This is a genomic window from Leptospira bourretii (assembly GCF_004770145.1).
Taxonomy (GTDB): domain Bacteria; phylum Spirochaetota; class Leptospiria; order Leptospirales; family Leptospiraceae; genus Leptospira_A; species Leptospira_A bourretii.
In genome coordinates, this window is record NZ_RQFW01000018.1 from 115,344 (window position 1) to 173,014 (window position 57,671).

The following is a 57,671-nucleotide window of genomic DNA, read 5'->3' on the forward strand; positions in this document are numbered from 1 at the left end:
TCTAACATTTGTTTTGTTCCAAGACTATAAAGCAACGTTTGTAGTTCTTTTAGTCCAATGAGTTGGATGGCTCGATCTAAACTCTCAACTCTTCCTCCGCGTCGAAATGCAGCGGAATTCGAAAGTTTTAAAATATTGGCAGAGAGAGCGATGTCTTTTTTAATCATCTCCGCAATTGTGCCAATACTTGAGTTTGGTTTATCAATGGCATCTTGGATATCTTTAATCGCTTTTGGAAAAGTAGGAAGATTATCAATTTGCGAAACAATATTGTCTATTTTTTCCAACTGTTGGTTCTCTTTGGAAACCTTAGAAGGAATATCAATCATAAACACAGTTTTGTTTTCGCTGGATTCAAACTTAAAGGCAGAGTCACCCAATCCATCATTACGTAACATCATAAGTGTCATGATCAAACCAAGACCTGCACCCTCTTGTTCATTTGACATATCCATAAATGCATCTGCTAAATCGTTATAAGTTTTTGCCTTATCGATTCTTTCTTTGATTCGAGCAGATTCTGCGGGAGTGAGTTGTACATTATTCATGATGCGAATACGCATCAAACTCTTGTTATGGATAAAGGAAACAAAAACACCAAAATTATTTCTTTGAAGAGAGTCTTCTATGATTTCTCGATTTTCAAGATATGTTTTTTTGAATTCTACAATACCGGCTTCATATTCGTTTTGATCTTCGATATTACTAGCTCTGTTTTTAAAAAACACACGTTTTGCATTTGCCTTGATTGCGTTTGTCACTGTTTCTTTCATTGCAGCCAAAACAGAGTCTCTAACGATGATTAGATCAAGCTGTAACAAAAAACGATCCAATACTTGAAATAAAGTATTTTCTACTTCATCAGTAATTTGAAAAAATTTAAAATGAAATGGTGCATTTTCTAAAATGGGATGATTGATATCATCGATATTTGAATGAAGACCTAAGTCTTGTTTGTATTCTAATGTGACAGCCTTTGGACTTGCCATAATACCTCAAGTTAAGAAGGAGTATCAAAAGGGAATTCCCTAAGTCTATGTTGATAACAATACTCCAACTCCATTGAAAGGAAATATTTTGCTAGTGCAAGCGTTTAACAATAAAACAGCGAAAGGTTAAAATTCTTGCGGTAAGTACGAAAACAAAGATACATTTAATCCGTGATTTTACTACGTATGCGTACTAATTAATCAAATATTTTGATCTTAGGAAGACCCAAGTTATAACGAACAGCAACCACTCTGATTCCAACGACGACTGTTGCGGAGATTACTAAGTTCCAATTGGCATTTAGGTTCCATTCATTTAGAACAATATACAAAACAGATCCCACCAAACAAGCAGTAGCGTATATTTCTTTGCGAAAGATAAATGGGACTTCATTCATCAGTGTGTCTCGAATGACTCCTCCAAAAATTGCAGAGATCATTCCAAGAAGGGCGGAGGCAAAAAAATTAACGCCGTGATCTAGAGCAATTCTTGTTCCAAGGACTGTATAAATTCCTATCCCTAAAGTATCGAATAAAAACAATTCATCTCTTAATTTAGCCAGTATCCCTGGCAAAAGGATCACAAGTAAAAAACCTACAAAAATGGCCCAAAGGATATTCTCATCTCTTACCCATGAAACTGGATAATTCCCTAAAGTAATATCTCTCAAAGTTCCTCCACCAATGGCAGTGATGAATCCAGTAAAAAAAACACTGAATAGGTCATGGTGGTGATCTTTATGCTCCAAAGCAGCAAGCGCCCCAGATATAGTAAATACCATGATTCCAGAAAGTCCGATGTAATAAGAAAAACTAAATTCCAAAGTTTTTATCCTACTTTTAGTAAATTAGACGGAAATAAAATGACAATGTTTCTACCCTTTAGTTGTTGTATAGAATAGAGAAAATGATGTCGCCTGCCAAATTTTTTAGGATTGTGATCCTTGTTCCCTTTTTTTTATTCCAGGCTTGTATTCCCAGTTTGTCCAAGGGACTTATGCAATCAGTCAGCGATTTTTTGCAATTAAGAAGTTTAGTCAATACAGGACCTTATAAAATTTCTTTTACTGTTTCTGGTCTGCTTGGCTCAGGGCTAACAATCAATCTAAATTCAGGGGTCGAAACACTCATTGTCAATGCAGATGGCAATTATGAATTTACAAAAACTCTTACGACTGGTTCGAACTTCGACGTCTCCATTAAAACACAGCCAAGTCTTCCCACACAAGTTTGTTCCGTAAGTGGTGGAATGGGAGTGGTTGGTTTTGGAAATGTTACATCCATCGTGATCAATTGTGATCCTTTACGTTATACAATTGGTGGAACCATTACCGGTTTGGATGGAATCACTGGCCTCGTATTGACCAATTCGGTCGATGGTTCTACTCTCAGTGTTGCATTAGCTTCTGGAACCTTTGCTTTCACCCAAACATATTTAGATGGAACATCCTACAATGTTTCCGTAACAACTCAGCCAAACCATCCTGTACAAAACTGTGTGACTACAAACGGTACGGGAGTCTTAGCCGGAACGAATGTTACCAATATTTCAATTGCTTGTACTTCGATTGCCTTTCCTATTGAAGTCACCACTGTGGGATTAAGCTCAGGTACTTTGACAATCCGCAATAATAACTCGGAATTTATTACGATAAACACCAACGGGCTCCAACGATTCCCAACAAATATTGTCACAAACAACAGCTATAGCCTTCAAATTCTTTCAACACCGGTAGGTCACCAATGCACCCTTTCTTCAACAACAGGAGTTGTCACAGGAAACATACCTATCACTGCCAATTGTTTTAGTGTATTAAGTATTGGACCTTCGAATGGAGGAGTTCTCAAACCTCTAGAAAGTATAAGGTTGCAGTTTTCTGACGAAATCAACGCAGGTAGTTGTACAGCTTCAACTGGTACGTTGTTAAATACTAACAATAGTTTGCCAATTCAATATAGTGTTTCGACAACTAACCTAACAAACGATACTCTCACTGTTACCCCTGCTGCCACTGACTCTTGGATGAGTGGACATAGAACTCTGACTCTCAATTGTAATAGTGTTGGAGGTTACCAACTTTCCTCGGTAGTAAATATACTGTATCTAATTCCATCCAATCTTAGATATGTGGCTGATACCACAGGGAATGATGCAAATGATGGACTCACACCACTCACTCCCAAAAGAAATATCAAAGTGGCAATCGATAGTTTCGGAGGATGTCCTGCTGGTGATTGTGCTGTCCTTGTTGAAGGTGGATCCTACGATCCGGCTTTTGTGGGTGGAACCATCCAACTTGTCTCAGGAATTTCACTTTACGGCGGTTATGTGCCAGGATCTAATTTTGGAACTTGGGACCCAAATTCTCATTCCTCTGTGATACTGATGGATACAACTCCTGCAGGCTGTGCTGTTGCAACAGCAACTTCTCCTTGTGCTGCTATTACCGGAGATGCTACAATCACAAGTAACGTTACCATTTCTGGATTTAATATAGTGGGAGGACCCGACACAGCCCCTTATATGGCCGGTGTTTTTTTAGATTCCACTAACAATGTAAGATTGATTAATAACACCATTTCTGCTGGATATGGGATTAGCGGTACTTATGGAGTTTTTGCAAATAATAGTAATCCATACCTTATTTTAAACAATATTGACGGAGGTACATGTACGACGACTACAAGCTGTTTTGCCATTGGTTTGTCTATGGCTTCCACAACTCCCATTTCACCAATTGTTCTAATGAATACGATTTCAGGTGGAACTTCCACTATCAATTCAGCAAATTCAAAAGGTATCCAATTTTCTGGATCTTCCACAATCACTGTGTCAAATATCCGTGGGAATGAAATCAAAAGTAAAGATTTAGATACGAGCGTCGGTTCCACTTCAAATAGCATTGCATTTGAGGTAACTTCAGGATCAAGTGCTGGTTCCAATGGAACGTTAGCTGGGAATCGACTGAACGCAGGAAAAGGAAATTTTTCATTAGGAATGCGAATCCAGGTGGCTTCTGCGATTGAAATTGGTTCCCCTACGCAAGGCAATATCATCATCTCTGGTAACGGAGTGACAAACTCACATGGAATTTTTCTTTCTGCAGGTGGGCATGTGGTTCGAAGAAATTTAATTAATATCGGAAAAGCAGAAAATGCCACAGGAAATTCATTAGCTTCAGGGATTTATGTGACTGGAGGTGGAACATCGACAATAGAGAACAACACGATAGAAGGTGGAAACGCAATTTCATCGTCTTCAGCTTCATTATATGGAATTAAGCTCAATAGCCCAACGGCAACTTCTCGAATTGCGGGTAATCATATTCGGCTTGGAACTTCAACTGGCACGACCACTTCAACAACAACAGCGGGAATCAACCTAGATACTCCTTCCAACGTACTGATTGCCAATAATTGGATTCAGAATGGCCCAGCTCAAAGTAGTTATAATTCATTTGGGATTGAAGTGATAGCCTCTTTTTCTGGTCTAAGGATCTACCATAATTCAATTTCCGGTGGAGCCACTTCAGTTGCTGGTAAGGGAACACCCATATTTTTAAGAACACCAACAAACTCTACTGATATTCAAAATAATATTTTATTACTTAACAACAATATAAGTGGGAATGCCTGTATCATCAATTCGGGTCCTGGCGCACAGACTGCCATTAAATACAATGTATTTCATAACTGTGCGGAGATGGTAATCAATAACAGTCTCAGTTATAAGGAAATTTGTCCAGGAGGAATCCCAGATACAACAGTAGCATGTTCATCCCCTCTCGGAATTGTTGGAAACTTTGGAAATAATTTAAAGCTAGACCCTAAATTTGTTGACGACTTTGGACCAGTAGCCGTTTACACACCGACATCTGCGACATCTTGCCTGATCACAAAGTCACCAAACATTATATTAACTGATAGTTATAATGGGGCAGGAACACGGCCTGGTGGGGACGGAGCCGTGAGTCTTGGGGCAGTTGAATACGAATTTGCTTGTACGCCTTAATTAATTAAGGCAGAACGTAAATCCCTACACGATCATTGTAAAGACTGCCAATATACAACTGTCTTTTCTTTTCTAGGACACTTGTGACTTCTTTTAGGTGTTCGCCACCTGGATCTTGTAAGGTCATGAGTACCTTTCCATTTCCATCAATTTTCATTGCATATCCATAAGGTTCTGCCTTTGGCCAAAGAAATTTAGGAAGAAAGGAAATCATTCTTTTGACTACTGGGGATGGGTGCATATTGTCCATTCGATCGTTCCTTACCGTAAACAATGCCACCCAAAATTCTCCATTTTCATTTCTTGTGATATTGTCTGGAAAACCTGGTAAGTTTTCGATCACCGTTTCTTTAGTCCCTTTTTTGGGTCCCTTTAACCAAAGTTTTGTGATTTTATATCGATATGTTTCATTTACAAGAAGAAAGTCTTCTGTTTTTGACAAAGCAATTCCATTAGCAAAGTATAATTCGTCTGCCAGTAAAACAGTTTCTTTGGTTTTGGGATCATAAACAAAAACTCTTCCATAAGGTCTTGCTTCTAGAAGGTCATAAAGATATTCTTTTTGTTCATAGATGGATGCATCAGAAAAATAAATTTTCCCATCTTGTGCTATATCTAAATCATCAGTGAATTTAAAAGGTTTTCCTTTGTATTCCGAAACTAAAACTGTTATTTTTCCTGATTTATCTAAAGAAAGGAGGCCTCTATAAGCATCTGCGATGATGAGGTTCCCTTGTTTATCAAACTGAATCCCGAGAGGTCTCCCCTCTGTATAGGCGATTGGTTTTATTTCACCCTTCAGAGTGATCCGGATGATTCGACCATCTTTGTCCCCGCCATATATATTTCCATCGGCATCCACTTCCAAAGATTCCAATCCCTTTACCTTTCCAATGGCAAGAAGTATAGACTTTTGTAAGTCCGTATTCTGTGCATACATGCCGACCATCTCCGGTTTGATAGGAGGTTCATAAGCTACCGGAGCAAATGTTCTACAAGAAACAAAAAATAAGAGAACAAATAGATTTGTGAGAAAGTATTTCATTTTGGTTGTTTCTCCTTTGTGATCAATGCATCTTTTAAAGCCCAACGTTCATCAACCCAACGTTTCATTTTTTTGGACATTGGTGCAAACTGTTCGTTCTCTTCGACTGGTACAAGAGGAGCTGGGATCACTTCCACAAACACCTTTAGTTTTCGAATTTTACCACGCATCAAATCTAAAAAACTTGGATTTTCTGTAGGATAAACAATCGTTAAATCGATAAAAGCATCAAGCGAATTTCTTAACGCAGTGGAGACAACAGAAATCCCCCCACTATGCGGACGTAGTAAATTTTGGTAGGGATTTTTCTTTAATAATTTTTGAACTCTTTCAGGTGTTCTTCGGTGACCTTCCAGAAAATTCAAAATGGAAAAAGGCATACCGGCAAACTTCTCACAAACTTTTTTGACATTCTCCAAATCTTTGGTGGCAAGTTCTGGATTTTTTTTCAATTGTTCTCGGCTACTTCGTTTGACAAAAGGGAAATCCAAAGCAAGCCAAGCGTGCCCAAGTATGGGGACATACTTTAACGAATCTTTAATAAAAAATCGAATCAGCGGGATTTTACGGTTCAAAACTGATTGGATGATATAAATATCAGACCAAGATTGGTGGTTACAGATAATCATATACCTTCCGTCTTGTTTTAAGTTTTTATAACCTTCTCCGATTACTTCAAATTGTACTCCATATAACATTCTTGAAATTCGATAGTTATTTTCAATCCATGCCTCTCCGACTTTCAAAAGTAACCTGTCACCGAATCTCCTCCATGAGCCTGTTGTTACCAACTTCCAGATATATAGCGGATACATGGTAGGTATGATCGACATTAAATTCAAAAGAAACAAAATATAAGCAATGATTAATCCCAAAATAAACTCCTATTCAACACTTGGTTCCGATTCCTAGAATCGTTACATCATCCATCATGGCGGTAGTACCTCGAAACGAATGAAAATCATCCATTAACAAATTGATTGTATCTGTTAGATTTAAATCCAAACTCTTAGCGGATTCAAAACTGGAAAGCAATTTGGACTCTCCCAGGAGAATTCCCTCGGAGTTTTCCTGCTCCAAATACCCATCGGAAATCATAAACAAACGATCTCCTAACCCAAAAGACATAGAATGATTGGTATACTCGACATCTTTTTCCAAACCCAACATCACTCCCGATTCTGTAAGCGGAATGAATTGGTCTTTTGTGACGATATATGGTTCATTGTGACCGGCAGAAGAATAGGTTAAACTGTTTTCTTCTAAATTCAAATCAACAATGACGGCAGTAAATTGGTTGGATTTTTTACCATAACTCTCAATAAAAATTTGGTTTAAAGCATATAAAACATCTGCAGGCTTTGGTGCATTACGTTTGATATGATCATATTCCGCCTTGATCGCCATTGTTATGAGTGCGGCTTGAACTCCATGTCCAATGGCATCTGCTAAAAATAATCGTATTTTTGATTTTTCCAAACGAATGACGTCAAATATATCCCCACCCACTTCTGACATTGGCTCAAACGAAGATCCAAAGTCCAAATGTGCTACATACCGAAGCCCCAGTGGTAAAATATTTCTTTGGATGGTTTTCGCTGTTTCTAAATCTTCTTGGATGATTTTTAGAGTTTGGGTTAATTTTGCCGTCCGTTCCTTAACCATCTCCTCGAGAGTTTCATTCTGACGACGAAGTTCCTTATTCTTCTGAATCAAAACTTGATTTTCTCTTTGTTCAGCATTGCGAATTCTTGCCGTAAGTAATTTCAAAAGAGTCAGAGTAAGTTCAGGGCTTGTTTGTAACAATCGATGAAAATCTTCACGGGTCAACTCATAGAGGACCAAGTTTTCTTTTGCAGAAATATTCACAGTTCGAGGTGCAGAATCAATGAGAGCGATTTCACCAAAATAATCACCAGAGGAAAGATCACCAATCACAAGTATTTCTTGTTTACTCTCGTCTAAGTACTTCCAAACCTCAACTCTACCCGATTCAATAAAATAAAAAGATTCACCTAACGAGAATTGTTGGATGATAAGCGAACCTTCGGGAAATTGGACCTTTTTCATTTCCTTCTTTAGGAAACTTAAATCCGCCGTTGGTTTCTCCTCGATACCCATAAAATAACCTTAAACTTCTGGTTCTCGATTCACTAGATCTAAAGAAAATGCAGGCTTACAAACCGACCAATATTCAGCATCTTCAACGAAAGGATTCGAATACCGCACCCGAGACCCTTTTTCTATGAACAAAGATTCTCCCGCAGATAATACAATTATCTTCCCATCCACTTCTATTTGTTTTTTGCCTCGAACCATAATGGTCCACTCATCAAAGTTAGGTGACTGAAATGGTTCTCCCCATCCTGGTGGAGCAACCATATGGGCAATTGAAATTTCTGACACACCAGTGGAAGGAATACCAAAATGTTCTGCGATGGTTTTACCACCAGGGACAGGAATTTGTATTGGATTTGTTTGGTGTTGAAAACCCATAATTTAAAAACCCGGGAATTTAAAACTAAACTTATGTTTCAAAAGATCTTCTGTATAAGACCAAAGATTTCTTCTTGCGGCCACATCATAAGATGGTTCAGAACTTTTTTGAATTTCTTTTTTTACAAAGTACTTCCCCGAAACCCCGGAAACGGAAAGATCTGTGGAAAGAAAAATAGAAGTTTCTGCACCTTTCTCTTCCGAAATAGCAAAAACATTTTGGGCAAAGGTTAAAAGGAATTTTGCTAATCCATCATTGTTTTGACCAAATCGAGTTTTGACAAATCCAGGATGGAGACAATTCACAGTAATTTTTGTTTGGTTTAAACGTTCGGCGAGTTCATAGGTAAAATAAATATTCATTAGTTTGGATCTTTGGTATTGTTTCCAACCCGAATATTCTTTATCACCTAACAAATTATTAAAATCCAATGAAACTCCCATATGTGCACGGGAAGCCACATTGACAATCCGTGGTTCGTTGGATTTTTTTAAAGAAGGAAGTAGTCCCAAAGATAATATAAAATAATTCAAATGATTTAAAGCAAATGTAGACTCAATTCCTTCCTTTGTAAGAGTGTATTGGTCAAAATAGGCACCAGCATTGTTTAGTAAAACATCAATCTTCGGATGGTTTTTTCGAATGGTTTCCGATAACAAAAAAGTTTCTTTTGCAGATGATAAATCAGCAACATAAGAGTGAACCACTGCGCCTGTCACTTGTAATGAATATACGAGAGCCGCTAATTTATCTGCATTGCGACCCACTAAAATTAATTCTTCTTGATTTTTTGCAAATGTATGAGCACAAACTCTACCAATTCCATCTGTAGCACCGGTAACAACAATTGTCTTCTTCATGAAACGATCTCCTCTCTCATTTTTTTAGGAATTGTAAAAACGAATCTAGAGCCAGATACTCCATCGCTATCAGCATACATGGTCCCTCCGTTGACAGAAACAAATTCATGACAGAGTAAAAGTCCGATTCCATTCCCTGTCTCCCCTTGGGTCCCTGTTGACTTAATCACTTCCCCAACTTTAAATAGTTTGTCAACGATGGCTTTCGACATACCTACTCCAGAGTCAATGACTGAAACCTGCCAATCCTCCCCAATATCGGTTGCTTCAATGATCACTTTACCATTCTTATGACTGAACTTCAGGGCATTTGAAATTAAATTTCGAATGACAGTGATGATCATTCGATCATCGCAAAACACCATTGCATGAGAAGGAACATTCACCTCCAAAACAATACCTTTGTTTGATGCGCTAAGAGTAAAGAGTTCCAAACACTCCCGTACAATATTATCCAAACGATAGTAATGTGGTCTATATTCTTCCTGTCCCCGTTGCAACTTAGACCATTCCAAAAGGTTTTCCAATAAGGAAAAAACAGATTCCGTTGCATCTACCAAAGATTGTGTCATTCCTGCGAGTGCATCTTCTTTCTTTTTCATGTCCTCATTCAATACTTTGAGTAACATTTTAATCCCAGCAAGTGGGCCACGCAAATCATGTGAAATGATCGATAAAAAACGATCTTTGGTTCCATTGGCAACCAAGAGTTCACGGTTGACATTTACCATTTGTTTTTCTAAATTTCTTTGTTCGGTGATATCGCGAAAAACAAGAACCATCCCAATTTTTTTACGGTTCGCATCTCGGATCTGTTTTGCGGTCACTTCCCAATACTTTTCATCTTTTTCCCAAATCCATTTTGTAAGTGTTTTTTTATCTGACAAATGATCGAGTTTAGAAATAATTCCAGGAGCGGATGCAAAAAAATATTTATATGAAAGTAACGTAGAGTTTTTGGAAGAGATTCGAAACAAATGTTCTGCGGACATATTCCAATCAACAATGCGATTATTAAAATCGAGGATCACCACGGCTTCGTCTAACTCGTCGACGATTTCCCCCCGAACCAATGGAACAAGGTCAAACATTCGATAGTATCCGATGGCGAAAAAAATCAAAATTACCTGCATCGTACTCATCACTGCAGTAATATTGAGTCCGGGTAGAGGACGAAAACCTAACTTATGTAAAATGGCCGTAACCCAAATAAACAAGTAGGACACCAAAATCAACAAATACCTTCGTCTTTCAGTCGATTTAGAAACAAAAATACCTTTGATCAGTAGATAAGCTACAAATGCAGACCAAAAAAAAGAAAAGAAATAGGAAACGATGAATCCACCAACATTTGTTTCCTGGATCCACTGAATTCGACCGTTGATATTTACTAAATATGTATCGAGTGTTAAAGTTTTAAAAATGGGATCAAGAACACATACCGCAAGTGTAACCAGCGGTTGGATTGTTAACATAACCCAAAACTTTTTTGTCAGCAAATGCCTGTTCTGCGTAAACTCTAATGAAACAAGCACCATTCCTAAATTGGCAAGAGCAACACCAATGTACAAAAATGCAATAAAGGATCTATGAAGGGCAGGACTGATAAATACAAAATCAATTCCATAAAATCCGGTCCACATCATAGAACCGAAAACTAAAATTAAAAGGTATTTAACAAGATCTAGGCGGAAGGATTTGAGAACGAAAAGCCCCAATACAAGATTGAAGCCGAATGCTAGAAATAGAAGTAAACTATAAGGATGAAATTGCCACAAACTAAGTTTCTTCGCTGCTTAGCATTTCACAATTCCCATCAAATACAACCCCATCAGCAATTTGAAGTTTTGCCGTACGAATATTTCCTTGGACTTTGCCCGTAGATAACATTTCTAATCGTTGTGTTGCCGTTACGTTTCCAATAATGGTTCCACCAACAACAACCGTACCAGCCTTGATATTTGCTTTGACTCGTGCACCTTCGCTAATCACCAGATAACCATCGGAGATGATTTCGCCCGTGAAATCACCAGAAATCTGTAAAGGTTTTTTGAACGCCAAAGTTCCGTTAAACGCCGTTTCTTTTCCTAGAATAGTGGCAATGACTCCGTGTTCGGTGATGGTTGTTTGCATTTCTTTTTTTGACATAGTTCCTATTTTGTTTTCATGTTATAGACCCCGTCCCAATCTTCTGGTGGGGGATCTGCGATATAATCATCGCAACGTTCAATATATAGTTTCGAGGGGCCATCTCCAGGATGAATCGCGAGTCCTTTTTTGAACTCTTCTTTTGCTTCTGCGAACTTTCGCGATTTGTATAACGAAAGGGCTTGGTTGTAATGAACCAATACTGCTTTCATTTTATCACTAATGATCATTTGGGCTCCTTGTAGAAAACGACAACTGCCGTTGCGTAATGGTCAGCATGGCTGATGGATACGGAACTGCTAGTAAATCCTTTCTCACGGAAAAACTTCTCAGTTTTCCCATGGATGACTAGCGTTTTTTTACCAAAATTGGTGCCAGCAAGTTCAATCTCGCGCATATCGGCAACTTCGCCCGGGTTTAAGTTGAGAGCCTTAATCACGGCTTCCTTACAGGCAAATCGACCCGCCAAAAAGGGAACCGGGTCTTTGTGTTTGTGGCAATATTCGACTTCCTCGTCGGTAAAAACCCTCTTTAAAAAGCGATCTCCATGTTTTTCGAGAAGTTCACGAATTCTCTGGTTTTCAACGATGTCGTTTCCGACGGATAACATAAGATGATTTATTTTCGCCGAAGTTCCAAGAGTCGAGCAAATAAAATATTGTTTTCTTTGTGGTATGGTCGTCTGAGTTGCACCCGTTCGGAATAATCAAAAGCCGCCGAAAAATCTCCATTTTCAAATAGTGCCTCTGCAATATAAAAGAGGGTTAAACTATCCGAAGGATTTTTTTGCACGTATTGCACGGCAAATTCCAATGGGAACGCAGACATTCTATGTTCAGTATAAAGGTATATTTTTTGAACAGAAAGTGGTGCATCATGAATGGATTCAAAATGACTCGAAATCATTTTTTCCACTTCCTTCCATTTTTTCTGTTTATAAAGAGTGAGTGCTCGTAAATAAACAAAATGTTTTGGATGGTTAGTTGGAACTTGGATGGGTGAACCTTCCCCCGTATACTCGACACGAATTAAAGATAAATCATCAATCAATTCCCCATGGCTCTTGATCGCGTCGCGAATTGCCTCTAAATCACCTTGGCCTTCGAAAGTTGTTTTCAAAAACAATTCATCATCTTCGTTCACTTCCATTTCAGCTGCTGAACCAATCAAAATATCATCACGTCCATCCGAACCGATCAAAAGGACATCTCCTTTTTCTAATTGGAAGGTATTGATCTGGAGAGCCTTTTTGGAAGCCAAAAGACCTAACTTCGCACAAACATAGTTATGTGGCAAAAAGAAAGTTTTATCATTACGGTAAATCACGGGTCTTGGATGTTCAGCATTTAAAAAATAAAAGAAGCCAGTTTCATCATCAATCAAACAAAGAAACATAGAAATTAACATCGAACCATCAAATGTTACGAGTGTGTTATGTAATTCCATATAGGCATTACTCACCCATTTTTCAGGAGTGATGTCTCTGACTTCTTCCGATTGGCCATTTCTTTTGATGATTGCTTCAAACACCGAGCCAATGACAAGAGCTCCACTTGCTCCTTGCATCGATTTTCCCATGGCATCACCATTCAAAACAACAATGTACTTTTTGTTTTGAAGTTGGATGGATGAAGAAACACATAAGTCCCCGCCAATTTCGGAACTCCATTGTTTATAAGAAAACTTTTTCTTTTGTTCCGTAAGGAACTGAATTTTCATATTCGAGGAACTTGCAAGGTTCTGTGTTAGCGGCTCAATGAGTAAAGATGCTAAAAAATAATCCCCATCTTGTTGTTCTTTTAATCCTTGAACTTCCGTTAAAGCAAAATTTAATTCCTTGGTCCGCTCATCTACTTTCTGTTCCAAATTGGTGTAAAGAAGTGAATTCTCAATAGAAACAGCAATTTGCGAAGATAATATTTTTAAAATTTCGACCCTACCTGGAGTAAATGCATCAGTTGTGAGATTGTTTTCCAAATAAACAATACCAACAACTGTTCCATGGCTAAGTATCGGATAACAAAGCAAAGATTTTGGTAAGGTAGACTTAACATAAGGATCATTTTTAAAATCACCTTCCCTAGCAGCATCACCACAAATAACAACAAGTCCCGTTCTCACCACATAACCAATAATCTGCGAAGGAATTTTGTTCTGGTTTACATAGGCAACTGGTTCAAGAAAATCAATTGCAAATGGGGTTTCTGAATAAACAGAAACAGATTCTTTCTCTACTTCTGACTCTGCTAAAACTTGCCAACCTGAATCCGATTTAAGGATAAAGTATCCTCTCTCTGCTCCTGCATTCTCAATCAGGATTTTCATCATCTTTTCTAACAGACGATTGAGTTGGATCTCTCCTGAAATGGTTTGAGAGGCCTTGATTACCGTATTGATATCTAAAGATGAACCAACATCCCCAAAAATATCCTTTGTCGTACTAAATAAAGCAAGACTATCAGTAGAGTCGGTTCTAAAGTTTCTGCCAATATATTTTTTCAGAGAAATATGGCTCATCTCTAGTTGTTTTACCTTAGATAAAAAACCATATTTCCCGTAACGATAATGCGCTTCCACCAAATGCAAGTTACTGTATTGTTCAAACCCAGTTTCTTTCCACATACGAACCAAAAATTCGTTTGCTATGGCTTCCTCTAAGATATAACTAAACTCACGGGCGGAAGAAATTGCCGCCTTACAAGCGATCACTGCTTGAGTTTTCTGATTCGCCAAATATAACAATAAAGCAGAAATGATTTCGTTTTTATGACCAAAATTATCCGGAGAACTTTTCGCCCAAACTTTCATTCGTTTTCCAAAGGATACCAAACGTTTTTTGAGGTTTGCCTTTGTAGTTCCTGCGGGAATGGCATTATCCACAATGAGAGAAAACGTAACGAGAGCACCTAGAAATACATGCTCAGGAACAAACATCATCCCAAACATTGCCCCTTCCAAACCATCTAGTTTTAAAGAATACTCGTACGCTTTTACTTTATCACCAAGAAAGTATTCAATTCTTAACTTACAAAGATAATAATCAAATAATGCATTTGCATTCCCTGTGGCCAACCATTCAGAGACAGTTTCTGATTCTGAAAAATATCGACCTTCCAAACTCATTGGATCAGGAGACTCACCTCTCATGTTTTCAACTAACTGAAGATTGAGTCTGTGCACTTGGTATGCATGATTTTGACGTAAACTTAATAAAGAAGCATCATACCGAAGTTGGCTTTTATAAAGATCCTCTAAGTTTTCGCGAAACAACAAACCTTGGAAATGAATATTATTGAGTGAATATGAAGAGTATTGCAAATCACCAGTTTCCATCCCAGCAAGGAAACTATCCCAAAATATAGAACGACCGTCTCTTGCATGATTTTTCCAAGGAGAAATCATACATGCGAACATAAATAATGTTCGGCATTGAAATGGTTTTGCATCTAAGGTTTCAAGCAAACGAACACCTAACTGACCAAATTTGAAACCATCACCATAATTCCCTAATCCAGAACCTTGAATCACACCCATCGCACAAAACCCAAAGGCACTAATCTCACATAAACCAAACCGTAAGGTATGATTGACCAACTTCAAAACGATGACAGGAAATAAATCTGGTTCTGCAAGGAATGAAGGAGCGATACATGCATTCAGAAGTCGCATGATGGCAAGATATTTAGGATCGTTTGTTACCGGAAGATGTTCTAAACTTTCAATCGATCGATTGCCAAGTTTAAATTTAAACTTGATTAACTCTGGGAGTGGAGAAAGTGAATTTGCTTTTTTGGGCAATCGAACTCCCACAAGTTTCAAAGCCTGTTTCAAAGTTTCCAAAACCTCTTTCATCTTGTTCTGTGTGACAAGCATAGAGGATTGAAGTTCGTAGACTAAAATTTTATCTAAGTCGTTCCGAACAAAGCTAAGTATATAATTAAAACTTTTTTCAGCTGCTTCAAAATTTTTAGAAAGGTACGCTGATCTAGCATAAGCCAAATGAAGTTTCAAAGAGTTTTCATAATCACTTTTCCACTCCTCGTCCTTCATAAGCCCAACCATTCGGTCAAAGAAAGTGAAAGCCGCATCATAAGCAGAAGAATTTAAGGCTTTGAATCCTGCTTTTTCATTTAGGATCCTGAGTTCGGCTAATTCTTCGCTTCCTTTCATTTGCGAAGCACCTAAATTCAATTGGTTTACAATGGTAAATAAATGGTCTTCAAGTTTGTATTTATAAAGAATTGAAAGATAAGTTTTACCGATCTTATAATGTAGTTTTGCTTTTTCTTCTGGTGAAATGATCTTATAGATAGCTTCTCTGATTTTATCATGAGTAAAATTTGCATCCTCCATACCGAGGATCAAAAACTCTTCATTGGCAAGTGTTACCAAATCCATTGATGCTTTATGAAATGGCCTATCCGCTATCGTTGCATAAATATCATGGCGAAACCAGTTTCCTATACACGCAGTTAATTTAAGTGCATCGATTAGTTCTTCTGATTGGAGATTTATTTTATCAATGATAAGATCAATTACGTTGTCAGAAATATTTACAGAATCAATTTTGTCTTTGTCCCAAGACCAATGATCATCTTCAAAGTAAATGTAAGATCTTTCATATAAGTTCTTAAACATCTCGTTGACATGAAATGGATTTCCCTTCGTTTTTTTCCAAAGGACTTCTGCGATAGGACGAATTTCCGATTCTGGAACCATTAATGTTTCCGAAACCAATAGTGCCACATCGCGCTCTCTCAATGGTTCTAACCGAATTTCTGTAATCGCAATTTGGATCTCACGAAGTTCTTCAAGGAGCCTAAAAAATGGATCCGTTGGAAGCACTTCATTATCACGGTATGAAAGAATAATAAAAAAATATGAAATTTCAGGATCAGTCAGGACTTCTTTTAAGAGTAAGATACTTGAAGAATCGGCCCATTGCATATCGTCCAAAAACAAGACCACAGGATGTTCTTTTGTACAAATAGTTCTAAGAAATTTTCGAAATACCAAATGAAATCGGTTTTCGGTCTCTAAACTATCCAATTCGGGCGGTGATGGCTTGTCACCTAACAACTGCGACAATTCAGGAACCACGTCAATGATCAATTTTGCATTAGCACCTAGTGCATCAGATAAATTCTTTTTCCATTCTTTGACCGCTGATTCGTTTTCGGATAATAACTGTCGAACAAGTCCTTGTAAGGCTAAATTGATGGCGCGGTAAGGAATCGATTTTTTGTATAAGTCAAATTTACCTGAAGTGAAATATGCCTTTTCCCTTGTGACTGGTTTTTGGATTTCGTTGATAAGGGCCGACTTCCCAATTCCTGATCGACCCGAAATTAAAAAGGTTTCGATTTTGCCTTCTTTTGCATCGAGAAATTTTTCTTCAAAAACATGAAGTTGGGTTTCTCTCCCGTATAATTTTTTGGGAATTTGGAATCGAGAGGATTTATCATTCTTTGCAAGTTCCATTTGGAACTGATTTAAAGATTCTCTTCCATTTTCCAAAAGAACGGATTGGATCGCAGAGAGGTCAGATAATAAACCCGTTGCTGTTTGGTATCGATCTTCTGGATTTTTCTCCAGAAGTTTCATAATTAAATCAGAAACAATTTTTGGTGCTCCACTTCTTTCCTTTGGAGAAAGCGGAGTTTTTGCCAAGTGTGCATGCACCATTTCCAAACTATCAGTGTATAAAAATGGGAGGTCCCCTGTGATTAACTGATATAAGGTGACACCGAAGGAATAAAAATCTGTTCTATAATCAACTGTACGGTTCATCCGACCAGTTTGTTCGGGTGAAATATGCGCCAGTGTTCCGGTTAAATTTTGATTCATCGGAAGATAAAAACTACGATGAGTCAAAAGTGTCGCAGAACCAAAATCGATAATCTTTAAAGCTCCAGTGTCTGGATTATAAATGATGTTTTGAGCTTTAATATCGTTATGAACAATTTTTGCCTTATGGATATCAACAAGTGCCTTACATACTTCAATAGAGATATTTAGGAAAGTTGCAATATTGCTATACTTTCCACTTAACTGTAATTTTGCGAGGTCTGTAAAACCTACATTTGGAAATACAATGGCTACCGTATTTTGATATGTTTCTAAATCTAGTGGTCTTAAAGTATAAGGTGAATCGACAGAACGTAGAATTTCAAATTCGTTTTTAAAACGTGTGATTTCGTGGTTATCTGGATAATCGCGATTCAATAGTTTGATCACGACAGGTTCTCCAGACGAAGATTCTCCCGAATATACGGAACTTCTTTTTCCTAAGTGAAGTTCCCTTAACGCTTTATATTTTCCTACAGTGAACACAAAAAATCCTATCTTGCTGTTTTACCGCCGTCTACCGGTATCACTGCTCCAGTGATAAAAGCAGCTCCATCTGTAGACAACCATACGCAAGTTTTTGCAACTTCTTCTGGAGTTGCCATTCGACCCAATGCATAAGATTTCATTCTTTCTTTTTTTACTTCTTCAGGGTTCGGAACATTGGCATAAAATACATCATCCATTTCTGTTTGGATCCCGCCTGGACAAAGTGCCACCACTCGAATTCCGGCAGAACCATATTCCAGAGCTGCCGATTTAGTCAGTCCAATGATTCCGTGTTTTGTCATTGAATAAGGACCAGCTTTTTCTTTGCCTCTGACACCGAGGGCAGAAGAGACATTGATAATGACCCCACCTTTTCCTTGAGTCAAAAGTTGTTTTAACTCGAATTGCATTGAGAGAAAAGTTCCTTTCAAATTGACATCCATTACTGAGTCAAAAATATCCAATGGATAATCAGCAGTTGCTTTTAAAACACCAGAAATCCCTGCGTTATTCACGGCAACATCAACAGAACCATACTTAGTTACAATTGATTCAACAAAATTACGAACTGCTTCCGATTGTGTGACATCACAACGGACAAACATCCCCGTGCCACCTTGTTTTTCAAGAAGGGCAAGCGTCTCTTCACCTTCTTGTTTTCTTCTTCCGCAAAATCCAACCACATAACCAGCGTTTGCAAATTCTAAAACAATTGCTCTCCCAAGACCAGAAGTGCCGCCAGTCACTAGTGCTACTTTTTTTCCACTCATTGGATTTCCCTTTCTTCGATCAAACGTCCATAACGATTGATTGCTTCCTTTACATTTGCCTGATCCAATTCAGAAATCGATTCAAAACGAAATCCAGCAAAAAAGGTGTCTTCATTATTATCGTCTTCTTTCACCCATAATAAAATACAAGTTCCATGAACGAAACCTACAATATCAAAATGCATAAAAAACTCTAGTTGCTCGCTATTGGCCAAATCACCCGGATGAATCCCTGAGCACCGCACCATAAACCCAGAACTAGAGATATTTTCGATGGTGGAGACGATATTTCTCCCATTTTCCCTAACCGAAATATTGTTTTTGAACTGATCCAAAATGCGAAATCTCGGGTCGATTTCATAAACTTCTTCCTGCGTGCTTTTTAGGCGTTTGTATACTTTTAAAGGCAAAATACTTGCTGCCATTTCAATCCGAGTGATTTCCTGATTTTCCTGATACGCAGTGATTTCTAATTTCGAGTAATTCCAATACCCAACCTTACTATTTTTAGTCTCCAATGCTTTGGCTCTCAATTTGATGGGCATGTTCATCTTGGCGTACTGAAAAAACTCTGAATTTAAGTATAACAATAAGAAGGTGACTCCTTCAAAAGGGACCTTCCCGTACATATGGTTACAAGCAATTCCAAACTGCCTCGCAGCTTCCACAATCTGCATACCTGAAATATGTTTCAAATTGGGAGGTGAAAAAAACTTGTGAGTTGGCGGGATATAAAGATTCGCAAAAAATGTATCTTTTTTAGGAATCTCTTCAATTGGCTCGAAGATTGCAGATATCTTTGACTTCTCTACGTTCCCAACGTAATAATCCCTCCGTTTAATGATCTGCAAAATTTTAATTTCATCTGCTTCCGTAACTTTATCGTTTAAAACATATTGCTGCAGATTTGTATCAAAATGATAGAATGTGCTAATGAAATCTCTTTGAGTTTCATCCACTTCAGCTTCTGCTAAAATTCTTTCTGCAGATTCTTTACGAATGCGATACGGAATTGTTTTGAGTTGATAATAATTTCCGCTCGTATCTTGTCTTTTTGCATAATATTGTAGCAAAAAATCAATTTCCTCATGGGATATTTTGGGAAAGATATGTTCCTCCATGACCACAGTTGTGATCATTCTTGGAAGTGCGCGACGAATGTTAGAAACAAAACTATCGTCTTGGTAATATGTTCTTGTATATCGTTTGTCGAGAGGTAAAACTGCGGGGAGTTCTTCTTTTTCAAAAACCTTCATTTGTATCTACCGGAAATCTACTCTAGGATTAGTCCGTAGATTCCGATGGGATACAATTCAGCGCAACTAAATTAACAAGCTATTGACAAATTTATGTCAGATTCACCTAACAACTGTTACGGAACATGGTGCGTAATGAACAACACGATCAGAAACGCTACCCATTATGAATCTTCCGAGAATTCCATGGCCACGACTTCCAATCACGATCAAATCTGCTTTTTCTTTTTCAGCAAGTTTGCATATTTCTTCAGCAGGATACCCTTCTAAAATCACACGTTCCCATTTTACAGAAGTTTCATCCAAAATCGGATGGATTTTTTCAAATCTTTGTTCAGAGATCCATTTGACTCGATCTTTTCCAGCAGGAGCCGCATCATAATATCCAGGAAGCGGGCCAAAATCTTCAATCACTTCGACGACGAAACATTTTGCATTACTTGCTTTTGCAATTGCCAAACCAAATTCTAATGCTCTCGCTGAACTTGGTGAACCATCAATCGGGATGATCAGTTTTTGAATCAATTTTTCCATATAAAAAGTCTACCACCTTAAACGATTTGTGAAAGTGAAATTCCTTTGATAATTGTCAAAACCAGAAAAAGATCTTCCGATTTTCCAAAGCCGAAGAGAGAAGTATGGTTTTTGGTGGGATTATTTTTTCCCACCTTCATCTTCTTTTGTTAAATAATATGCAATGAGGATGGGGAGTGTTGTCACAAGAATGACAAAAACTGCAACAACATTGGTGACAGGTCTCTGCCTCGGACGAATAAACTCTGTTAACATCCAAATTGGCACAGTGGATTGTTGGCCCGCAGTGAATGTTGTGACAATCACTTCATCAAATGACAAAGCAAAAGACAACATACCACCAGCTAACAAGGCAGTGGCGATATTTGGCAAAATCACAAAGCGAAATGTTTGCCAAGGGTTGGCACCCAAATCCATAGATGCTTCCACCATGGAATGAGAACTTCTGCGAAGTCTTGCGAGTACATTATTATAAACGGTTACAATACAAAATGTAGCATGGGCAATCACAATGGTCCAAGTGCTAAAAGGAATCCCAAAAAGAGACATGGCGGAACGAAGTGAAATTCCTGTCACAATTCCAGGTAACGCGATCGGCAAAATCACAAGAAAGGAAATCACCTCCCTTCCAAAAAATTTGCTACGATACACTGCAAGACATGCTAAGGTTCCAAGAATGATGGCCATAACAGTTGAAATGGTTGCCACTTGAGAAGACAAAATGATGGCTTCCCAAATATCATTTCTTTCCCAAGCCACTCCAAACCACTTGAGAGTGAATCCTGGCAACGGGAATTGAAATGTTTTTTCATCAGTAGAAAAAGCATACATGATGATGATAAAGATGGGGATATGGATGAACAAAAACCCAAGGATGGTTGCTACCTTTAATCCGATTGTACCTAAATTCCACTTAGAGAGCATCAAAAGCTCCTAATCGTTTTGCGATCATAAGGTAAATCATCATAATGACAATAGGTATGACAGAAAAAGCTGCCGCCAAAGGGATGTTACCTGCTGTACCTTGGTGTGTGTACACCGCCATCCCAATAAAATAACTGGAGTTTCCAATGATGGTAGGGATGATATAATCACCGAGCGTAAGCGAGAAGGTAAAAATCGAACCTGCTACCACTCCCGGAAACGCGAGTGGCAACACCACTTTTCGAAATGTTTGAGAAGGCCCACCACCCAAATCGGATGATGCCTCGAGTAAGGATTTAGGAATTCGTTCTAAAGAGGCTTGGATGGGAAGGATCATATACGGTAGCCAAATATAAACAAAAACAAGAAACATTCCAATATAAGAAAAAGACAAAGAAGTTCCTCCAATCACAGGAATGGATAGGATCACATCAAGAAGATGCAAAAGTCCAAGTTCTTCTAAACACCAAGTGAGAATTCCTTCTTTTGCCATAATCAGTTTCCAAGAATAAACTTTCACAAGGTAACTTGACCAAAGTGGTAACATCACTCCCAAATATAAAATGGGTTTTAATTTGGGACCAGCATACATCGCCATATAATAAGCAATCGGAAACGCAATGATGGCGCTCACAATGGTAACTGTAAAAGCCATGGTTGTGGTACGAATGATGATATCCCAATTGGTACTTTGGCGAAACAGATCATAATAGGATTCTAAAGTAAATTCTCGTTTGATGACTCCAGAGAAAGAATCAATTGAGAAAAAACTTTGGATGAGGAGAGTGAAAAGCGAACCCAAATACACAACCCCAAGCCAAATAAGAAGTGGTGCGAGTAATAAAAAAATCGCAAGACCCTTACGATAAAAAAGAAATGTAAAAAACTTATCGAGAGTGTTTGTCATTTACAAATCCTTAAAGCAAATGCATGTCAGAGTCTTTCCAACCCACGAGCACTTCCGAACCAACTGCTATATGTTCTGCCGAGATTTTTAAGTTTTGCGTGGAAGCAATGATACGAGATCCACTCGGAGTTTCAAAATGCATTTTAGAAGTGGCACCTGAGTACACTTGGCTTTTGAGAATTGCCTTAAAGGTTCGGTATCCTGTGGAGTGATTGTCTTCTTTCGCATTCGCAAATACATGGACTCGTTCGGGACGAATCATTCCTTTCCCATTTTGACCTGTGAGTCTTTTGGTTTCTTCTAAAGATAGGATGTTGGATGTTCCCACAAAGTTGGCAACAAATTCTGTTTTTGGCCGATCATACAATTCTTCTGGTGTAGCAATTTGCTCCACCTTACCTTTGTTAAAGACTGCAATTCGATCCGACATCGATAGTGCTTCTTCTTGGTCGTGAGTGACAAAGATAAAAGTAATACCCACTTCCTTTTGGATGGCCTTCAGTTCCAATTGCATCTCTTCTCGAAGTTTTAGATCCAAAGCACCAAGTGGTTCATCGAGAAGTAAAACTCCGGGACGGTTGATAAGAGCTCTTGCGAGGGCAATCCTTTGCCTTTGTCCACCAGATAATTCAGAGGGTTTACGATTGCCCACATCAGGCAAACGAACCATCGAAAGCATCTCCGCCACTCTTTGGCCTATTTCTTTTGTGGGAGTTTTTTTAATTTTTAATCCATACCCAACATTTTCCGCAACTGTCATATGTGGGAATAATGCATAGTCCTGGAAGACGGTATTCACATTTCTTTTGTAAGGCGGAATGCCAGTGACATCAACACCTTCCAAAAGAACCCTTCCTGAAGTCGTATCCTGAAACCCTGCCACCATACGAAGGCAGGTAGTTTTTCCCGACCCGGAAGGGCCTAACATCGAAAAGAATTCACCTTTTCTAATCCCGAAGGAGACATCATCCACCGCTATAAATTGGTCGAATTTCCTTGTTACATTTTGAAATTCAACATCGTAAACTTGGTCCATTCCCTCTCCTTCAGTCTTCTATGATGTTAGGATCTTATTTACTTCCAATAATGGAAATATAGTCTTCAGCCCATTTTTTATAAGGCACACATTTTCTTCCACCGGAACAATCTTCTTTTGGAGTTCTCCAGAAAGAGATTTTTTCAAAGTTATTGAATCCGTTGATGGCACAACCTGTATCACCAAGAAGGGCATTCCCTTTACAAGCAGAAGGAACAGAAGGAACTGATCCAAACCAAGAAGCAAGATCACCTTGTACTTTTGCAGAAAGTGAATGTTCTAACCATTTGTAAGCACAGTTTACGTGTTTGGAATCTTTATGAAGCATGGTGCTATCTGCCCAACCGGTTGCACCTTCTTTCGGAACAATAGAAGCTACTGGTTGTTTTTCACCAACAAGTAAGTTTACTTGGAATGGCCATGTAGAAGAAGCAACTAGTCCTTCTTTTTTAAAGTCATCCACTTGGACCATTGCGTCATGCCAATACTTTGGAACGAGTTGTCTTTGTTTTTTTAATAATTCGATGACAGCAGCATATTGTTTTTCATCCAATTCGTAAGGATCTTGGATTCCAAGTTCTGGTTTTGCTTGTTTTAAATACAAAGCAGCATCGGCAATGTAGATGGGACCATCAAACGCTTGTACACGACCTTTGTTTGATTTTCCATCAGCCAATACTTGTTCTTCAAAAACAACATTCCAACTGGTTGGAGCTTTTTTGAAAACTTTAGTGTTGTACATAAGAACGTTTGGACCCCATTGGTAAGGAACTCCGTAATGTTTTCCTTCCACTGTATGCCAAGGAGCATTTTGCAAACGAGAGTCTACGTTTTTCCAACTAGGGATAAGGTCTGTATTGATTTCTTGAACCTTTCCACCAGCAACCAATCGTAACGATGCATCACCAGATGCAGTGACAAGATCAAATCCACCTTCATTCATGAGTGCTACCATCTCATCAGATGTAGCGGCAGTTTTTACATTTACTTTACAGCCAGAACTTTTTTCAAATTCAGTGACCCAGTCATATCCTTTGTCTGTTTCACCACGTTCAATGTACCCCGGCCAAGCAACGATGGAAACTTCTCCTTCGCCTTGTCCGATTTCGGAAACCTTTGTTTCTTTTTTGCCGCAGGCAACCGCAAATGCGATTGAGAGAACTGCTACAGAAAAAATCACTCGTTTGTATGAATCGAATTTCATAAACCTATGTGCTCCTGGTTTTACTTATGTCAGGAATTAGATACCAACAATTCAAAATTAAGCAACCACTTCCTAGGTTTTCAAAAAAAAGGTAGGAATTTTTCTGCGGTGGGATTTCGATGAAAGCACAGGTTTCGTATGAAATACATCAAAGACAAAGACCTTTTTCGACAAGAAAACTTCATTGGTGGGGTATGGTGCCCCGCAGAAAACAAAAAAGAAATTTTAGTACATAACCCCGCAAACGGTGAAGTCATCGGAAACATTCCGCATTCCACAGAAAAAGATGCAGTAATCGCCATCCAATCAGCAAAGAAAGCACTCTCTGATTGGAAATCACGACCAGCCAAAGAAAGAGCCGGAATTTTACGCAAATGGTTCCAACTCATGATGGACAATCAGGAAGATCTTGCTCTCATCATGACTCAAGAACAAGGGAAGCCGCTAACAGAAGCTAGGGGAGAAATCGCTTATGCTGCCTCTTACATCGAATGGTTTGGAGAAGAAGCAAAACGCTCCTACGGTGATATCATTCCATCTCACAGAAAAGATACAAGAATCCTTGTTTTAAAAGAACCGATTGGTGTGGTGGGAACCATCACACCTTGGAATTTTCCGGCAGCCATGCTTGCAAGAAAAGTAGCCCCAGCACTCGCAGCAGGTTGCACTGTCGTTTCGAAACCGGCCGAACTCACACCCTACTCTGCTTTAGCAATGGCAGTACTCGCAGAACGAGCGGGAATTCCGAAAGGCGTCTGGAATGTGTTAGTGGGTGACCCAATTGCAATCGGAAAAGCCATTTTAGACAGCAAAGAGGTTCGAAAACTCAGTTTCACTGGCTCTACAAAAACCGGGATTTATTTAATGGAAAAGTCAGCTGCCACATTAAAAAAACTCTCACTCGAGTTAGGTGGGAATGCACCCTTTATTGTTTTTGACGATGCCGATATGGATGAGGCTGTGAAAGGTGCCATGCTTTCTAAATATAGAAATACAGGACAAACTTGTGTTTGTGTGAATCGTTTTCTTGTCCAAACATCTGTCGCTGAAGTGTTTGCAAAAAAATTGGCCGACAAAGCCAAGGAACTAGTGGTTGCCAATGGAATGGAACCGAACGCACAACAAGGTCCTCTCATTAATGATGCGGCATTGGAGAAAGTAAAATCTCATATTTCCGATGCGGTTTCGAAAGGAGCAAAAATTCTAACGGGTGGAAAAGAACATACCCTCGGAGGTAATTTTTTTGAACCTACCGTGCTTTATCCTGTAAACTCTTCCATGGTTGTCACAAAAGAAGAAACCTTTGGTCCGGTTTCTTGTATCCAAACCTTCCAAACCGAAGAAGAAGCCATCCATTTGGCCAATGACACTGACTTTGGACTCGCTTCCTATTTATATACAAAAGATATGGCTCGCATTTTTAGAGTCGCCGAACAACTCGAATACGGAATGGTGGGAATTAACGAAGGACTCATTTCTTCAGAACAAGTTCCTTTCGGCGGTGTCAAATTCTCTGGAATGGGACGCGAAGGTTCTAAATACGGACTCGATGATTATACAGTAACCAAATATCTCTGCCTCGGAGGAATCACATGACGGGCAATCAAAAACAAACCAACCAAACTCTATGGGAAAGAAGACTTGCAAACGTTCCCAGAGGTGTTACAACCGCCTACCCAGTGTTTGCCGAAAAAGCAAAAAATGCAGAGATTTGGGATATCGAAGGTAAACGGTTTATTGACTTCGGTGGTGGAATTGGTGTCCAAAACACAGGTCACTGCCATCCAAAAGTAGTAGCTGCCATCCACAAACAAGTGGACCAAGTGCTTCACACTGCCTTTCAAATTATGCCTTATGAACCTTATATCGTTCTTGCAGAAAAACTAAATGCAAAAGCACCCATTGAAGGAGGAGCCAAAACCATCCTTTTTTCTTCTGGTGCAGAAGCTTTAGAAAATGCAGTGAAAATTGCAAGAGCTGCGACGGGACGACCAGGGATCATTAGTTTTCTTGGTGGATTTCATGGAAGAACCATGATGGCTCTTGCCCTCACAGGAAAAGTAGTTCCTTATAAAAAAGGTTTTGGACCTTTTGCAAGCGATGTATATCACATACCATTTCCTATGGAATACCATGGTGTGACAGAAGATGATTCTATCAAAGCCCTAAACAATTTGTTCAAAGCAGACATTGATCCTTCTCGAGTGGCTGCCATCGCCATCGAACCCGTGCAAGGTGAAGGTGGGTTTTATATAGCATCTCCAAGTTTTCTAAAAAAACTAAGAGCCATTTGTGATGAACATGGAATCCTTCTCATTGCTGATGAAGTACAATCAGGATTTGCAAGAACAGGAAAACTTTTTGCGATCGAACATTCGGGAATCAAACCAGATCTTATCACGACTGCAAAATCACTGGCAGCAGGAATGCCTCTTTCTGCCGTGATTGGAAAAACTTCCATTATGGATGCAGTAGAACCAGGCGGACTCGGCGGAACTTATGCAGGAAACCCAGTGGCTTGTGCGGCAGGGATTGCTGTGATGGATCTCATCGAAGAAGAAGGGATTTTAGAGAAGTCGGTCAAACTCGGAAAACTATTAGTAAACGAGCTAAACGAAATCAAAAAAACCTACCCTCATATTGGCGAAATACGCGGGTTAGGTGCTATGGTTGCATTTGAACTTGTAGAAAATGGAGACGCAAACAAACCCTCTGCCGATTTAGCAAAAAAACTAACGACCAAAGCCTTAGAACATGGACTTGTTTTACTTTCTTGTGGTGTGTATGGAAACGTCATTAGAATTCTTGTTCCGATTACCGCAGAAGAGTCCATTGTCAAAGAGGGCTTAAGTATCATAACAAAATCACTAAAGGAAATCTAAAACTTACATGAAAGAATATAAACTTTGGATTGATGGAAAGTGGACAAACACAAATGGCGGGAAACTCATGGACATCGAAGATCCTGCCACTGGAAAAAAGATTGCGAAAGTAATTGATGCCAGTGTCGCCGATGTAGACAAAGCAGCGAAGGCAGCACACAAAGCTTTTTATGATGGAAGATGGTCTGGACTCACTCCTGGGGAACGTTCCAAAGCCATTTGGAAACTCGCAGATCTATTAGAAGAAAAAACCAAAGAATTTGCAAAAGCAGAATCTCTCAACGCAGGAAAACCTTATAAAAACTTAAGCCTTGCCGGAGACATTCCTTTTGCAGTCGATAACATTCGTTTTTTTGCAACGGCAGCTCGTGATGTACATGGAAGCCGGGCTAACGAGTACCAACCGGGATATACATCTATTTTACGCCGAGAACCAGTTGGTGTGGTGGGCCAAATTGCTCCTTGGAACTATCCTCTGCTTATGGCAGTATGGAAGTTTGGACCTGCCCTTGCTGCAGGTTGCACCGTCATTTTAAAACCAGCACCGGGAACGCCCATCACCTCTCTTATGTTAGCTGAGCTAACCAAAAAAGCGGGAATTCCAGATGGAGTGATCAATATTGTAACTGGTGGAAATGCCACAGGCCAAGCCATTGTCGACCATCCACTTGTCAGAATGGTTTCTCTTACCGGATCCACTGGAACGGGAAAAAACATTATGAAGTCGGCTTCGGATTCCTTAAAACGAGTGCATTTAGAACTCGGAGGAAAAGCGCCACTGCTTGTGTTTGATGATGTGGATGTAAATCTTTTTGCCGCCAAAGCGACATTTGGTGCCACTTGTAATTCAGGACAAGACTGCACGGCCGCCACAAGAATCATTGTTCCGAAAGCCTTACAGAAAAAAATCACCGATGCGGTTGTGGATGCAATGAAAGCCGTTCAAGTGGGTGATCCCTTTAATGATAAAACAGAAATGGGCCCTCTTATTTCTGCCATCCACCGCGAACGAGTTTTGGGATTTATGAACAGAGCCAAAAAACAAGGGGCAAAAATCCTCACCGGTGGTACCATTCCTAAGGGCCTCGACAAAGGATACTTTTTTGCGCCTACTGTTGTCACAGATGTCAAACAAAACTACGATGTCGTGCAGAATGAAATTTTTGGACCGGTTCTTACCATCCAAACTTACGACAAAGAAGAAGAAGGGATTAAACTTGCAAATGATGTCAACTATGGACTAGCATCTTCCATCTGGACAAAGGATGTAGCGCGCGCTATGCGGGTGGCAAAAAAACTAGAATTTGGAACCGTTTGGGTGAATGATCATCTTCCGCTTGCTTCCGAAACTCCGCATGGTGGCTTCAAACAATCTGGATTTGGAAAAGACTTATCTATCGAATCTGTGGGTGATTATTTGATCACCAAACATGTGATGGTGGGTGGGGTTTAAGATTCTTAAAAACAAATAGAAATGGTCGGATGTCTAAGGGTTTATGGCATCTCAAAAGAATCCGATTGTTTCTATTTTCCAATGGTTAGCACCAAGATTCCATCTCTTTGATGATTTAGACAAACCAGGCACCATCGAGTCTATCCAAAAAGGTGCTGAGTTAAAAGGATCCAACCTCTGGACTCTGATCTTTGCCATTTTTATCGCAAGTATCGGACTCAATGTCAATTCCACTGCCGTCATCATCGGTGCTATGCTTGTCTCTCCTCTGATGGGTCCAATAGTAGGGATTGGATTTGCCGCCGCCACAAACGACTTTGAAAACTTAAAAAAATTCCTTCGCACATTGGCTCTTGCTACACTCGCTAGTATCGCTACTTCGTTTGTATATTTTTCCTTATCACCGATTAACGAAGCACAGTCGGAACTACTCGCAAGAACCTCACCTACCATTTACGATGCACTGATCGCCATCTTTGGTGGGGCCACAGGAATCATTGCCAATACGAGAAAAGAAAAAGGAACTGCCATTGCCGGTGTTGCCATTGCCACTGCCCTTATGCCTCCCTTGTGTACTGCAGGTTATGGGCTTTCCCAAGGGAACTGGTCTTATTTTTTTGGTGCTACTTATCTTTATCTCATCAATTCCATCTTCATAGCCATCACAACTTTTATTTTTGTACGGTATATGGAATTTCCAAAAGTCAGTTGGGGTTTGTACAAAGATAAAGAACGAAAAGTAAAAATTTATTTAGGATTATTTACCCTCATCCTCCTCATTCCATCTATCTTCACTGCCTATCAAATTGTCAGGACATCTTACTTTAAAGGCAAAGCAGAAGAGTTCATTCGAAATGAAATTTTGATCGATAACCGACGAGTTTTGGAAAAGGGAATCAAATACGAGAAAAATCCTAGTATCGAACTTACCATCATTGGCCCCAAAATTAATGAGACCCAAGAAAAAGAATTACAAAACAAATTAAAATACTACAACCTAACCAATACAAAACTGATCTTACACCAAGACCTATCCACAACAAATTTAGATAATTTAAAATACGAAATCCTTTCTGAAATTTATAAATCGAATTTTAACTCGGATCAAAATAACACTGAGATGATTGCAAAAGAGATCCAAATTTTTTTTCCGAATCTAGTCTCAGTCAGTTTTACGAAAACAAAAAAGTTTGATATGAACCAAAATGCTTACGTGGATTCAAATCTCTTTGACTCTGAATGGAAAAAACTTCCATCGGCAAAAGAAAAAACGCAACTTGAAAAGTTTCTACACCTAAGAACTGGGGAAATTCAAATTGAATTGATTATGAGAGAAGTTCACTAATATCAAAATCGTTTCTAAACGATTCATAGATTTTTTAATAAAAATTTTCTGTTTCTGTTTTAGTAATAAAAATCTAAACTAAAGCAGCTTGTTTTAAAAAATCTTTAAAAGTGTCGATGTCTTTTGTGAAAAACACTGGCTTCGGTGCCTTTGTATCTTTCAAAAGAAATACAATCCCTTGGTTGTGGAGAACTACTTGTTCTAATTCTTCGGGAGTATAAGTATAAGTCACATTTCCAGAATGGAACAAAAACTTCCCATTTTCTTCACGTAATGTCCCTGAACCAATTCGTTTAAAGTTCTTTAGCCCATCTTCCAAAGCATCAATATCAGATGACTCTTCACCAAACGTTAGTTTACCGGAATAATCCAAAAACAGAGTCCCTTCAATCTGAAACCGACTTTCTTTCAGAGCCTGTGGTTCCTCTTCCAAATTCCCATCTTCTGTTGGAAGTAAAACTTCTGATTTTTGCACCACGGAAGGTGTGATCTCTTCAGGTAAAGAATACGAAAGATGTCTATCGTCAGAAATGGCCCGTTCCCTACGAATCCGTTCATCCAATTGTGGGGAAACGGGAGGGTTTTGTGGCATTCGGTAGGAGCCGGAATTTTGGGGTTTTCGTTGTGGGTAGGCCGCAGGTTTGGATTTTTGCGGGGATAAGGCTACGTATAAAAAACATAGAACACCCACAAGGATCATAGCAAAGGCCGCAAACAACATACTACCTATATTATCTTGCCAAACGACGATTCCCTTGATTACATTTTTTCTTTACAAGGGTTTCGGAAACGGAAACCTTTCCTTTATGTTCGAAGAAGAACCCTCTACCCTCAAAGAAAAAATCTATCGCGCCATCATTGCTCTCTTTTTATTCATTTTGGTCGGAACCCTGATCATTACCTTTTTGCCTGGGGACGCCGAACAAAGTCTTGTGGGTGCCATCACAGGCCAAAATTCCACCAAAGCAGGAACCATTGCGGGGAGAAGCATTCCCGTGGATTATTTCAATGCTGCCAAACGGGATTGTTACTACCGCTACCAACAATATGGTAGAGAAACGGCCCAAAACCCGGAACTTCTCAATTCCTGTGCTTTTTCTACAGTCAAAGAAATCTACATTGCCAATGACATTGCTACCGCTGTCGGTTTCCAAGTTTCGGAAATCAGCATCAAACGTGAGATGTCCAAACAAGCAAGAGAGGTTCACAAGGAATCCGTTTCCCAAGCGGGGTATGGGGAAGAAGACTCTCGCTCCCTAACAGAAATCTACCAACAAATCTACCGTTCGGCACCCATGAACTACCGTATCGATTCTGCTACAGGATACGCTCTGTACCCTAACTTTTTGGACCAACCGTTCTCTCCAACAGAAAACGAAGCCGAGTTAGAAGATGAAGCCAAACGGGCAAAAATTTCTTTCCGCATTGTCGCCATCTCCGAGGTCAATCTTCTGAATGCTGTGGAAGCAAAAATCAATATTTCTGACGAAGAACTAAACAAAGAATACGAAAAAGAAAAAAAAGATGGGTCTCTTGCTAAGGATGCTTCCGGAAATTTCGTCAGTTTTGAATCAAGGAAACCCCTCTTACTTTCCAAAATGAAATTTGATCGCAAAAGAAAAGAAGTAGAACTATGGAAAGGTCGCATTGCAACAAAAGTATCCGAGCCAAATGCTTTGGAAGCCATTGCAGCGGAGACCCTCCAACCCATAGAGACAGTGTCCAATGTCGCCTTGTCTGATCTCAAACTGGTTACTTCCAATCGTGGCAATAGCTACCGTTTGGCGAACTCTGCAAAATTTTGGGAAACTCTCGCAAACGATCCATTTAGCAAAAAAACAGTAGTGGGTCCATTCTCAGATAACGACAAACAAGTTTATGTGGAATTTGGAGCCTTAACTTACGGACAAACCACAGCCAAAAAACCGGCGGACCAAGCTGCAGATTTTCTGAAACAAAGGCAACTTCTTAGCTTTTTTCTTGAAATAAACCAGTCCTTAGCAGCAGAATACAACGTAGAGAAAAAAGGCCTTCTCTCTTTAGAATAAATGCAAATTAAAGCCGACTTCATCAACCCGTTCCTGGAAGCAGCCACCATCGTTTTTCGCGATGTCCTCCAACAGGATCTCATCCGAGGAAAAATCGGAATCAAAGATTCACCTGCGCCCAGCCATGAAATTGCAATCATCATCGGTGTGGTGGGATCTTTTAGTGGTGAAGTGGTTTATAGTATGAACCTCGATGCTGCCTACAAAGTGTCTCGCAAACTGGTTCCAGGCCTTTCAGATGAAGATGTAAAAAACGAATACAAAGATATCCTCGGTGAGATTGCCAACATGACCACTGGTAATGCGATGAACATTTTTACCTCTGCAGGCCAATCGGTAGAAATCACAACTCCTAACATCCAAGAGACAAACAACACTTCGGTTCGGTTTAACAAAAAACCTACTCTCTCCATTAACTTATATTCTAAGTTTGGGCGAATTGAAGTAAACGTCGCAATCGCTTAAAAGTATATTTTTAAATCGAAGAACCTAAAACCCGGAGTCTCTCTCGGGTTTCTTTTCTAAAATCATAACCTGGTATAGGAGTTTTCCCCTCCACTCCATTCATATAGAGTTGGTAGTATTTTAAAGAACGTTCCAAATCCCTTTCATCCCAACTACTCTCATAAATTTTCCCTAAGTAATATTGTGCCGGAAGATATTCTGCTGATTCTTTAAAATTTTTGATGATATTCGCCAATTGATGGGCTGCTGGACGAAATTCTTTTTTGCGAATGAGAAGGATGGCAACCGCATAATGCGATCTAGGTGTGAGCTCTGGGTGTTTCGGAAACTCTGTGATCAGTTTTAAATATTCTTTGTACGCCTTTTCTTCCGATTCTGGATTTCCAATTCGATCCAAAGAACGTGCCAACTCAAATTGTGTTTTGATTTTGAGATCAGCATCTTCTTGTTTTTCCACAAGTCCTGCGGAATCTTTGTCCTTCCCATCTAAACCATACAAATTTGTATTCTCAACTCGAGATAATTTTGCCGCATCTCCTTCTTTTCCATAAGACTCGGCAAACTCGGATTCGGCGGACTTCTTTTGGCCTCTTGCCAAATATGCCTTCCCTTTTTGAAAGGAAGCCCCGGAAGGATCGATCACTTCCTTCTTTTTTTTCTTTTTCTCAGCAGGTTTTGCATTGGCAGTCACTGCTGTTTGGCTCTCTTGAGTTGCGACTTTGGATGATCCTGGCTCCAATTGACTATTTTGATTGGGAAGAGTGTTTTGGGATTTTGAATGAGTGCCGGGACCAGAGTTTACCATCGAAGTAGTGTTCTCTGGATTCTTTGTATTCTTTTCCGTTGTTTCATTACCTCCTTCGTTTGTCCAAGTTTCTGGAAATGGCAAAAACAATTCTGTCGTTTGAGCGTAAAACCCAGGAGAAATGTTTAAGAACGAAAAACAAAAAACGAGACAAGTTAGGAAAAGAAACTTACGAAACAAAAAGAATTCCTTCATCGTAAATTTTTTGGAATTCGTTCTAAACTTCTAGGTTTTCCAAAACCTTCACTGGATTCGGGAGGTTTGGGCAATTTTAAAGTTTCCAAATTTTTCTCTTCGTTTTTGACCTTCACTTTTTTTTCTAAGTCAGACACTCGCTCCAACATTTTTTGCATCCGAAGTTCTGAATCGGAATCTGAATCAGATCCGGACTTTGTATCTTCTTTGGGAGTTACAGGTTGGATATCAATGGGTGCTGGAATCAACCCATCACCTGACGGAGTGTAGATGGGAGGAACCGAAGTATCTTCTGCTTTACGGTTTCTAAAGTCATATTCCTTTCCCAAAAAATCTTGTTCTTCAGGAATTGTATCATGTGTGTATCCGTTGGATTCTCTTTCACTGATAAAATCAAATTGCATCCGACGGTTGGATTCATATTTTAAATCTTCGGGATCGGACATTCGAACATCTTTTCGTTTCCGATTGTAATCCCTTTCAATCTCCAAAAGAAACAAACTTCTGGTATCCTGTGCAAGTTGCATCCCTTGGGGTTTTGCATTTTCCCAACCATTGGTCCAACCCACATAAATTGCCATGATGAGAAAAAATACAAAAAGTGAGATGGCAATTTTTTTGAGTAAGTCTTGGACCTGGGAAGGAATTTTGTCTACGAGTCCATCGACAGCACCCATCATTTTCTGGGTGTCTACATTGACTTTGGGTATATTGATATTTTTAATGTCCACTGGTTACTCTTCCGAAATTTTAAAGACTACCCTTCGGTTTGTCCCACGACCTTCTTCGGTCTGATTGTCCGCTAACGGCACTGTTGGGCCAAATCCTACCACAGCAATCCGCGTTTCTTCTATTTTATGTTTAGACTTCAAATAATTAGCAACCGAATTTGCTCTTTCCAAAGATAACTTTTGGTTGGCCGATTTGGTTCCGACATTGTCCGTATGCCCTTCGATAAGAATCTTCAAATTGGCGGCTTTTCGTAAAATTCCTGCCAATCTGTCTAGTTCTGGCTCTGATTCTTTGGTGAGTTCAGCAGACCGGAAAGCAAAGAACAAATTGTTCATCACAATTTGATTTCCTTTTTTCAATTTGGGTAGAACCAGTAGGACAGTTTTTTCTTTGTCCTCTTTTTCCTTTCCCACCAAATTCAGGTTTTGTGAGACAGGAAGGTATCCTTCCTTTTCACCATAAAATCCATAGTTTTCTTCATAAGGAAGAATGATGCTAAATTCACCCGTCCCCGGATCACTCACAGTGGAACCAATGGATTTTTTTCTAGTTAAAGATTCATATTGTACAAAAGCCGATAGTGGTTTTCCTTCTTCATCCACCACTTTTCCTTTAATTACCACAACAGGTTCTGGTTGGAAATGATTGGGGATGGCTGCCATATACAAGTCCCCTTCCCGGGAAACGTAAGCCCAATTCCCAACCGCAGGGATACTTAAAAAATTAACACCTCTTAGGTTAGGAGATAATTCCTGTGGTTCTGACCATGAAGTCCAAGAATCATTTTGTCTTCTTGTGATAAAAATAGAGATCCCTTCTTTTCTTCCAGAGGAAGAGAAGTATAAGGTTTTGTCATCGGGAGCAAGGAAAGGTGCCATCTCCTCCTCACCTGTATTGATCGTATTTCCTAAATTAATTCCTTCTTCAAAAACACCAGAATCATTTTGTAAACTGACATATAAATCTAACTTACCAAAATTTTTCTTTTGTTGGGCCGAATAAAGCAAAGTTCTGCCACTCGAAGCCAAAGCAGAACCACCAAATACTTGTTGGTTGGGATTGTCTGCCTTTCTGTACCAATTGTAAAAACTTGGAAAGTTTATAGGAGAGGGCATTGACCAACCCGATTCCGTTTTACGAGTTTTATACAGAGGAGCACGGTTTTGAATTTTATCCGTTCTTTCCTTATATTCTGTTTCTAACTTTGTCAGAACAATATGAAATTCTTTAGGATTTTGTGCTTCTCTAGATGCAATTTGAGATTTATACATCATCTCGCGTTTTAGGTTGTCGAGCATCTCTTCTTCGCCAAAGTTCCCGAATACAAAAAGTTCGTTCCCACCGGGAAGAGCCGAAATCACAGCAGATGGAAATTTATTATTGAGTGGAGTGGGAAGTTGTTCTCCTTGCATCCAAAAACCGTATTGGTCTCGTTTGGCGGCCCAAATTTTTTGGGTGGATCTTCCCCCTTCGCGAACAAGGGCCGTCCAAAACAAAATTTTTCCATCAGGAGTGCACTGCGGATTAAAAGAAAAAAGGCCCTGAGTTACATAACGTGGGATTTTTTTTAAACTCCAATCAGGAGTTTTGCCCGTTTCAAACGGTTCCATTTCATATCGAATGGGATTACAAGTTTCACCTTGTACATCGCATAACATCCGTATCTTTTTCCCGGCCAAATAAGCCAACTCTTCTTGTAAAACCCCTGTTTGGACTCGGAATACTTGTTTGTCTGTGCGAAGGAGATGGCCGGTATTTAAGAGGTCCCCCTCCAAAACCTGGATTCCATTTTTTACACTTTGTGAGCTAATGAGCCCATTCCCAAAAAGAAGGAGAATGATGATGAGAATCCGTGCCATACCATACGAAATGTCGGTTGAAACCTCCGATTCCCTTAGAAAATTGACCTATGATCCAAGCTAGCGGCATTACAGTCTCCTTCGGGAAAAAACCTCTTTTCGAAAACGTCTCCATTAAATTCAAACCGGAATGCCGTTACGGTCTGATCGGAGCCAATGGTTCCGGAAAATCGACTTTTATGAAGGTTTTAGCGGGTATTTTACAGCCCACAGCCGGTTCTGTGGTGGTAGACAAGGACAAAAAGGTCGGATACCTCAAACAAGACCACTACGAATACGAAAATGAGACAGTTCTTGGCACCGTCCTACGGGGAAATCCGGAACTTTGGAACGTCATGGTGGAACGTGATGCCATCTACTCCAAAGAAGAGATGACCGATGAGGACGGAATGCGAATCTCCGAAATCGAGGAAATATTTGCCGATATGGGGGGTTATGAAGCGGAATCCGTGGCGGGAGAACTTTTGGAAGGCCTAGGAATCCCTACCTCAGCCCACAACCGCCCTTTAAATTTTCTCACAGGTGGCTTTAAACTTCGAGTCCTTCTCGCCCAAGTATTATTTTTAAAACCAGATGTTCTGCTTCTGGATGAACCAACCAACCACTTGGATATCAAAACCATCCACTGGTTGGAAGAACTTCTAATCAATTACGAAGGTGTGGTCATTGTGATCTCCCACGACCGTCACTTCATTAACTCCGTTGCCACTCATATTGCCGATTTGGATTATAATACCATTCGAATGTTTCCAGGTAACTACGATGACTTTATGATTGCGGCAGAACAGACTCGCGAACAACTCATGAGTGATAGTAAACGTGCTAAAGAAAAAATTGCCGACTTACAAGAGTTTGTTTCCAGATTCTCTGCAAACGCTAGTAAATCAAAACAAGCCACTTCTCGCCAAAAAATGATCGAAAAGATCAAAGGAGAAATGGTGGATGTAAAACCATCTTCCAGAGTTGCTCCTTACATTCGTTTCAAAGCAAAACGAACACTAGGAAAAGATGTATTCGAAGCAATCAACATCTCCAAATCTTATGATGAAAAACCCGTAATCAAAGAGTTTAGCACTTCCATCACAAAAGGGGAAAAGGTCGGGATTGTTGGAACCAACGGTGTTGGTAAAACAACACTGCTCAAAATGTTATTAAAAAAATTAGAACCAGATTCAGGTCAGGTAAAATGGGGAGATTCTGTCGAAACTTCCTTTTTTCCACAAGACCACCGTGAGGCGATGGAACCAGATGCTGACACTCTCGTGGAATGGTTGTTACGTAACTCTCCTCAAGGAACCGAAGTACAAGAAATTCGTGCGATCCTCGGAAGAATGCTTTTTTCTGGAGATATGGCAAACAAATCCACTACGGTTCTTTCTGGGGGAGAAAAATCAAGGATGATCATTGGTAAAATGATTCTTGCCGGAGACAATGTCATTGCTCTGGACGAACCCACCAACCACTTGGATTTAGAAACCATTGAAGCACTCAACTACGCCTTATCGTTGTTTGAAGGAACAGTGATTTTAGTTTCTCACGATAGGGAGTTTATTTCTTCCCTCTGTACAAGAATCATCGAAGTAACACCTGAAGGGATCAAAGACTTCAAAGGAACATACGAAGAATTTTTGGAGAGAGAAGGAAACGATTTCTACAAACGCCTGACTGGTGGTGCGGTAATCACAACTTAAAATTGTTTTTGCAGGGAAAGGTTAATCGACTGGATTTCTTTCCCTGCCATTAGCTCCGTCACCAAACTAAAACTCCCCAAACTAAAATTTAAACCCAAACTTCCGTATCCAAATCCAGACCGATGGTTATGTCTTGTGGCAAGCTTAATTGCTATGGCACTGGGTGTAGAACCAAAGTCATCAGGATTTTCTCTTGTAGAAATGGCAGCAAATCTAGTGGCTTGGATTGCCGTATAACCATGATTATATACAATACCGATTCCTGGAATGATTGATAAAAAACCAATTGTATAATTATACTTTATATCCAAAGAACCCGAAACGATTCTCGACTGATAAAACAAATCGTTTTGACCAATCCACCGACGTTTGTCTCCATCAATTCTAAATTGAGTGGGCCTTCTGTCATAAGAACTCAAATAAAGATCTTGGTTTGTTTGGAAAACTCCGATTCCAAACGAAAATCCAGAATCAACAGGGAAATATCTAAAAACAGCCCCATAATTAAAAACCCGACCCCGAACGTCTGTATTTCTGATTTTTACAAAAGGAATATTGGCTTCACCAAATTCATAAGGGAAAAAATGTGTTGTTAAATTCCATCGTTTGGCAAAATCCCCATTCAACCATTCACCTAAATTCACCGTAAAACTTAAGGAAGGTGATGCAGCAACTCCCTTCTTCGGAAGAGTTCGGAGTTCAGAATTTTCGTAATAAAAATCTCGAGCCTTTTCTTGGCCTTGAGACACTGTATACCCAAGTCCCAACCGGTATCGATCTACCTTGGAGCCACCCGACTGGTTAGAATTTAAATTTTGTAAAACTGCGTTATCCCCCATGGAACGAAGAAACCCATTGGTATAAATTCGATCAAAGACTGGTTCTGCAAAATTTCCTAATAATTGGTATTCGCTTGGGATATTTGCACATTCTCCCCCTAAACAGAGAACTTGGGCCTCAATAGGATTTCCAATCGCAACAAGGATCGTAAAAATAAAAGTGGATAGGGAAAATAAAAATCTCATAATACCAAGAGGATTTTGTTAGATACATACTCTAACTTTTGTTATTTTAGATTAGATAACCAATTTAAAAAAAGTTCCATTGCTTTTTTGCGATGGGAAACAGTATTTTTTTCCGATTCAGGAACCTGGGAAAACCGTTTTCCAAAAGGAGGATAGAAAAAAATCGGATCGTAACCAAATCCAAATTTACCTTCTTCGTCATAATCGGAACAAATCAGACCATCCACTCGTCCTTCAAAAGAAACTGCATGAGTTCCATCTACATAACTCACCACGCAACTATAAAAAGCATCACGGCTTTTATTCTCACCTAACTTTTGTAAAAGAAAAAGTGCACGTTCTTTATCGGTTAGACCTGGACCACCATATCTTGCTGAATACACACCGGGTTCACCACCGAGAGCTGGTACAGATATTCCCGAATCATCGGCAAAAGAAGGAAGGCCTGTCAATCGATAGAGTTCTTTTGATTTGATAAAGGAGTTTCCTGTGAATGAACTTTCCGTTTCTTCTGGAGAAAAGGAAATTCCTAAATCTTTGGGAAGGACCACTTCATACCCATAAGGCGAAAGTAACATTTGCATTTCCTTCCACTTGTGTAAACTTCCGGATGCAAATGCTAAAGTTTTTTTTGTCAGTGGGAATCTTCCTCGTCGAGTTGGAATCCTTCCATTGCAGAAGATAAATCAGGAAAAATTTCGAACACTTTATCGAGCATTGTGATTTCAAAAAGTTGGATCAAATCTTCATCCACAACAATCACCTTAATATCACCATTCATCGGCTTTAACTTACGTTTGGTTGCGACAAATATACCTAAAGCAGTTGAACAAATATGATGAACTTTAGTTAAATCCAGAATGATTTTTTTAACAGAGCTTTGCGTAAGTTTTGAAAGTTCTTTTTCAATTTCATCGGAATCAACCTTGAGGATGGCCCCAGAAAACTTAATAATCCTTATGTCATCCTTGACTTGAACATCCATTCGATTCAATCACCCCCACTTAACAGTAAAACAACGCAAGACACCTTTCTGACGCCGGACTGTTTGTACAGCCGTGCAATTTCATTGATTGTGGCACCTGTCGTAAATATATCATCTACGATTAGAACATGAAGTCCTTCCATGATTCTATCACTTTTTGTGAATTGGAACGCCTTTTTTGCATGAAAAAAACGCTTCTCAAACCCTAACGAAGATTGTTTGTCCGCTGAAACCTTACGCAAACTAGTATCTTCCCTGATTTTCCAAAGTTTTTTCCATTTGCCGAGGAGAGCATAAGAAGCGTGATACGGTCTTGGACCCGACTTGGGAGAGGAAGGAACTAAGGCCAGTAAATCGGGAAGGTCCCCAAAAAATTGTCGAGCAAGGGATCTATGTCCCAAACAAAAAAATTCTGCGAGTTGCCTTTCGTTTTCAAATTTTAAGGACTGGAAAAGGTTTCTTTCAAAATCGTTTCGAATTTGCAGGTAGAAGACTTGGTCATAAAAGATAAACCGGTCCGCCGGAGGTTTGACCTGCCTTTGGTTCCTATTCTCTTTTTGCGGGGAATAGTTTCGTTTTGTACATGATCTGCATACAGCAGTGATCTCCGAAAAAAAATCGGAGCGACCACAACTCACACAAAATTTAGGGAAAAAAAAGGATAAAAAGCGAACCCCTCTCATAATGAAAGGGGTTCCTTTCCGCAGACTTGCGGTTCTATTTTTTTTTGGTAAAACTACTTAGCAGGTGTTGCTGCTGGAGTTTGTGTTTCTACCTTAGGAGCTTCTGTTGATTTTTGGATCGTAGAAGTTGGAGGTGTAAGATCGACAGTGAGTTTTACTTCCACTACATCCGATTGGTTGCCTACATTATCTACTGCCATTGCTTTGATCACATGGTCACCTTGTGTTTCGATTGCAATTGCTTCTACGTAAGGTTTGTATTCTTCTTCATCAACTTTTACTAGAACTTTTTTGATACCAGATTCTTTGTCAGTTGCATTTACATAGAATACGTTTCCTTTTCTTTGGAAGTTTTTTCCATTGATGTCAACCAATGGGAAAGAAGGAACGATTTCAACAGTTGGTTTTACATCATCCACAGTAATGATGAGAGAAGATTCTGGAGAAGAATTTCCCGACTTATCAGTTGCGGAATATTTCACTATGTTTGCACCGCTATTTTCCAATTTGATTGGATCAGCGTAAGATTTTGCAGCTTCTTGGTTGATGCTGAATTGGATTTTTTCAACACCTGTTTGTTGGTCTTCTGCTACCAAAGTATAAGTGTTATTTTTGGAAGCGAAAGGAACTCCATCTAAAACGAAAAACTGTTCTTGTGGCACTAAGCTCACTCTTGGAGCTGTGTTATCAACATGAACCACTAGAATTTTTGGAGTCTCAGCATTTCCAACTTTGTCTACAGAACGGTAATAAATTTCGGTCAAACCTTCTTCAGCAATACGAATTGGTTGTGTGAACTTTCTATATTCGCCGTTTTTTGGTTTCCACTCAATAAAATCGATTGTGGATGATTCGTCTTTTGCATCTAATGAAAAAGTGGTTTTACTTGTAATGAAAAGAGCGGCCGCATCAGAAGTAGAAGCTCCCGATTCTTTTTTGTCACCCAATATGTCTTTTACAGTCGTCTCAGCTTTATCAACACCGTCTTTGGCTTGAGTAGAAGTGGACTCTGTTTTTTTGATTGCCTGGTCTTTTGTGGAAGTAGTGGCTTTTGGTGCAGCAACTTGTGCTGTGATTTGGCCTGCGAAAGAAATTGTCAGTATGGCCAAAAGATATTTGTGCGCCTGCATTTGTATAAGTCTCCTTTTTACAGATAAAACATATATATCCCCCTTCTAAGGAATTATTGTCAACATGATTGCACTGATAAACTTAAGGAAACTTACACTTTTTCTTTTCTTCTTTGGAATCGTTCCGATTCAGGCTGAGGCAGGGATTTGGCGGGAAATCCTTCTCGAAAATTTTGAATTATCCAATTACAATCAGGAAAACCTGCGTACAAAGTTGGAAAAGGGAACCAAACTTCCGGAAATCACCCTTTCCAGCAATTTCACTGCTCCCATCCCAGGTTCCAAACAAGCACTCGTACTACGAATTCCCAAGGATGCCAATTTTCCTTTTTCTTTATACTTTCCAAAACCAATTGAAGTGAATGCTTTCATCAAAGAAATCACCATCCCCATTTATTCATCACAATCCAATGGGAACCTAACACTAATCATAGGATCGCAAGATGCTGAAGTGAGACAACTGAATCTGACCTCACTCAATTATCGAGGTTGGAAATTCATTACGGTTTCGATTTCAAAAAATTTTGATCAAAACGATAGAGTTTTTCTACAAAAGAGTTCGATACGAATTCTTGGATTCTTTTATTTGCCTTATGAAAATAATGATCCCAACCAAGAGGTCCTCATTGCCATCGATGACATAACTGCGATTGTGCGAGATAAATATAGACCCCTTCGTAACAAAGAAATCCTTCTCGAAGATTGAAATTTCGCGCCCTCGGATCGCTTCTTTCTGTAAAAAACTCTTTTCTTCACAACCTCATGACCGAACCTGATCCTAAATGGAAATGGAACTGTCCCTAGAACAATACGAAACCCTGCTCAAGTTAGTGTATATGGGAGATTGGGTCATTTCCACCTTGCAAGCCAAGGATCGTTCGGAAGATGAACCGGATACGGACTCTCGTTTTGCCGATGTGGTCCGTCATGTTTTTGCCCAAGCAGACCACGCTGGTCTTGGCAATATTGTGCAAATTGATCAGAACAACGGTGAGCCATATTTGACCAGAGAATTCGAGGAAGAAAGTGGGCTCGTTGACATTCTGGAAGATTATGAAGATGAAGTATTTTGGCAGGCCCTCATCGAAAGACTCGCACACAGGGATTTCCTCCGTCACTACGGAGAGACTGCCATCTCCCAAATGGCAATCGAAGAACGAATCGAAAAAGAAACGCCCTTCCACGACAAATGGGCCCAAGAGTTTCACGAAAACGGACTCGAAAATCTAAAAATCTAAATCTCCCGTCTCGCTTATTTCCCGTAATCTAAATCAAAACTATAAAGCACCTAACATCTGCCAGGTTACAGTTGCCTTTATTTAACTTTAGTTCTCAGCTTTTTTTTGTTTTTGATTGGTCTTAGGCCAAAGCATTTTATCTTCCCTTTCCTTTTTTCGACTCATTGCTTCACTGAGTCTTGTGCGAAGAATAAAATCAATTTGGTCTTTTGTCTGGAGAGGCAAACGATCTGCATCAGAAACATTTCCGAGGTCTCTTAATAAAAGTTGGATGGCTTCAAACGCTTTTTCATTTAAAAAATCACCATTTGTGGGCGCAGCTGCAATTCGATTCCAAGTTTTGATCGCTTCTGATTGGAGTTTCGAATCTTTGCGACTGTTACCTGCCTCCCAAAGAACCCTTCCCTTTTCAAAATACCCATCCTTCAGCCTATATCCTTTCGGGGTTTTTGCAATCAATGTGTCCAAAATATCAACCCTCTTTTTAGAATAAGCTTCTTCCACATCCTTTGGGTTGAAGAGTTTTTTTTCCGTTAAGAGTTTTTTATATTTTTCTGACATCCTTCGTAAGGTTTCATAACGCAGAGTTTGTTTTAGTTCAGGTGTTGCCAGTTTTAAGTATTCTTTTGCTTGGAAGTACTGTTCGAGAGCCCGGCTTTGAATTTCATAAATGTTTTCAATGGTAAAAAGGATTTCAGTACCAGTATTGGTTCCTAAATTCTCTGAAAGAGCAGCCATCATTTGTCTAAGAAAATCTTCTTTATTCAGATTTTCTTGAAAATAATCAATGGCAAAATAACTGGGATCTCCGCTAAAAGGATAGGCTAACCTTTGCAAGTTTTCATAATACAAATCTCGAACAAAAAAACTAAGGTCTCCTTTGTCTGGATCATATCCCATATACCGAGAGATAAACTCATCCAATTGTTTTTCTTTCTTTTGTTTGAGAGTTTTGTCTAAATAACGAGTTCGGTCATCTTTAGGCATCGCCAGTGGAGACTTTGGTTCCGCCTCACCTTCCTTAGAAATCCTCATGGTGATGGGAGGCGAGGATTCATCTCCTTTTCTAAACTCTTCAATGATACGGTTTCGTTCTTTATGAACAAATAAATTATCTTCGGCATTTTCTATATCAACACGAAAAGGATCACGAATTCCTTTGACTGTTGGAAGAACATCTTTAACGATGATATCCTCATAATCACGGTTTCTTTTGATATAAGAATCCGCAACTCCAGAGTTTTCGTTGATTAAATCATAATCATTTTTGAATTGTTTGCGTAAGGAAGATGTTCCTTCCAAGTCTTTGACTAATTCTTCCCATTGGCTCCCCTTATACTTACCCTTGGAAAAACCATTCCCTTCACCGTCCTCTCCTTCTTCTCCCTCACCTGGATCTTCGGAAGTTTCGGCATTTCCAGTTTCTCCACCGATTTTTCCAAAATTCATCTGAAACGAGAGTTCTTTTTCTTCTTCTTGTGCATAAATCCAAGGTGGGCCACAAAGAATTTTTTGATACGGAGAATCTGCGTTATTATAAGAATATATAATTAATGTTATGTGAGAGACGACTGAAATATAGAGAGCAATATAAAATCTAAAGTCAAAAAGAACTTTAAGGATTCCTTTTCGCATAAAAGAAAAACACTAATCCTACAATTCCCATATACAAATAAGAAAGTAAGTTCCCATATAATCTGTAAAAAGTCATTTCCCCAGGAATCACTTGCACTTTTTTGCGAATTACAGCAGTTGTTTCAATCGGAGTGAAGTCATTGTCAATATTTCGCCCAAGATGATCCGTAAACACAGATGTTCCAGAATTTGTGGACCTAACAATCCATTTGCGGAATTCAATGGCTCGCAGTCTACCTAAGGTATGGTGTTGGTAAGACTCAACCGAATTTCCATACCATTTGTCGTTTGTGACATTGACAATAAAATCAGGATCTCCCTCAAACTTTCTGACAAACTCGGAGATAATGACTTCATAACAAATCAGAGGTAAAAAACTACCAATTTGTTTTTCTTCTACCTTCTCTTTGGAATAGTATTCTCGAACAGCAATTGGGCCCATCGTCATTGTATCCTCGAAGTGCAGGTCTTTCGATTGTGAAGACGCAGTCTTTCTTGGTTCATAATAAGGAATTAAATTCAAATTGGTTCCCGGTGCAAACTGTCCAGTTTGTCCAGACAATGCATACATCCATTCAAAAGGCATGTATTCGCCGAAGATTAGTAAAAAAACTTTTTGATAACTATTTCTTCTTTCTCCATTCGGATTCATTATCACCGAAGAATTATACATCCGAACATCTCGTCTAGAAATACGACCAGGAAGTGCCTCTGCACTGAGATCTGCATCTAACTCATTGTAAAATACATTTGTTCCATGTCGTAGACTTAAGATCGCCATCAAAGATTCAAATTGGTGCCAATAAATTCGGCTGTATCTTGTTACTTCTGAATCATGAGTTGTGAAAAACGGTACCCCCGACTCTGGCAAAACGACAAGATCCACTGGGTTCCCTTTCAATTCCCGTTCTGCCATTGAATCAATGCGCGTCATTAGATTTCGAATTTCTTCAGCAGGATTACGTCCATCCCGAAATTCCAAAGGGGCATTCGGTTGTATGATCAAAACATCTCTCTCCGCAATGGGTTTCACTTTTGACCATTTTTGAAATAAATAATATCCATTTCCAAAAAATAGAACTAAAACCAAAACAAGGCTTAAACTACCTAACAGAAACTGTTTTTGGAAAGTTTTGTGTTTAGAGAGAAAACTTGTGAGTAATCGAAAAAAAGTTTTTGGTTTTCTAAAAGAAAACAAATAGTAAGAAACAAAAAACAAAAATGCGGACAATCCGTACGAACTCGTATACTCTGCGTTTTGCGCCAAAATTTGGTTTTCAGCAACAACGTTACCAAAATACCAAGGGAACACTTGAGGTGTAAAAAATTCCGCAAATAAAATCGAAACAGAAGCTATGACTGGGAAAAATTTTCCTACACGTTTTGCCAAAAAGGAAAATAACAAAAGATAAACAGGAAATTTAAAATTAAGGAGAATGGCAGAACCAATAAAAATGGGAACTGCCAAATACCAATCAAACCCACCAAAAACAGTGGTCATATGGTAAATCCAATGGAAGGAAATAAAATAAAACAAAATGGAAAAACCAAACCCGTGATAGATGAGTTTTTTCCATTCTCCCCGATTTCTTTTTTCTACAAGGAAAAGCCCAAAGGGAGCCAACCAAACAAAAAAAGGAAGACTTAAAGGAGCAAAAGAAAGGAAGGAAAATACGGCGGTAATCGCATAACAAAAAACGGATATGAACCCTTCGCGCGAAATTAAAAAACGTACTAGTTTCATACCCGTTAGACTACTTAAATTAAATTACGATTTGTTGTAGTTATTGTTACCGTTTTGCACTTTTGTAAAAATCATTTTACCAGCAGCTGTTTGGATGATACTTGTGACTACCACCCGCACATCTTTTCCTACTAAATGGCCACCGTTTTCAATCACAACCATCGTTCCATCTTCTAAGTAACCAATTCCTTGGTTTTCGTCTTTTCCTTCTTTGATGACAGAGATTTGGAACTCTTCACCAGGAAGTACAACAGGTTTTAATGCATTGGCAAGATTGTTTAAGTTAAGAACACGAACCCCTTGTAATTCAGCCACTTTGTTTAGGTTGAAGTCGTTAGTCACAACAGCTCCACCAGTATCACGTGCTAGTTTCACAAGTTTTGCATCCACTTCGCGAGTATCAGAATAATCAGTATAAGTGATCTTAACTTCGATAGAACCTTTTCTTTGGAGTTTGTTCAACATTTCCAAACCACGTCTTCCACGAGCCCGTTTGATAGGATCAGAAGAATCGGAGATCAGTTGGATCTCACGTAACACAAAGTTTGGTAAGATGAGCGGGCCATCTAAGAAATGTGTATCAGCAATATCTAAAATACGACCATCAATCACAACGGAGGTATCTAAAATTTTGTCTTTGATCTGAGTGTTGCCAGTTTCAAGTCCAGGGATTTGAAAACTAGAACCACCGGTTGCATTTCCACCACCAAAAATCCCAAGGCCTGGTTTTTTTGCAAAAGCCACTCCCGTTTTGATTCCAGTGAGGAAAAGAAGAACTGCCACAAAAATGGCAATGGATTTGTATCCGTAATCGTTGAGAAGGCTAACCGGGAATGCTGCAATGGACAATCCAAGAAGCGCACCCACACTTGCACAAAGTACAACATCTGCTTTGATTTCAGGGAATAATTTTCTTTCACCTAACACGAGGAATAGGGAATAAAGAAGAATGAATCCCGCAAGTGTCCCCGCCAAAACGAGGTTTTGCGATTCCGAATATAAGAAGAAAAACGATACCGAAGAGACAAAAATTGTCCCAAGGGTTGAAAGTAAGTGTTTCATAACTCAATCCTTATAAAAGAGTTGAGCAAAAACGGAAGTTTATTCTAAATCTAGATCATCATCCAATTCTTTTGGAGGTGGTGGTGGAGCCATACCTTGCACTGAAGCTGCCAGCACATCGGAAACAATGTTTCCTGCTTCTTCTTGGGGTACACCCTTACTCAATGCAATTTCCATCTTTACTAAATTATAGGCGCTCTCATAGAGCTTTCTTTCCATAATGGAAAGTTCTTTGCCATAGGCACGTCTGTAAAGATTACGGCAAACATCAGCCACTTCAAAAATGGAACCAGATTTGATCTTGTTCATATTGTTCTGGTAACGGACCTTCCAGTCCTCTTCCGTGTCGACCTCATCCTTTTTTAGGAGAGTGAGAACTTTTTTGATCTCTTTTTTATCAATGATCGACCGGATACCCACATCCATTGCCCGATCCACAGGGATAGAGACCTTCATTTTGGAACCTTGAATTTCCAAACTGTAACAGTCTTTTTTCTTTCCCAGAATCAGCTTTTTCGCAACTTCTGTGACCTCACCTACTCCATGGATAGGGTATACAACGTAGTCCCCCACCTTGAATTTAGGCTCTTTAGTTTTTTCGTTTAGTTTTTTTGTAGCCAAGTAAGTATAATAACTTCCGTAAATACTCTTGCCATGAGTATACCTGAAAATTGACGAATGTCAAGGAAGTTGGCAAAAATAGTTCAGAATCGAATGGTTTTTACTTGGGCGTCGGTCAAACTAGGGAGTTTCGACTTCACTGCTTCCAAGGTTTCTTTTGCATCATCCAAACGATAAAAGTAACCAGCAAAGAGTTTTCCCGTAGAGGTACGAAAGATTCTGCCCCGGAGGCTCGGATTGGTATCAATCAGTTGTTTTCCGACGGCAATGGCTTCTTCCGGTGTGAAATCCCCAATTTGTACCATATAATTGATTTGGTCATTTTTGGGAGGAAACTTTAATGTTTGAGGGAATGGAGATCCAGAGTTCGGACCAGGTTCATTGGACCGATTCTCTTCTTGGTCGCTTGCAACTTCTTCTGGGTTCTTTAGTTTTGGTGCCGGTAATCTTTGTGCGCCACCAACATTCGAAAAAGAAGTCTCCGAATTTTCTTTAAATTTAGTTTCTTTTTGGCCTAGTTGGATACCCACCACCATACCGGAGGTAAATAATAAAATGCCACCAATGAGAAGAATGAATGCAGATTTAGGCTTTTGGGTCGCACCGAGATAAGAATGAGTTTGTGGAGAATAGGATGGAACCTCACCTTCTAAGGGTCGGCCGGATCTAAGCTTTCTCGAATAATCTATATTTTGCATGGGCGTTCCGGTATCTCTATTACTCTAATTGTCGGACGCCGATTCGAAAAAATAGAACTGTTTTTTACTGAAAAGGAAATGATTCCAAAACCGATTAGATCGTAGTTGAAACCACTAGTCCATTTTCAAAAATGAGAATTAGAAATTGTGAATTGTCCTCTTTGTGAATCTGAATCGAATCCTTTTTTTACCAACAAATTTCGCTCTTACCGAAGATGTCGTAATTGCCTTTCCATCTTTATGGATTCAAAGTTTTGGCCAAACCCAGAGGAAGAAAAAACTCGGTATCTAGAACACAATAACGACGTAACCGACATACGTTACCAAAATTTTTTAAAACCTGTGGTGGAGAAAGTTTTGACCAACCAAAAGTCCACAGACAAAGGTTTGGATTATGGAGCAGGTCCAGGCCCTGTGGTGCAATTTTTGTTGGAACAAAATGGATACAAAATCAAAATATATGATCCCTTTTTTCATAATGATCCAGAAAACTTAAAACAAACTTATGATTACATCATCCTCACGGAAGTGGTAGAACATTTTCATTCCCCAAAAGGCGAGTTTCAGAAATTGTATAACTTATTAAATACTAACGGACGTTTGTATCTCTTGACACATCCTTACGATGACAGTATCAATTTTGAAAAATGGTATTATAAAAATGACCAAACCCATACCTTTTTCTATACTACGACGGCATTCGATTGGATTCTGAATCATTATGGTTTCAAATCTTTAGAAATTGAAGATCGAATCATTATACTAAAAAAATAATATGACCTATCTCCATTCAAACGATTGATCATCTACGGAAGACTCATCAAAGTGGAGATGTCACTTGCACTCAGCTGACGTCCTTTGAAAAACCAAATATCATCCATCCTGCCTGTAAAAAAACGAGGGTTAGCAAAACCATAACCGATGTTTAGTGGTGTTCCGGTCCACCAAGGAAGCGGTGAACTGCCCGTAATGCATCCAGTGACATACGGAAGATCACCTGAGGGGATAAAATCAGAGGTAACACCCACACCCACTCCATTGACCCAAATGGTTCCCTGCTGCGTGGCTCCATTATGAACGTAAGTGATATGAGTCCATACGTTTGCGGTTAAAACCGTTGAAGAAGTCCCTACTGTAACACTGGAATTACCCCAAAAGGAAAAAAATGCAGAAAACTCGAAATGACCTGCTGCATCTAATAAAAGTCTGGGCCCTGGATTGTAACCAATAGCTTGTTGGAAACCTATAATTTGATTGTTCGTCGCATTATTTGGAAAAATCCATAAAGCAATGGCAAAGTCCTCGTTGCAAAGAGGAGTAAAGTCACTACCAAAGTACTGATCCGTCCCATTGAAGGATGCAGTACCGTTTGGCAGATGGGAACGACTGAGAGAATACGAAGGACCTGTAGTGGCAGGCCAAATTCCACCAGGGAAATATCCATGATGAGCACTTCCACTCTTATCATTGATATCACCATCCAGAGGATACCATGCATAAAGACCGGAAACAAGTGTGGGCGGGATTTGGAAACCATTTGTAGAAGTAACTCCGTTAGGACCACAACGCCCTTCTAAAAAGCATTTTAAAATTTCAGTTTCAGTGAATGATTTGCTTTTGTAATCTCCCGTATTATTAAAAGAGTTCGGCTGACAATAGGAAGATAAACAGAATACAAATACAAATAATCGAATTTGTTGAATGATTCGGAAACAACTCTCCATAGAAACATCTAGAATATCCGAAAAAAAATACTGGTCGTCCGAAACTACATTTCAGGACTCTTTTTTAGAATTAAACTTGTAAGCTGTCAAAAAAATCTAAAACTGATTCAAAATGAAATGGGTTCGATTTTTGTTTTTTGTATGGATCTTGACGGCTGGTCTATCCTGTTCCGAAGAGAAACACAGCAGAACTAACATTACGAATCGATTTGAATCCTTCCGTGATCCCCAAGGGCAGATGTCCTTGGAAGATGTAGAGAAACAAACATCTTGGCAAACCATAAAAGGGGATTCTCTCTCTTTTCATTTTACAAAAGACATCATCTGGCTCCGTGCCAAAGCTAGTGACCCCGCTTTTTTACCAGATAAAATCCTCTCTTTAGAATGGAAGGCATTAGACAATGCGATTCTTTTTTTACCGGACGAAACGTCCTACCAATCTTTTCAAACGGGAGACGCTTATCCTAAATCCACTTGGGCTGTTCCGGAAGCATTGGATCCTAGTTTTCAAATACCAAAACTCAAACTAACAAAAAAAAACTATATTTACCTACGACTTCAATCTGTTTCCCTCATTTCTTTTCCTATTTTCTCTATGGATGAGAATACCTTTCACAAAAAGATTGTTTTAGAAACCGGAGTGATCTACTTAATTCTGGGATTCTGTGCCGTTATGTTTCTCATCAGCATGTTTTATCTCTTGGCATTTCGGCTTTATGATTTTTTTTACTATGGAGTCTATATACTAACAACGACTTTGTGGTTTAACACTCAATTCGGAAATTCCTTCCATACTTTTTGGCCGAATGCAACCTGGTGGCAAAGTAGATCTAATTTATTCTTTTTGGCTTTGGGAATCGCTGCTTCTTTTCAGTTCGTAAGAATATTTTTAAACACGAAACAAAAAACTCCTTGGGTCGATCGCATTCTAACCATACTTGCACTCGTTGGACTCATATCCTCTTTCAGTATCCTTTTCACAGAAACAAATCGGATCTTTTCTAGAATCATCAACCTCATTTATTTGATATCGGTTCCCATCATCCTCTCTGCCGGAATTCGGGTCTACTGGATGGGGGAGAAAAAAATCAAATTCTTTCTCCTCTGTTGGGGGAGTTATCTTTGTTCGGGATACATTTCTATTTTTTATTACTTAGGAATCATTCCTTATTCTCTGCCGGTCATATATGGATCCATATTCATATTTCCGATCGATTTGTTTTTTTTATTATTCAATCTTCTGCAAAAATACAAAGATTTGGCTGGAGAAAGAAATGAAATTTTGCAAAGACTACTCTCCATAAACAATTCCAAAGACACACGGTATACAAAATCCAAACTAGATTCGGTCAACACAAACGAATTTGTGATTCGACTAGAGAAATGGATGAGTGAAACCAAACCATATTTAGATGAAACTTTGGATTTAGAGAAAACATCTCTTGCCATTGGACTCAATCTACAGCAGACATCGGAGTTAATCAACTCGCAATTAGGGATGAGTTTCCGATCCTATTTGAATTCCTATAGAATCAAAGAGGCCAAAGAACTGCTAAAAACCAAACCGGAGTTATCGGTGATTGCGATTGCATTTGCAACGGGTTTCGGCTCGAAATCGGTATTCAATGCAGAATTCAAAAAATCAACAGGACTTGCACCCGGAGAATACAGAAAGAAATCTTAAGTCCACATGACCTAAAGGAAACACTTAGTTTACCGAAAGAAAGTCCCTTTGGGTAAACTAACGATTCTAAATCACAGATATAATTTCTTTTAACCTTGGGTGTTCCGGAGACATTTTTTTAATCATATCCACCAAATAAGTTGCACGATCCTTATCCCCATTCAACCGACAAACATCCGCTAAGTGAATTAAGTTACGAATATTCGAAGGTTGGCGAAGACGAACACGTTCGCTAAGCTCTTGTGACTCCCAAAGAAAAGACTGAGATTTGTACAAAGAATACATTCTTTTATAAAGAACAGAAGTATGAAACATCCAAATTGTATCCGAAGGATAATTTTCCAATGCCAGACTTGCGTATTCCATCGCCTTTACTAAATCACCCTTTTTTTCATACAACTTTGCAATGTATTTGAGTTCAGCGATGGATGTGTCAAGGGCCGAATCATAAGACAACAATAACTCAAGGGCTTTATCATATTGTTTTTCTCTAATTTTTTCTTTTGCTTCCAGGAAAAATTTTCCAGGTTTCGGATATGGATCTAGGTTGTATTGTAACGAAATCAAACTCAAATCATCAGAATATTTTCCCTTTTTTCGCAAACATTCAAGGAGAGGCTGCATTTCCCCTTTTGCTTCTTCAATATTCCCTAATATTAAATTATGATCTTCATTGATATCGCGATACCTTCCTTGTTCAGAAAGTATCAAATCATCCTTCCCATCAGAACCACAAAAGATTTTATCCGATTTTTTCATCTGAAACACAGAAATGATTCTTTCAGAAAGTCCTTCAATTACACCTAACTTGTAATAATGAACTTCATCTTCAATAAATGAGGCCTTCCCATCCCGATACAAAATCACCGAAGGGTGTTCTAAATTGACAAAATACAAAGTTCCTGTTGATTCCTCAAGTAAACCCACAACGGCAGAGACCAACATCGCACCATCAAAAGTTTCAAATACTTTTTGTAAGTCCAAATAACAATCATGTAACCAACGTTCGGGTGACCGGTTCGATGATGCAGGATCCATTTTAGAGCGAATGATGATCGAGTTATATACTGCTCCGAGTACTATGGCCCCACCAGCACCTTGGATTGACTTCCCCATGGCATCCCCATTGATAAAGGCTTTATAACGTTTTCCTTGCAAAATCAGGTTGAATACCGATATATAATCACCACCTAACTGATATTCCCTGTTTCTAAATTGGAATTTTTTGTACTGATTGACCACCGTTTCAATTCCGATCGCATTTCCATCGGTCTCATGTCCAAGCAGAGGTTCTAATAATAATGATGTTAAAAAATAATCTCCATCTTGTTGTGATTTTAAGTTCTGGATTTCATCTACTGTCTTGGTGATTTCTTCATTTTTTTTAATGATTCGTTTGTGGTTAAGAAAAGAATGGAAACGGTATCTTTCCATAATCAGACCACTAAAAATTCCCAGAACATAACTGATTGTCAAGTTCTGCATTGAATAATTTGCAGCAGCGGTGGTTAGGTTGGGCTTATAAATAAATACAGAAATAAAAAATATTAGAATGGATATGGGATAGTAGATGAGTAATGTTTTTCTTGGTAGTGGCAAAAAAGGGAGAATCATCACAAGCATCTGGTATCCAGATACATAAGCGGCATCATCTGCGATCCGACCCGTATAGTAGGCAGCAGTGAAGAGTAGATAAGCATATGTTAAATATGCCCAAGTCAACCCTTCCCAAGAGGAAAATTTATTTTTAAAATGATTATAGAAGATAAAAACAATATAGGAAAAACAAAAGAGGCTATAGCCAATTCGGTAATAAAACAATTCTGGAAATTCGGGATGGAGTTTAGCATCGGTATCAAATGCAAATCCTAACATACCAAAGACGCCAATAATACTTCCAGGGATTTGAATGATTCGAGTGTGCCGGTCTAATTCCTTAATGTAATCTTCGTTATAGATTTTCCTCTCGGGAATTAGGTCCAAAAATTGAGAGAGAATCGCTTTTAGGTAGTGATACACGATTCTTCATTAGACGAAAAAGCCCGCACATGGGCGGGCCTCTTTCAAAATGTTTTGTCTATTTTTTTCTAGAAGAAAGGTTTTGCAGGGAACTCTGTCGAAGGAGCAATTCGAGAAATGATATCCCCGAAAGAGAACGCAAACAATAAAGCCAAAAAGGCAAATGCAGAGAGAAAGATAACGCGGTTCAGCATATTATCATACTTTAAATGCATGAAGTAAGCCAAAACGAAGAAAGCCTTACAAGTTGCCACAGCCATTGCGACAATCATATTCCACTTTCCTAAGTCGTATTGTGCTACCCAAACAGTAATGAAGGTTCCAAAGAACAAAGCCAAAAGAACAAAAACGTAAGTTTTGATTGGGATCACATGGTGATCGTGTTCTTCTTCCTCTTCTCCATCTTCTACCCACATGGAAGCAGAAGCATGGTCTTCTTTGTGATCTTCATCACCTAATACAAATTTTAGCAATTTACTATCTTTGTTTTCTTCTGTAAATTTTGCAAAACGATCAGTTTGGAAAAACTGACCGAACCAGTTTACGATAAATCCTAAAATGGTAGCTGTTGCAATCCCTGGAGCAAAGATTCCAAATCCAAGAATTGGAGTGAAAACCGCAACAAGAGCAATGAAGTAAAGTCCGTAATTGATTACGTATTCCATTCTATAATACCTTTTATCCTACCAAATAAAGAAGTGGAAAGAGGTAAATCCATACCAAGTCCACAACGTGCCAGAAAAGACCCACACCTTCTACTGGAGTGTAGTATTCAGGACCAACCTTTCTTCTTAAAGTTTTGATGAAAACCCAGAAGATTAGGAAAGCACCAGCTACCACGTGAACCCCGTGAAGACCAGTCATAACAAAGTAAAAGCCATAGAACATTTCCCATTTTGGTTGAGAGATCACTGCTTTTAAGCGAGTCACTTCTTCTGCACTCACATGGTTTTTTTCTAGTTCTGCAGGATTTTTGAGGAGAGCAGAAATTTTAGATTCGCACTCTGCTCTTTTTCCACCAGCAGCACAAGAAGGATCCACAAGGGAAAACTTACCAGGAACTGTTCCTACATGAAACTTGTGACTGTATTCAAAGTATTTGATGACCATGAAGGCACCAGCACAAGCAATCGTAAGAGCAAGCATGATGGCAGCAATTTTATGCAAACCACGTTGCACGTAGTTAATCGCAGCAGCCATCGTAAAGGAACTGATGAGAAGGACTACTGTGTTCACAGCTCCCATTTTCCAATCCAAAGTTTCCGATCCGTTTTTGAAAACTGTCGGATAAAGAGAATGGTAGATGAGGTAACCTACGAATAGGCCACCGAACATCAGGATTTCAGTGCAAAGGAATAACCAAATTCCTTGTTTGGAAGAGGCATACTGATGTTCTGCACTCTTAAAATGGTGTTGGTGGTGAAATTCACTTGAAGAACTAACGGAAGTCATATGGCCCTGCAGTTACTGTTGGAGTAGTTGTAAAGTTTTCGTGTGGAGGAGGAGAAGACGTTTGCCATTCGAGTGTTTTTGCACCCCAAGGGTTGTCAGAAGCTTTTTCTCCTTTCAAAATTCCATGAATGATTGTGATAAGGCCTACCAAAAATCCAAGACCAATCAGCCAAGAACCCACAGTTGAGATTTGGTTGAGGTTTGTGTATTCAGGAAGGTAGTCAAAGTAACGTCGAGGCATACCCATCGCACCGAGTACGAATTGTGGGAAGAAAGTTACGTTGAATCCAGTGAAAATAAGAACCCAAGAGATTCTTCCACCAAGATCAGAAGTCATCTTTCCAAACATCTTAGGGAACCAGTAGAAAATTCCACCCATCAGTGCCATAAGAGTTCCCCCCACCATTACATAATGGAAGTGAGCCACCACAAAGTAAGTGTCATGGAAGTGAACGTCCATACCAGTTGATGCAAGGAATACTCCTGTCAAACCACCGATCGTAAAGAGGAACATAAAACCAAGAGCGAAGAGCATTGGCGCTTCGAAAGTCACTGTTCCGCGATACATTGTGGAAATCCAGTTGAAGAGTTTGATCGCTGTTGGAACCCCAACAAACATAGTGATGATGGAGAAAACAATCCCTGCAATGGTTGATTGGCCAGACACAAACATATGGTGTCCCCAAACAAGGAAGGAAACTGCTGCAATCGCAACAGAAGAATAAGCAATCGCTCGGTATCCAAAAATTGTTTTTTTGGAGAACGCAGTGATGAGTTCAGAAATCACTCCCATCGCAGGAAGGATCATGATATAAACCGCAGGGTGAGAGTAGAACCAGAAGAAGTGTTGGAAAAGAACTGGGTCTCCACCGAGGTCTGGATCAAAGATTCCCACACCAAGAGTTTTCTCTGCTCCGATCAGGAGAAGTGTGATCGCAAGAATTGGTGTTGCAAGGATCTGAATGATGGAAGTGGAATACAAAGCCCAAATCATAAGTGGGATTCGGTCCATAGTCATTCCAGGAGCCCTTAGTTTATGAGTGGTTACAATGAAGTTTAGTCCGGTAAGAATGGAAGAAAAACCCATTGTAAAAGCACCCAAAACAAGCAAAATCACGCCATTGGAAGTTTTTGCCGTTGAGTAAGGTGTATAAAATGTCCAACCTGTATCTACTTGGTTAAAGATCATTGAGGATGCAGCAATCAGCGCTCCAGCAATGAAAATGTAGTAAGAAGCAAGGTTTAATCTTGGGAAAGCAACGTCTTTGGCACCCAATTGGATGGGGAGGACAAAGTTTCCAAGGAAAGCGGGAATTCCAGGAATGATCACCATAAATACCATGATGGCACCATGGAAGGTCATAAACTTATTATAAGTGTCTGGATCCAAAAGTGGGGTTGTGCCAAACTTTGCTAAATGCAGACGGATTCCCAAAGCAAAGAAACCACCAATTAAGAAAAGGGTAGCAACTGTTGCAAAGTACATAAGACCAATGCGTTTGTGGTCCAGAGTGGTCATCCAAGACCAGATTCCGGATCCGTGGTTCAGATAATTATGGTCTGTGTGACCATGTTCGGTTTTTGTATGTGCTGAACTCATCTCTCTTCCTTATTTAATGGATTTGATATATTCAATTAGGTTGGCAACATCTTCGTCAGACAATTGGCCTTGGAATACCGGCATTGCTGGCGGATATCCTTCTACGATTTTTGCAGAGGATACAAGGATGGATTCGCGAAGATAGTTTTCATCTGCTTTGGATTGGCTACCATCAGCAAACTTTCGGCTAGAACCAAAAAGTCCTTTCATTGTAGGTCCAACAATTCTAGATCCGTCGATGGAATGGCAAGAAGCACAAGCTTTTTGAGCAAAGAGAGTCTTTCCAAGATCCGCAGGACTATCGGCACCTTTTTTCTCAGCATGATACCAAGCCGCATATTCCTCAGAAGGAATGGCTTTGATTTTAATCATCATACC

The 57,671-nt window shown here is 39.3% G+C and carries 51 protein-coding genes (2 of these 51 cut by a window edge); 12 read left to right on the forward strand and 39 right to left on the reverse strand.

From position 1 onward, the window contains the following. Nucleotides 1–989, reverse strand: the 5' portion of a protein-coding gene (locus tag EHQ47_RS12555) for an HDOD domain-containing protein (protein WP_135746742.1). The gene continues 532 nt to the left of window position 1, outside the view; only the first 989 of its 1,521 coding nucleotides appear in the window; it begins with the start codon at nt 987–989; its stop codon lies beyond the left edge, outside the window. 197 nt (nt 990–1,186) lie between these two features. Beyond that, complete coding sequence (locus EHQ47_RS12560) at nt 1,187–1,813, reverse strand: trimeric intracellular cation channel family protein (protein WP_135694082.1); 627 nt, start codon at nt 1,811–1,813, stop codon at nt 1,187–1,189. Nucleotides 1,814–1,899: 86 nt separating this feature from the next. On the opposite strand from EHQ47_RS12560, the gene EHQ47_RS12565 reads away from it, so the two are divergent. After that, the gene (locus EHQ47_RS12565; protein WP_135746741.1) at nt 1,900–5,001 is read left to right on the forward strand and encodes a right-handed parallel beta-helix repeat-containing protein; all 3,102 of its coding nucleotides are present in this window, start codon (nt 1,900–1,902) and stop codon (nt 4,999–5,001) included. Between the two features lie 4 nt (nt 5,002–5,005). On the opposite strand, the gene EHQ47_RS12570 is transcribed toward EHQ47_RS12565, so the two are convergent. The 17 genes from EHQ47_RS12570 to EHQ47_RS12650 all read right to left on the reverse strand — a co-directional run bounded on the left by EHQ47_RS12570 (nt 5,006) and on the right by EHQ47_RS12650 (nt 24,518). Then, complete coding sequence (locus EHQ47_RS12570) at nt 5,006–6,046, reverse strand: SMP-30/gluconolactonase/LRE family protein (RefSeq protein ID WP_135746740.1); 1,041 nt, start codon at nt 6,044–6,046, stop codon at nt 5,006–5,008. Further along, a complete protein-coding gene (locus EHQ47_RS12575; RefSeq protein WP_135746739.1) occupies nt 6,043–6,921 on the reverse strand; it encodes an acetyltransferase in 879 nt (292 codons plus the stop codon). The genes EHQ47_RS12570 and EHQ47_RS12575 overlap by 4 nt, the downstream gene beginning before the upstream one ends. A gap of 13 nt (nt 6,922–6,934) precedes the next feature. Then, complete coding sequence (locus tag EHQ47_RS12580) at nt 6,935–8,167, reverse strand: PP2C family protein-serine/threonine phosphatase (protein ID WP_135746738.1); 1,233 nt, start codon at nt 8,165–8,167, stop codon at nt 6,935–6,937. A 9-nt stretch (nt 8,168–8,176) separates the two neighbouring features. Then, on the reverse strand, nt 8,177–8,542 hold the full coding sequence (locus EHQ47_RS12585; RefSeq protein ID WP_135746737.1) for a cupin domain-containing protein: 366 nt from the start codon (nt 8,540–8,542) through the stop codon (nt 8,177–8,179). A 3-nt stretch (nt 8,543–8,545) separates the two neighbouring features. Then, nucleotides 8,546–9,403 carry an SDR family oxidoreductase gene (locus EHQ47_RS12590; protein WP_135777288.1) on the reverse strand — a complete coding sequence of 286 codons (858 nt, stop codon included), beginning with the start codon at nt 9,401–9,403 and terminating at the stop codon, nt 8,546–8,548. Then, nucleotides 9,400–11,181, reverse strand: coding sequence for a sensor histidine kinase (locus EHQ47_RS12595; RefSeq protein ID WP_135746735.1), 1,782 nt, complete (start codon nt 11,179–11,181; stop codon nt 9,400–9,402). Before EHQ47_RS12595 ends, EHQ47_RS12590 begins: the two co-directional genes overlap by 4 nt. A 1-nt stretch (nt 11,182) precedes the next feature. Continuing rightward, on the reverse strand, nt 11,183–11,551 hold the full coding sequence (locus EHQ47_RS12600) for a bactofilin family protein (protein ID WP_135694075.1): 369 nt from the start codon (nt 11,549–11,551) through the stop codon (nt 11,183–11,185). A 5-nt stretch (nt 11,552–11,556) separates the two neighbouring features. Further along, complete coding sequence (locus EHQ47_RS12605; RefSeq protein WP_208727445.1) at nt 11,557–11,778, reverse strand: tetratricopeptide repeat protein; 222 nt, start codon at nt 11,776–11,778, stop codon at nt 11,557–11,559. After that, the gene (acpS, locus tag EHQ47_RS12610; protein WP_135694074.1) at nt 11,778–12,161 is read right to left on the reverse strand and encodes a holo-ACP synthase; all 384 of its coding nucleotides are present in this window, start codon (nt 12,159–12,161) and stop codon (nt 11,778–11,780) included. Before acpS ends, EHQ47_RS12605 begins: the two co-directional genes overlap by 1 nt. Nucleotides 12,162–12,169: 8 nt before the next feature. After that, a complete protein-coding gene (locus EHQ47_RS12615) occupies nt 12,170–17,884 on the reverse strand; it encodes a protein kinase domain-containing protein (protein ID WP_135777289.1) in 5,715 nt (1,904 codons plus the stop codon). 8 nt (nt 17,885–17,892) lie between these two features. Further along, on the reverse strand, nt 17,893–18,657 hold the full coding sequence (locus EHQ47_RS12620; protein ID WP_135777290.1) for an SDR family NAD(P)-dependent oxidoreductase: 765 nt from the start codon (nt 18,655–18,657) through the stop codon (nt 17,893–17,895). Continuing rightward, entirely contained in the window at nt 18,654–19,913 is a 1,260-nt protein-coding gene (locus tag EHQ47_RS12625; RefSeq protein ID WP_135777291.1) for an AfsA-related hotdog domain-containing protein, read from the reverse strand. Before EHQ47_RS12625 ends, EHQ47_RS12620 begins: the two co-directional genes overlap by 4 nt. Before the next feature lie 102 nt (nt 19,914–20,015). Continuing rightward, complete coding sequence (locus EHQ47_RS12630) at nt 20,016–20,447, reverse strand: universal stress protein (RefSeq protein ID WP_004785377.1); 432 nt, start codon at nt 20,445–20,447, stop codon at nt 20,016–20,018. Between the two features lie 120 nt (nt 20,448–20,567). Further along, a complete protein-coding gene (locus EHQ47_RS12635) occupies nt 20,568–21,371 on the reverse strand; it encodes an ABC transporter permease (protein WP_135694069.1) in 804 nt (267 codons plus the stop codon). Then, nucleotides 21,361–22,278, reverse strand: a complete 918-nt coding sequence (locus tag EHQ47_RS12640) for an ABC transporter permease (RefSeq protein ID WP_135694068.1) — start codon at nt 22,276–22,278, stop codon at nt 21,361–21,363. The genes EHQ47_RS12635 and EHQ47_RS12640 overlap by 11 nt, the downstream gene beginning before the upstream one ends. Nucleotides 22,279–22,288: 10 nt before the next feature. Next, on the reverse strand, nt 22,289–23,314 hold the full coding sequence (locus EHQ47_RS12645) for an ABC transporter ATP-binding protein (RefSeq protein WP_135746730.1): 1,026 nt from the start codon (nt 23,312–23,314) through the stop codon (nt 22,289–22,291). A 34-nt stretch (nt 23,315–23,348) separates the two neighbouring features. Then, nucleotides 23,349–24,518 carry an ABC transporter substrate-binding protein gene (locus EHQ47_RS12650; protein WP_135746729.1) on the reverse strand — a complete coding sequence of 390 codons (1,170 nt, stop codon included), beginning with the start codon at nt 24,516–24,518 and terminating at the stop codon, nt 23,349–23,351. A gap of 138 nt (nt 24,519–24,656) precedes the next feature. Here EHQ47_RS12650 and EHQ47_RS12655 point away from each other — a divergent pair, with 138 nt between their 5' ends. The 4 genes from EHQ47_RS12655 to EHQ47_RS12670 are packed head-to-tail and all read left to right on the forward strand — an operon-like array spanning nt 24,657 to nt 30,198. Continuing rightward, complete coding sequence (locus EHQ47_RS12655; RefSeq protein WP_135777292.1) at nt 24,657–26,114, forward strand: NAD-dependent succinate-semialdehyde dehydrogenase; 1,458 nt, start codon at nt 24,657–24,659, stop codon at nt 26,112–26,114. Further along, nucleotides 26,111–27,400: a 4-aminobutyrate--2-oxoglutarate transaminase gene (gabT, locus tag EHQ47_RS12660; protein ID WP_135746727.1), complete on the forward strand. Its 1,290-nt coding sequence runs from the start codon at nt 26,111–26,113 to the stop codon at nt 27,398–27,400. Before EHQ47_RS12655 ends, gabT begins: the two co-directional genes overlap by 4 nt. A gap of 7 nt (nt 27,401–27,407) precedes the next feature. Continuing rightward, nucleotides 27,408–28,853 (forward strand): gamma-aminobutyraldehyde dehydrogenase, encoded by a 1,446-nt coding sequence (locus EHQ47_RS12665; protein ID WP_135746726.1) that lies wholly within the window; start codon nt 27,408–27,410, stop codon nt 28,851–28,853. Between the two features lie 43 nt (nt 28,854–28,896). After that, nucleotides 28,897–30,198 carry a DUF389 domain-containing protein gene (locus EHQ47_RS12670; protein WP_135746725.1) on the forward strand — a complete coding sequence of 434 codons (1,302 nt, stop codon included), beginning with the start codon at nt 28,897–28,899 and terminating at the stop codon, nt 30,196–30,198. A gap of 73 nt (nt 30,199–30,271) precedes the next feature. On the opposite strand, the gene EHQ47_RS12675 is transcribed toward EHQ47_RS12670, so the two are convergent. Further along, nucleotides 30,272–30,919, reverse strand: coding sequence for an LIC_11490 family protein (locus tag EHQ47_RS12675; protein ID WP_135777293.1), 648 nt, complete (start codon nt 30,917–30,919; stop codon nt 30,272–30,274). Nucleotides 30,920–31,004: 85 nt separating this feature from the next. Here EHQ47_RS12675 and EHQ47_RS12680 point away from each other — a divergent pair, with 85 nt between their 5' ends. Both EHQ47_RS12680 and EHQ47_RS12685 read left to right on the forward strand, forming a co-directional pair. Beyond that, a complete protein-coding gene (locus EHQ47_RS12680) occupies nt 31,005–32,246 on the forward strand; it encodes a hypothetical protein (protein WP_135746723.1) in 1,242 nt (413 codons plus the stop codon). After that, nucleotides 32,247–32,711 (forward strand): chemotaxis protein CheX, encoded by a 465-nt coding sequence (locus tag EHQ47_RS12685; protein ID WP_002974575.1) that lies wholly within the window; start codon nt 32,247–32,249, stop codon nt 32,709–32,711. Nucleotides 32,712–32,721: 10 nt separating this feature from the next. On the opposite strand, the gene EHQ47_RS12690 is transcribed toward EHQ47_RS12685, so the two are convergent. The 3 genes from EHQ47_RS12690 to EHQ47_RS12700 are packed head-to-tail and all read right to left on the reverse strand — an operon-like array spanning nt 32,722 to nt 36,302. Then, nucleotides 32,722–33,696: a tetratricopeptide repeat protein gene (locus EHQ47_RS12690; RefSeq protein ID WP_135777294.1), complete on the reverse strand. Its 975-nt coding sequence runs from the start codon at nt 33,694–33,696 to the stop codon at nt 32,722–32,724. Between the two features lie 11 nt (nt 33,697–33,707). Continuing rightward, nucleotides 33,708–34,442 (reverse strand): LIC_11485 family protein, encoded by a 735-nt coding sequence (locus EHQ47_RS12695; RefSeq protein WP_135746721.1) that lies wholly within the window; start codon nt 34,440–34,442, stop codon nt 33,708–33,710. Nucleotides 34,443–34,445: 3 nt separating this feature from the next. Next, nucleotides 34,446–36,302 carry an OmpA family protein gene (locus tag EHQ47_RS12700; protein WP_135746720.1) on the reverse strand — a complete coding sequence of 619 codons (1,857 nt, stop codon included), beginning with the start codon at nt 36,300–36,302 and terminating at the stop codon, nt 34,446–34,448. Nucleotides 36,303–36,352: 50 nt separating this feature from the next. Here EHQ47_RS12700 and abc-f point away from each other — a divergent pair, with 50 nt between their 5' ends. Further along, the gene (abc-f, locus tag EHQ47_RS12705) at nt 36,353–37,993 is read left to right on the forward strand and encodes a ribosomal protection-like ABC-F family protein (protein WP_135746719.1); all 1,641 of its coding nucleotides are present in this window, start codon (nt 36,353–36,355) and stop codon (nt 37,991–37,993) included. Here the strand turns inward: abc-f and EHQ47_RS12710 are convergent. The 5 genes from EHQ47_RS12710 to ompL47 are packed head-to-tail and all read right to left on the reverse strand — an operon-like array spanning nt 37,990 to nt 41,816. Continuing rightward, a complete protein-coding gene (locus tag EHQ47_RS12710; RefSeq protein WP_135746718.1) occupies nt 37,990–39,018 on the reverse strand; it encodes an Lsa36 family surface (lipo)protein in 1,029 nt (342 codons plus the stop codon). The two genes, abc-f and EHQ47_RS12710, sit on opposite strands and share 4 nt — an antisense overlap. 41 nt (nt 39,019–39,059) lie before the next feature. Then, nucleotides 39,060–39,656 carry an RdgB/HAM1 family non-canonical purine NTP pyrophosphatase gene (gene rdgB / locus EHQ47_RS12715; protein ID WP_135746717.1) on the reverse strand — a complete coding sequence of 199 codons (597 nt, stop codon included), beginning with the start codon at nt 39,654–39,656 and terminating at the stop codon, nt 39,060–39,062. Next, nucleotides 39,653–40,003, reverse strand: a complete 351-nt coding sequence (locus EHQ47_RS12720; protein ID WP_004785977.1) for an STAS domain-containing protein — start codon at nt 40,001–40,003, stop codon at nt 39,653–39,655. The genes rdgB and EHQ47_RS12720 overlap by 4 nt, the downstream gene beginning before the upstream one ends. A 5-nt stretch (nt 40,004–40,008) precedes the next feature. Next, nucleotides 40,009–40,686 (reverse strand): ComF family protein, encoded by a 678-nt coding sequence (locus EHQ47_RS12725; RefSeq protein WP_135777295.1) that lies wholly within the window; start codon nt 40,684–40,686, stop codon nt 40,009–40,011. 53 nt (nt 40,687–40,739) lie between these two features. Next, complete coding sequence (gene ompL47 / locus EHQ47_RS12730) at nt 40,740–41,816, reverse strand: multi-beta-barrel domain surface protein OmpL47 (protein WP_135746715.1); 1,077 nt, start codon at nt 41,814–41,816, stop codon at nt 40,740–40,742. 64 nt (nt 41,817–41,880) lie between these two features. On the opposite strand from ompL47, the gene EHQ47_RS12735 reads away from it, so the two are divergent. After that, nucleotides 41,881–42,522: a flagellar assembly protein FlaA gene (locus EHQ47_RS12735; protein ID WP_135746714.1), complete on the forward strand. Its 642-nt coding sequence runs from the start codon at nt 41,881–41,883 to the stop codon at nt 42,520–42,522. Nucleotides 42,523–42,604: 82 nt separating this feature from the next. Continuing rightward, nucleotides 42,605–43,054 (forward strand): hypothetical protein, encoded by a 450-nt coding sequence (locus tag EHQ47_RS12740; protein WP_231292532.1) that lies wholly within the window; start codon nt 42,605–42,607, stop codon nt 43,052–43,054. Nucleotides 43,055–43,141: 87 nt separating this feature from the next. Here the strand turns inward: EHQ47_RS12740 and EHQ47_RS12745 are convergent, their stop codons facing one another. From EHQ47_RS12745 to EHQ47_RS12765, 5 genes are all read right to left on the reverse strand, one after another. Beyond that, entirely contained in the window at nt 43,142–44,689 is a 1,548-nt protein-coding gene (locus tag EHQ47_RS12745; protein ID WP_135777296.1) for a hypothetical protein, read from the reverse strand. Then, the gene (lnt, locus tag EHQ47_RS12750; RefSeq protein WP_135777297.1) at nt 44,670–46,433 is read right to left on the reverse strand and encodes an apolipoprotein N-acyltransferase; all 1,764 of its coding nucleotides are present in this window, start codon (nt 46,431–46,433) and stop codon (nt 44,670–44,672) included. The genes EHQ47_RS12745 and lnt overlap by 20 nt, the downstream gene beginning before the upstream one ends. A gap of 24 nt (nt 46,434–46,457) precedes the next feature. Next, the gene (locus EHQ47_RS12755; protein WP_135746711.1) at nt 46,458–47,495 is read right to left on the reverse strand and encodes a PIN/TRAM domain-containing protein; all 1,038 of its coding nucleotides are present in this window, start codon (nt 47,493–47,495) and stop codon (nt 46,458–46,460) included. Between the two features lie 39 nt (nt 47,496–47,534). After that, the gene (locus tag EHQ47_RS12760) at nt 47,535–48,116 is read right to left on the reverse strand and encodes a CarD family transcriptional regulator (RefSeq protein ID WP_004785733.1); all 582 of its coding nucleotides are present in this window, start codon (nt 48,114–48,116) and stop codon (nt 47,535–47,537) included. 83 nt (nt 48,117–48,199) lie between these two features. After that, on the reverse strand, nt 48,200–48,814 hold the full coding sequence (locus EHQ47_RS12765; protein WP_135777298.1) for a hypothetical protein: 615 nt from the start codon (nt 48,812–48,814) through the stop codon (nt 48,200–48,202). 240 nt (nt 48,815–49,054) lie between these two features. Between EHQ47_RS12765 and EHQ47_RS12770 the strand changes: the two genes are divergently transcribed. Beyond that, nucleotides 49,055–49,588, forward strand: coding sequence for a class I SAM-dependent methyltransferase (locus EHQ47_RS12770; RefSeq protein WP_135746709.1), 534 nt, complete (start codon nt 49,055–49,057; stop codon nt 49,586–49,588). 32 nt (nt 49,589–49,620) lie between these two features. Here EHQ47_RS12770 and EHQ47_RS12775 read toward each other — a convergent pair whose 3' ends face one another. Beyond that, a complete protein-coding gene (locus tag EHQ47_RS12775; RefSeq protein ID WP_135777299.1) occupies nt 49,621–50,538 on the reverse strand; it encodes a LamG domain-containing protein in 918 nt (305 codons plus the stop codon). A 112-nt stretch (nt 50,539–50,650) separates the two neighbouring features. Between EHQ47_RS12775 and EHQ47_RS12780 the strand changes: the two genes are divergently transcribed. After that, a complete protein-coding gene (locus tag EHQ47_RS12780; protein ID WP_135777300.1) occupies nt 50,651–52,222 on the forward strand; it encodes a 7TM diverse intracellular signaling domain-containing protein in 1,572 nt (523 codons plus the stop codon). Nucleotides 52,223–52,288: 66 nt separating this feature from the next. Here the strand turns inward: EHQ47_RS12780 and EHQ47_RS12785 are convergent, their stop codons facing one another. From EHQ47_RS12785 to coxB, 5 genes are all read right to left on the reverse strand, one after another. Beyond that, entirely contained in the window at nt 52,289–54,241 is a 1,953-nt protein-coding gene (locus EHQ47_RS12785) for a SpoIIE family protein phosphatase (RefSeq protein ID WP_135746706.1), read from the reverse strand. Nucleotides 54,242–54,309: 68 nt separating this feature from the next. Continuing rightward, nucleotides 54,310–54,906 carry a cytochrome C oxidase subunit IV family protein gene (locus EHQ47_RS12790; RefSeq protein ID WP_135694044.1) on the reverse strand — a complete coding sequence of 199 codons (597 nt, stop codon included), beginning with the start codon at nt 54,904–54,906 and terminating at the stop codon, nt 54,310–54,312. Between the two features lie 13 nt (nt 54,907–54,919). Then, the gene (locus EHQ47_RS12795; protein WP_004784910.1) at nt 54,920–55,693 is read right to left on the reverse strand and encodes a cytochrome c oxidase subunit 3 family protein; all 774 of its coding nucleotides are present in this window, start codon (nt 55,691–55,693) and stop codon (nt 54,920–54,922) included. Further along, complete coding sequence (locus EHQ47_RS12800; protein WP_135746705.1) at nt 55,680–57,293, reverse strand: cytochrome c oxidase subunit I; 1,614 nt, start codon at nt 57,291–57,293, stop codon at nt 55,680–55,682. Before EHQ47_RS12800 ends, EHQ47_RS12795 begins: the two co-directional genes overlap by 14 nt. A 9-nt stretch (nt 57,294–57,302) precedes the next feature. Beyond that, nucleotides 57,303–57,671 carry the 3' portion of a cytochrome c oxidase subunit II gene (gene coxB / locus EHQ47_RS12805; protein ID WP_135694041.1) on the reverse strand. Its footprint extends 594 nt past the window's final position, so the window shows 369 of its 963 coding nt (coding positions 595–963); its start codon lies beyond the right edge, outside the window; its stop codon occupies nt 57,303–57,305.

Excerpts from the sequence above, each read along its gene's own strand:
- gabT (WP_135746727.1), top strand. The coding sequence starts at position 26,111 with ATGACGGGCAATCAAAAACAAACCAACCAAACTCTATGGGAAAGAAGA.
- EHQ47_RS12635 (WP_135694069.1), bottom strand. The coding sequence starts at position 21,371 with ATGCTCTCTAAGTGGAATTTAGGTACAATCGGATTAAAGGTAGCAACC.
- EHQ47_RS12770 (WP_135746709.1), top strand. The coding sequence starts at position 49,055 with ATGGATTCAAAGTTTTGGCCAAACCCAGAGGAAGAAAAAACTCGGTAT.
- EHQ47_RS12680 (WP_135746723.1), top strand. The coding sequence starts at position 31,005 with ATGTTCGAAGAAGAACCCTCTACCCTCAAAGAAAAAATCTATCGCGCC.
- EHQ47_RS12710 (WP_135746718.1), bottom strand. The coding sequence starts at position 39,018 with ATGAGATTTTTATTTTCCCTATCCACTTTTATTTTTACGATCCTTGTT.
- EHQ47_RS12725 (WP_135777295.1), bottom strand. The coding sequence starts at position 40,686 with ATGAGAGGGGTTCGCTTTTTATCCTTTTTTTTCCCTAAATTTTGTGTG.
- EHQ47_RS12780 (WP_135777300.1), top strand. The coding sequence starts at position 50,651 with ATGAAATGGGTTCGATTTTTGTTTTTTGTATGGATCTTGACGGCTGGT.
- EHQ47_RS12580 (WP_135746738.1), bottom strand. The coding sequence starts at position 8,167 with ATGGGTATCGAGGAGAAACCAACGGCGGATTTAAGTTTCCTAAAGAAG.
- EHQ47_RS12650 (WP_135746729.1), bottom strand. The coding sequence starts at position 24,518 with ATGAAATTCGATTCATACAAACGAGTGATTTTTTCTGTAGCAGTTCTC.
- abc-f (WP_135746719.1), top strand. The coding sequence starts at position 36,353 with ATGATCCAAGCTAGCGGCATTACAGTCTCCTTCGGGAAAAAACCTCTT.
- EHQ47_RS12700 (WP_135746720.1), bottom strand. The coding sequence starts at position 36,302 with ATGGCACGGATTCTCATCATCATTCTCCTTCTTTTTGGGAATGGGCTC.
- EHQ47_RS12755 (WP_135746711.1), bottom strand. The coding sequence starts at position 47,495 with ATGAAACACTTACTTTCAACCCTTGGGACAATTTTTGTCTCTTCGGTA.
- EHQ47_RS12675 (WP_135777293.1), bottom strand. The coding sequence starts at position 30,919 with ATGTTGTTTGCGGCCTTTGCTATGATCCTTGTGGGTGTTCTATGTTTT.
- EHQ47_RS12645 (WP_135746730.1), bottom strand. The coding sequence starts at position 23,314 with ATGGACCAAGTTTACGATGTTGAATTTCAAAATGTAACAAGGAAATTC.
- acpS (WP_135694074.1), bottom strand. The coding sequence starts at position 12,161 with ATGTTATCCGTCGGAAACGACATCGTTGAAAACCAGAGAATTCGTGAA.
- EHQ47_RS12685 (WP_002974575.1), top strand. The coding sequence starts at position 32,247 with ATGCAAATTAAAGCCGACTTCATCAACCCGTTCCTGGAAGCAGCCACC.
- ompL47 (WP_135746715.1), bottom strand. The coding sequence starts at position 41,816 with ATGCAGGCGCACAAATATCTTTTGGCCATACTGACAATTTCTTTCGCA.
- EHQ47_RS12655 (WP_135777292.1), top strand. The coding sequence starts at position 24,657 with ATGAAATACATCAAAGACAAAGACCTTTTTCGACAAGAAAACTTCATT.
- EHQ47_RS12570 (WP_135746740.1), bottom strand. The coding sequence starts at position 6,046 with ATGAAATACTTTCTCACAAATCTATTTGTTCTCTTATTTTTTGTTTCT.
- EHQ47_RS12625 (WP_135777291.1), bottom strand. The coding sequence starts at position 19,913 with ATGAAGGTTTTTGAAAAAGAAGAACTCCCCGCAGTTTTACCTCTCGAC.
- EHQ47_RS12740 (WP_231292532.1), top strand. The coding sequence starts at position 42,605 with ATGGAACTGTCCCTAGAACAATACGAAACCCTGCTCAAGTTAGTGTAT.
- lnt (WP_135777297.1), bottom strand. The coding sequence starts at position 46,433 with ATGAAACTAGTACGTTTTTTAATTTCGCGCGAAGGGTTCATATCCGTT.
- EHQ47_RS12795 (WP_004784910.1), bottom strand. The coding sequence starts at position 55,693 with ATGACTTCCGTTAGTTCTTCAAGTGAATTTCACCACCAACACCATTTT.
- EHQ47_RS12640 (WP_135694068.1), bottom strand. The coding sequence starts at position 22,278 with ATGACAAACACTCTCGATAAGTTTTTTACATTTCTTTTTTATCGTAAG.
- EHQ47_RS12585 (WP_135746737.1), bottom strand. The coding sequence starts at position 8,542 with ATGGGTTTTCAACACCAAACAAATCCAATACAAATTCCTGTCCCTGGT.
- EHQ47_RS12565 (WP_135746741.1), top strand. The coding sequence starts at position 1,900 with ATGTCGCCTGCCAAATTTTTTAGGATTGTGATCCTTGTTCCCTTTTTT.
- EHQ47_RS12790 (WP_135694044.1), bottom strand. The coding sequence starts at position 54,906 with ATGGAATACGTAATCAATTACGGACTTTACTTCATTGCTCTTGTTGCG.
- EHQ47_RS12665 (WP_135746726.1), top strand. The coding sequence starts at position 27,408 with ATGAAAGAATATAAACTTTGGATTGATGGAAAGTGGACAAACACAAAT.
- EHQ47_RS12735 (WP_135746714.1), top strand. The coding sequence starts at position 41,881 with ATGATTGCACTGATAAACTTAAGGAAACTTACACTTTTTCTTTTCTTC.
- EHQ47_RS12630 (WP_004785377.1), bottom strand. The coding sequence starts at position 20,447 with ATGGAAAAATTGATTCAAAAACTGATCATCCCGATTGATGGTTCACCA.
- EHQ47_RS12775 (WP_135777299.1), bottom strand. The coding sequence starts at position 50,538 with ATGGAGAGTTGTTTCCGAATCATTCAACAAATTCGATTATTTGTATTT.
- EHQ47_RS12600 (WP_135694075.1), bottom strand. The coding sequence starts at position 11,551 with ATGTCAAAAAAAGAAATGCAAACAACCATCACCGAACACGGAGTCATT.
- EHQ47_RS12590 (WP_135777288.1), bottom strand. The coding sequence starts at position 9,403 with ATGAAGAAGACAATTGTTGTTACCGGTGCTACAGATGGAATTGGTAGA.
- EHQ47_RS12765 (WP_135777298.1), bottom strand. The coding sequence starts at position 48,814 with ATGCAAAATATAGATTATTCGAGAAAGCTTAGATCCGGCCGACCCTTA.
- EHQ47_RS12620 (WP_135777290.1), bottom strand. The coding sequence starts at position 18,657 with ATGAGTGGAAAAAAAGTAGCACTAGTGACTGGCGGCACTTCTGGTCTT.
- EHQ47_RS12670 (WP_135746725.1), top strand. The coding sequence starts at position 28,897 with ATGGCATCTCAAAAGAATCCGATTGTTTCTATTTTCCAATGGTTAGCA.
- EHQ47_RS12720 (WP_004785977.1), bottom strand. The coding sequence starts at position 40,003 with ATGGATGTTCAAGTCAAGGATGACATAAGGATTATTAAGTTTTCTGGG.
- EHQ47_RS12800 (WP_135746705.1), bottom strand. The coding sequence starts at position 57,293 with ATGAGTTCAGCACATACAAAAACCGAACATGGTCACACAGACCATAAT.
- EHQ47_RS12745 (WP_135777296.1), bottom strand. The coding sequence starts at position 44,689 with ATGCGAAAAGGAATCCTTAAAGTTCTTTTTGACTTTAGATTTTATATT.